Here is a 56,953-nt window from a genome sequence, read left to right as displayed (position 1 = left end):
GCGATCCGCCGCGCCCTGGCCCGCTCGGGTTCCAAGCTCAAGCACGCCGCCGCCGCGGTGGCCGGGTCGGCGGTGATCACGCGGATCATCCCGATGACCAGCGAGCTATCCGACGATGACCTCGAGGGCCAGATCCAGGTCGAGGCCAATCAGTACATCCCGTATCCGATCGACGAGGTCAGCCTCGATTTCGAGGTGATCGGCCCGGTACGCGACAACCCGGACATGAACAACGTGCTGCTGGCGGCCTCGCGCACCGAGAACGTCGACATGCGCGTGGCGGCGTTGGATCTGGGCGGCCTCACTGCCGGCGTCATCGACGTGGAGGCCTTCGCGATGGAGAACGCCTTCGCGATGGTCGCCGACCAGCTCAACGTCGGCCGCGACGCCCTGGTGGCGGTGGTCGACATCGGCGCGACCATGACCACGCTTTCCGTGCTGCGCAACCAGCGCACCATCTATTCGCGCGAACAGGTGTTCGGCGGCAAGCAGCTCACCGACGAGATCATGCGCCGCTTCGGGCTCTCCTACGAGGAGGCTGGCCGCGCCAAGCGCAAGGGCGGCCTGCCGGAGTCCTACGAGACCGAGGCGCTGGAGCCGTTCAAGGAGTCGCTGATCCAGCAGATCAGCCGCCTGCTGCAGTTCTTCTTCGCCGGCAGCGAATACAGCAAGGTCGACCAGGTGGTGCTGGCCGGCGGCTGCGCCTCGATCGAGGGACTGGGCCCGATGCTGGAAGAGCAGCTCGGCGTGCCTTGCGTGGTCGCCAACCCGCTGGCCCGCATGTCGTTGTCGCCGCGGGTGCAGGCCCAGGCGCTGGCGCAGGATGCCCCGGCCCTGATGATCGCGGTCGGCCTCGCCCTGAGGAGCTTCGACTGATGGCACACGTCAACCTACTTCCGTGGCGCGCGGAGCGGCGCAAGCAGCGCGAACGCGAGTTCTACATGCAGCTGGCCGCCGCTTTCGTGGCCGCCGTGCTGCTGCTGCTGCTGTGGATCTTCTGGATGGACCAGCGCATCGACAACCAGAACGACCGCAACGCCTACCTGCAGACCGAAATCAAGCAGTTGGACGTGCGCATCGCCAAGATCAAGGACCTGGAAAAAGTGCGCGAGCACCTGCTGGCGCGCAAGCAGATCATCGAGCAGTTGCAGGCCGATCGCTCGCAGATGGTGCACCTGTTCGACGAACTGGTGAAAACCATCCCGACCAGTGCGCGGCTGACCGCGCTCAAGCAGAGCGGCCAGTCGATGTCGCTCGACGGCGTGGCGCAGTCCAACGCCAGCGTCGCCGAGTACATGCGCAACATCGAGTCCTCGCCGTGGATGGGCCATGCGGACCTGCGCAAGACCGAAAACACCCATGATGCGACCCGCATGCCCTACCAGTTCGGCCTCAACGTGACGCTGAGCCGGCCCAAGACCGACGAGGTCGACCCGACCAAGGCGCAGGTGGAACCGACTACCTCCACGGCCACGCCGGCCGTACCTGCAGCGCTCAACGCGCCGCCGGCCAGCGCGACCTCCGCCACGGCCAGGTCAACGCCGGAAGTCACGCCCACCCCTGCCGCCGCTGCCAAGGGAGGTGCCGGATCATGAGTTTCTTCAGCGATCTGCAAAACCTCGACAAGAACAACGTCGGCGGCTGGCCGCAGTCGGTCAAGATCTTCTTCACCGTGCTGGTCCTCGCGGTGGTGCTGCTGGTGGGCTGGTACTTCATCGTCAGCGACCAGCAGGACAGTCTCGATACGCTGGCCACCAAGGAGAACAGCCTCAAGCAGGAGTTCTCCACCAAGCAGGCCAAGTCGGTCAATCTCGAGGCGCTGGAGCAGCAGCTCAACGAGATGCAGGACATGCTGCGCCAGTTGCTGCGCCAGCTGCCCAGCAAGACCGAGATGCCCGAGTTGCTGATCGACATCTCGCAGACCGCGCAGGCCGCGGGGCTGGAGAGTGACCTGTTCGTGCCTGGCGCGGAAACGCCCAAGGACTTCTACGCGGAGAGACCGATCGCCTTGAAGTTCACCGGCACCTACCATCAGTTCGGCACCTTCATCAGCGGCGTGGCTTCGCTGCCGCGAGTGGTCATCCTCACCATGCACGACGTCTCGCTGACGCCGAAGGCGCCGACCAAGGCGGGCACGGTTGGCACCGGACAACTGGTGCTGGAGGGCACGGTCAAGACCTACCGTTATCTCGATGACGACGAAAGCGCTGCCGCGGCAACCAAGGCGGGGGCGAAGAAATGATGAACAAGTCGATTGCCCGCAAGTCCGCCGGCGTGACGCGGCTGCTGCTGATCCTGCTGGCTGTGCTGGTTCTGGCCGGTTGCACCCGCGGCATGTCCGACCTGCGCACCTGGGTCGCGCAGGAGAAGGCCAAGAAGGGTGCGCCGATTCCGCCGCTGCCCGTGATCAAGACCTTCGAGACGTTCAAGTACGAAGACCAGGACAAGCGTGATCCGTTCAGCCCCAGCACGGCCGAACTGCAGAACGACAACGCGACCAGCGGACCGCGGCCGGACGCCAACCGGGCCAAGGAGCCGCTGGAGATGTTCGCCCTCGACAGCCTCAAGATGGTCGGTACGGTCGGTGTCGGTCCGAAGATGGAGGTCCTGATCAAGGACCCGGGTGGTGTCATCCATCGCGTCCATGTGGGGGAATACATGGGACAGAACTACGGACACATCACCGCCATCAGCGAAGACCATGTCGATCTGGTCGAGTTGGTATCCAACGGCAATGGTGGCTGGATGGAACGTCCCGCCAGCGTCGCACTCGGCGAGCAATAGGTACACAGGGGCAGATGCAATGACCAACCAATTCCAATCCGTGCGGGGCCGAGTCATGCGCCATGCGAGCCGTTACTTCCTGATGGGCCTGCTGATCGTCGGTGCCACCTGGGCCAGTGCCGCCATCGCGGCCACCACCACGCTGAAGAACATCAGCTACGACGCCTTGCCAGGCGGCAGCGTCCAGCTGCACCTGAACTTCGGCGACGGCCCGGTGCCGGAGCCGAAGATCTTCACCACGGACAATCCGCCGCGCATCGCGGTCGACCTGCCCGATACGACCAATGCCGCCGGGCGGCACATGGACATCGGCAAGGGTTCGACCTCCGGCGTCTCGGCAGTGTCTGCCGGTGGGCGCACCCGCGTGGTGGTCGAGCTGATGCGCGCGTCGAGCTACCGCGCCAGCGTCGATGGCAACAGCCTGGTGCTGACGATCAACAACGGCACCGCCGACCAGGCGGTCACCACCGCCTCCACGATCGACCCGACCAAGCGGCTGCCGTCGTCCTCCGATGGCCCGGCGATCTCCAACATCGACTTCCGTCGCGGCCCGAACGGCGAGGGCCGCGTGCTGGTCAGCTTCAGCGGCAGCGGCGCGCAGCCGGAAATGACCCGTCAGGGCGACAAGGTGGTGGTCACCATCGATCACGCCAACCTGCCGGCCAACCTCGCGCAGCGCCTGGATACGCTGGACTTCGCCACCCCGGTGCAGTCGATCACCAGCCGCGTCGGCAACGGCGGCGGCGCGCGCATCGAGATCGACACCAAGGGGACGGTCGAGACCTCGGCCTACCAGACCCCCGACCAGTACGTGGTCGAGGTGGCACCGAAGAAGGCCGCCGCCAAGGATGAGCGCCTGGCCAAGCTGGACGCGCAGCCCAATTACAACGGCAAGCGCGTCACCTTCAACTTCCAGGACATCCCGGTGCGCTCGGCGTTGCAGCTGATCGCCGATATCTCCGGGCTCAACCTGGTCGCCTCCGACAGCGTCGGCGGCAGCGTCACCCTGCGCCTGGTCAACGTGCCGTGGGATCAGGCGCTGGACGTGATCCTGCGCGCCAAGAGCCTGGACAAGCGCCGCAACGGCAACGTCATCTGGGTCGCGCCGCAGGCTGAGTTGGCCAAGTACGAACAGGATCTGGCCGACGCCAAGCTGAAGGCGCAGGACACCGCCGAGCTGGTCACCGACTACGTGCCGATCAGCTACGGCAAGGCCTCCGACATCGCCAAGCTGCTGACCACCGGCAGCATGCAGGGCGGCGGTGGCGGCGGCTCCAACACCCAGCGCGGGTTCCTCTCGCCGCGCGGCAGCGTCTCGTTCGACCAGCGCACCAACACCCTGCTGCTCAACGACACGCCGGAGAAGATCAAGCAGTTGCGTGAGCTGATCGCCGTGCTGGACAAGCCGGTGCAGCAGGTGCTGATCGAATCGCGCATCGTGGTGGCCACCGACGACTTCACCCGCGAGCTGGGCGTGAAGTGGGGCGTGTCCGGCAACCAGACCAACAACAACAACATCATCACCACCGCACCGACCGGCGATGGCGCGCTGAAGTACGGCACCGGCGTGCACAACAACATCGTCAACTACAACAACGCAGTCACCGACTGGGTGGCCAACGGCAGCCAGGGTGCTCCGCCGCATCCGGGTGCGGTGACCTTGCCCGGCGGCTTCAACGTGAACATGCCGGTGAACGGCGGCAGCACGCTGGGCTTCGCCATCCTCGGCGCCAACTACGCGATCGACCTGGAGCTCTCCGCAGCGCAATCCGAAGGCCGTGGCGAGGTGATCTCCAGCCCGCGCGTGATCACCGCCAACCAGCAGGAGGCCGTGATCCGCCAGGGCCAGGAAGTCGGTTACGTCACCTACCAGAACCAGGGCTCCGGCACCGGTGGCGCACCGACCGCCTCGGTGCAGTTCAAGGACGCCGTGCTGGAGCTGAAGGTGACCCCGACGATCACCGCCGACAACCGAGTTTACCTGGCGATCAACGTGAAGAAGGATGCGCTGGCCGGCTTCCTCAACACGCCGAACGGCCAGGTGCCGCAGATCGACACGCGCGAGGTGAACACCTCGGCGCTGGTCGACAACGGCCAGACCGTGGTGCTCGGCGGCATCTACGAGGTCAACAAGAGCAACACCGTCTCCAAGGTGCCCGGGCTGGGCGACATCCCCGGTCTCGGCGCGCTGTTCCGCAACACCAAGCGCAGCACCACCAAGGCGGAGTTGCTGATCTTCGTGACGCCGCGCATCCTCAGCGACACCTTGCAGTAAGCCGCCACGCAGCGGCGAAGAAAAGGGGCGGCTTCGGCCGCCCCTTTTTCGTGCGCGCCGGCCGCCGGCGCACGTCACATTAAACTTCCCGTGCCGATGATGGTCTGAAGCACGCCGACGCGTCCGCTCTCCAAGGATGCCGCAGGCCTTGCCCCGTAACTGGAACTGCCCATGGACATGCCCGAAAACCCGCCTCTCGGCGCGCTGCAGCAATCGTTCGCCCGCCTGCGCGAGGAGCTGGTGGATTGCATCATCGGCCAGCCGAAGCTCATCGATTGCCTGCTGGTGGCGCTGCTGGCCGACGGCCACCTGCTGGTCGAAGGCGCGCCCGGCCTGGCCAAAACCACCGCGGTGAAGGCGCTGGCGGCGCGGATCGAGGCGGATTTCCACCGCGTGCAATTCACCCCCGACCTGCTGCCGGCCGACCTCACCGGCACCGACGTGTTCCGGCCGCAGTCGGGCAGTTTCGAGTTCGAGCGCGGGCCGCTGTTCCACAACATCATCCTGGCCGACGAGATCAACCGCGCGCCGGCCAAGGTGCAGTCGGCCCTGCTCGAGGCGATGGCCGAGCAGCAGATCACCGTGGGCCGCAGCACCTGGAAACTGCCCGAGCTGTTCATGGTGATGGCCACGCAGAACCCCATCGAGCAGGAGGGCACCTTCAGTCTGCCGGAGGCCCAGCTCGACCGGTTCCTGATGCACGTGACGATCGGCTATCCCGATGCCGCGGCGGAGCTGGCGATCCTCAAGCTGGCGCGCGAGCAGGCCAGCCGGCGCGCCCACCCGGCCGCGCCCCCACGCGCGCTGCTCAGCCAGCACGAGGTGTTTGCCGCGCGCGATGCGGCGATGGCCGTGCACATGGCGCCGGCGCTGGAGGAGTACCTCGCGCAGCTGGTGCTGGCGACGCGCGACGCCGGCCGTTATGGCGCGGAATTGAAGCGCTGGATCGCCTGGGGCGGGAGCCCGCGCGCCACCATCGCGCTGGATCGCTGTTCGCGGGCGCAGGCCTGGCTGGCCGGCCGCGCCTACGTGTTGCCCGAGGACGTGCATGCAATCGTCCATGAGGTGCTGCGCCATCGGGTGCTGCTCAGCTACGAAGCGCAGGCCGAAGGCGTCACCCCCGACCAGGTGGTGGCGCGCCTGCTGGATCTCGTGCCGCTGCCGTGAGTGTCCTGGCGTCACAAGTCGCGGATGGCAATGGCGCAAGCGAGGTGTCGCTGGCCGAGCTGATCGCGTTGCGTGCGCGCGTCGGCTCTGTGCGCATGGCGCCGCTGAGCACGCGCGCCGCCCGCCACGGCCAGCAGTCCAGCCGTCTGTACGGCCGCGGCATGGATTACGCCGAGTCGCGCGTCTACCAGGCCGGCGACGATGTGCGCCGACTCGACTGGCGACTCACCGCACGCAGCGGCAAGCTGCACACGAAGCTGTTCCAGGAGGATCGAGAAGGCTGTCTGCTGATCCTGCTCGATACCCATGCCAGCATGCATTTCGGCACGCGGGTGCGTTTCAAGTCGGTGCAGGCGGCCCGCGCGGCGGCACTGGCCGCGTGGTTTGCCACCCGTGCCGGCGAGCGCGTGGCGATGCTGGGCTTCGGCGGCGTCGACCAGTGGTTGGCGCCGCAAGCCGGCGCGCATGGTGCACTCGCCGTATGCGGTGCGCTGGCGCGATGGCACGCGGCGGATCGCGCCGACCAACAACAGCCGCTCTCCGATGCGCTGACACGCGCGGCACACGTGGCGCGGAGTGCGAGCCGCGTCCTGCTGCTCAGCGACGGCTTCAGTTGCGACGCCGCCGCGCGCCAGCGACTGATTGAACTGACCCGGCACGCGGGCGTGGCCGTACTGGTCACGGCGGATGCGCTGGAGCTGGAGCTCGCGCCGCCGGGGCGCTATCCGCTGGAGCATGCAGGCGAGCGTCGCGAGGTGCGGCTGCAGTCGGCGCATCAGCGTGCAGATTTTCGCCAGGCATTGGGTGCAGGCGCCCGACGGCTGAGTGAGTTGGCCGGCTCGCTGGGTCTGCGCCACGCCACCATCGATACCGCGGCCGATCCGCTCGATGCCGTGGCGGGCCTGATCGGTCGCAAGAGGTCGCCGCGATGATCGCGGCGGCGACGCCGCCGACGGCCGCTGCGCCGGGGCCGGTACTGCGCGACATCCACCTGCCGGCCGAACCCTCGTGGTGGCCGCCCGCACCCGGCTGGTGGCTGCTTGCCGTGCTCGCGCTGCTGGTGTTTGCGGGCCTCGCGTGGGTTTGGCAACGCCGCTGCCGCGTGCGGCAACGGCAGCGGCGCATTCTTGGCGAGCTGGATAACCTTGTCCGGCGGCACCGCGAGGACGGCGATCGCGCGGCCCTGCTCGGCGGCCTGCATCAACTCTTGCGGCGCGTCGCCCGCGAACAGGACGCCGCCGCGGTGCATCTGCGTGGCGATGCCTGGCGGCACGTCCTGGCGCGGGTGCCGGTGGACGCGGCCACGCAGGACAGCCTGCATCGGCTGGAGCAGCTCATCTACCAGCCACCCCGCAGCGGCGACGAAAACGATCTCGTCGAGGCCGCACGGCGGTGGCTGCGTTTGGCCGTAAAGCCGTCCACATGGAAGCGGAAGAAGCCCTCCTCGGAGCCAGCCGATGCCTGAATTCGCCTGGCCCTGGGTCGTACTGCTGTTGCCGTTGCCGTGGTTGCTGCGCTGGTGGTGGCGTGCGGCCGCCCCGGGCGTCGCGCTGCATCTGCCACAGCCGGGCGTGAAGCTGGATTCGGTGGCTGACCGGCGCAACCACGGTGCCGCGCCGTGGCTGCTCGGGCTGGCCTGGTTGTGCCTGCTCGCCGCCGCGGCGCGGCCGCAGTGGCTGGGTCCGCCGCAGGCGCAGCAGCGCAGCGGGCGGGCGATGATGATGGCGGTGGATCTCTCCGGCAGCATGCGCACGCCGGACATGCAGCTGGCCGGCCAACCGGTCAGCCGCTTCGGCGCGGTGGAGGCGATCGCCAGCGACTTCATCAGCCGGCGCCGCGGCGACGAAATGGGCCTGATCCTGTTCGGCAGCCAGGCCTATCTGGTCACGCCGCTGACCTACGACCTCTCGGCCGTGCGCGCGCAGCTGCAGACCGCAGCGGTGGGCCTGGCGGGCGACCAGACTGCGATCGGCGACGCCATCGCCGTGGCGGTGAAGCGATTGGCGGGCCTGCCGGAGGCAGCGCGCGTCCTGGTGTTGCTCACCGACGGCGTCAACAACGCCGGCGGCATCGCTCCGCGCGAGGCGGCGCGTGCCGCCAAGGCCGCGGGCGTGCGGATCTACGCCATCGGCATCGGCGCCACCGCGATGCAGGTGCCGGGATTCTTCGGCCTGCAGATGGTCAACCCCTCGGCCGACCTCGACGCCGACATGCTCAAGGCGATCACCGCCGAAACCGGCGGGCGCTTCTTCCGTGCCACCGACAGCAGCGAGCTGGCCGACGCCTACCGCACCATCAACGCGCTGGAGCCGATGCCGCGGCAGGGGCCGGCGTTGCGGCCGCGCCACGAACTGTTCCGCTGGCCGCTGCTGGCTGCGCTGGTGTTGCTGCTGCTGGCGATCGTGCCCACCCGGCTGCGTGTGCGGGAGCAGGCGGCATGAGCGAGTTGCTGCAACAGTTCCATTTCCTGCACCCCTGGTGGTTGCTGGCACTCCTCGGCCTGCCGCTGCTGGCGCTTCCGTGCTGGCGGCGCGACAGCGGCCAGCTGATCCTGTCGCGACTGGTCGACCCGGCTTTGCTGCCACGGCTGCTGCGCGGACAGCCGCGCCGGCGCCAGTTGCCGCTGTGGCTGTTCGCGCTGGCCTGGCTGCTGGCCACGCTGGCGCTGGCCGGGCCGACCTGGAACCGCGTCGAGCAGGCGCTGTACGCCAACCGTCCGGCGCAGGTGCTGGCGATCTCGCTGTCGCGGCACATGCTGGCGCGCGACGTGGCGCCGAGCCGGCTCGATCGCGCACGGCTTAAGGCGCACGAGCTGCTGGCGGCCAACCGTGCCGGCCTGAACGCGCTGATCGGCTACGCTGGCGAGGCCTTCGTCGTCGCGCCGCTGACCTCCGATGCCCACAGCCTCGACGATCTGCTCGACGCGATGGCGCCCGACACCATGCCGGTGGACGGCAACGACGCGGCCGCGGCGATCGACCGCGGCGTGCGTCTGGTCCAGCAGGCGAATGCCGACGGCGGCACGCTGGTGCTGATCACCGACCAGGCGGATACCGCCGCCGACGCGGCCGCGCGCAAGGCGCTCGCCGCCGGCGTGCGCGTCTCGGTGCTCGGCGTGGGCAGCGTCCACGGCGGCCCGGTCCCGCTGCCCGAGGGCGGCTTCCTGCACGACGCGCAGGACCGCATGGTGCTGGCCGCACGCGACGACGCCGCGCTTGACGCGCTGGCGCGCGCAGGCGGCGGCGTCTACGTGGCGATGAGCGCCGACCACGGCGACATCGACGCCCTGCACGCACAACTGCGCAGCAGCGGCGCAGCCCAGGCCAGCGGCCAGCACGGTGCGCAGTGGCAGGATCGCGGGCCGTGGCTGTTGCTGCCGCTGCTGCTGGTGGCCGCCACGGCGTTTCGCCGCGGCTGGATCATGCTCGTGCTGCTGGTCAGCCTGCCGCTGCTGCCGCGCACGGCGCAGGCCGGCACCTGGCAGGACCTGTGGCAACGCCCCGACCAGCAGGCCGTGCAGGCGCTGCGCGACGGCCATGCCGTGCAGGCGCAGCAACTCGCCCGCGATCCCGCTTGGCGCGGCGTGGCGGCTTACCGCGCCGGCGACTATGCCGCGGCGGCGGACGCGCTGCAGCACGCCCCCGGCAGCGATGCCGCCTACAACCGCGGCAATGCGCTGGCGAAAGCGCAGCAGTATCGACAGGCGATCGAGGCCTACGACCAGGCGCTGCAACTCGATCCGGCCAATGCCGACGCCAAGGCCAACCGCCAAGCCGTGGAAGAGTGGCTGAAACGGCAGTCGAAGCAGCAAAAATCCTCGCCGGACAGCGCGGACCACAACAAGTCCGAGCAGGACAAGTCGGGTGACGACAAGTCGGGCCAGGGGAAATCAGGCCAGGAAAAATCGGGTGGGAACAAATCGGAGCAGGACAAGTCGGGGCAGGGCAAATCCGACAAGAGCCAGTCGCCTTCCGGTGCGGGCGAACAGGACAAGCCGTCGAACGGTTCGCAGCAACCCGGCGACGCCGGCACGCACGATCAGCCCGCGCCACGCAGTGCGCGGGAGCGCGCCGAGCAGAAGGCGCAGGCCGAGCAGGCGCAGCGCGCCTTGAAGCAGCAGATGGACCAGGCGCTGGCCGCCGGCCAGCCCGCGGACGCGAAGTCGCCGGCCACGCACCAGCTCGGCACGCTGGACCGGGATGATCCGCAGTCGAAGCTGCCGGCCGACCTGCGCCACGCGCTGCAGCGCGTGCAGGACGACCCCGGCGGCCTGCTGCGGCGCAAGTTCGAACTGGAATATCGCGAGCGCCACGGTGGCGGCGCGCAGGAGGACGACCAGCCATGAGTCACGCACGCATCATCGTCTTGTGCCTGTTCGCGCTGATGCTGGTGCCGGTCGCGCACGCGGCGCAGGTGAGCGCGACGCTGGATCGCGATCACGTGCAACTGGGCGACACGGTCACGCTCAATATCCGCGTCGAGGGCGCCACCGCGTCCGCCGCGATGCCCGACCTGCAGGCGCTGCAACAGGATTTCAGCATCCTCGGCACCTCGCAGAACAGCAGCCTGTCGGTCGAGAACGGCAAGGCGACGTCCAGCCTCACCTTCGGCATCGCGCTGCGGCCTCTTCGCGCCGGCAGCTTGCAGATCCCGTCGCTGCAGGTCGCCGGCGAACGCACGGCGCCGCTGTCGCTGCAGGTCGACGCGCAGGGGCCCGTGGCGGGTGCCGCGCCGAATCGCGACGTGTTCATGGAGGCGACGGTGGAGCCACAGCGCGGCTATGTCGGCGAGCAGTTCAGCTATGTGGTGAAGCTGTTCTACGCGGGCAACCTCAGCGGCGGCTCGATCGACATGCCCGATGTCCATGGGGCGACGCTGCAGCCGCTGGGCAAGGACATCGGCTACGACACGCAACGCGGCGGCCGCAGCTACCACGTGCTGGAACGGCGCTATGCGCTGATCCCGCAGCAGGCCGGCCGGCTGGAAATCCCTGCAGCGAGTTTCCAGGGCAGTGCGGTTGACCCGTACGACCCGGGCAGCTTCTTCGGCGCCACCAACAACGTCTCGGCCAGCGCCGCGCCGGTGGCGATCGATGTGCAGGCGGCGCCTGCGGATTGGGGCAACAAGGCGTGGTTGCCGGCGCGGGCGTTGAGCCTGACGATCGACGGCTGGCCGGACGCGCAGCAGCCGGTGCGCGTGGGGCAGCCGCTCAACCTCACCATGACGTTGCGCGCCACCGGCTTGTCCGACGACGCGCTGCCGAGCCTGAGCCTGCCGCCGCTGGACGGCGCCACGGTCTATCCGGACAAGCCGGTCAGCCGCAACCACGTCGCCGGGCAGTGGACCGTGGGCGAGCGCGAGCAGGCGTTCGCCATCGTGCCCGAGCGCCCCGGCCCGCTGACGATCCCGGCGACCACGGTGACCTGGTGGAACGTGCTCACCGACCGGCTGGAGGTGGCACAGATCCCCGCGCGCAGCATCGAGGTGCTGCCGGCGATCGGCGGCAGCACGGCATCACCTGCAGGCGCGGTCCCGGCGGCGACGACTGCGCCCGCCACGACCGCACCCGTGCCCATGCTCGCGCCCGCCGGTGCCATGCCATGGCGCTGGATCGCGCTGGCCAGTCTCGCGCTGTGGTTGCTCAGCGTGCTGGCCTGGTGGTGGCAGCGTCGGCGGCGCGCCATGCCCAAAGCTTCCCCGGCGCCCGCGGTTGTGCCGGACAGCGCGCGCCGGGCGCGACAGGAGTTCATCAGCGCCGCGCGCGGCACCGACGCCGCACGACAACTGCACTGCCTGATGGCCTGGGCGCGCGCCGAGCGACCGCACGTCCAGCATCCGGGCGAGTTGTCCGCTGCCCTGGACGATGCGGCACAGCGCGCGGTGATCGACGACTTGCAGCGTCGTCGCTACGCCGCCGGTACGGCGGCGGGCGACGTCGGCGGCACGGCACCGGCGGAGGCGTTCAAGCGGGGTTTCGCCTGGCGCCAGACTGGCACGGGCGATCACTCGGACGACGCGTTGCCGCCGCTGTATCCGTTCAAGCTGCGTTGAAGGGTGTGCCGTCGTCCGGCGTGGCGTCGCGCACACGCCGGAAGATGTCGGCCACGCTGTTGCTGAAGCAGCATACGGTGATGCTGACGCGATCGTCGCGGGCGAGTTCGTCGCGCAGGCTGGCCAGCGCCACCGCGGCCGCCTGCGCCACCGGATAGCCGTACACGCCACAGCTGATTGCCGGGAACGCGATCGTGCGCAAACCGTGCTCGCGCAGCAGCCGCATCGCGTTGGCGTGGCAACTTGCCAGCAGTCGCGCCTCACCCTGCGTGCCGCCCTGCCACACCGGGCCGACGGTGTGGATCACGTGTGCCGCCGGCAACGCGAAGCCCGGCGTGATGCGCGCCTCGCCAGTCGGACAGCGCGCGCCCGGACGCACCGACGGAAGCTGCCGGCAGGCCTGCAGCAGCGCGGGACCGGCGGCGCGGTGGATCGCGCCGTCGACGCCACCGCCGCCGAGCAGGCTGGCATTGGCGGCGTTGACGATGGCATCCACGTGCAGCGTGGTGATGTCGGCAATGACGATGTCCAGGGGCATGGCTTTGCAGGAGGCGGGCGGCTTATGCTGGCCTCAGGTTTCGGGCGGCCGGGGGCAGCGCATCATGGCGAAAACGGAAGACCTATCCTTCGGGTATCTGCTCAACGACGTGACCTTGCTGTTTCGCAAGCATTTCGATCGGCGCGCGGTGAGATTCGGGCTGACCCGCGTGCAGTGGCGCGCCACCAAGATGTTGTACCACCGCGAGGGCCTGCGCCAGACCGAACTGGCCGAATCGCTGGAGATGGAGCCGATCGCGGTGGGCCGGGTGATCGACCGGCTGCAGGCCGCGGGCTTCGTCGAGCGCCGCGCCGATCCGCGCGACCGCCGCGCCTGGCGACTCTACGTCACCGACCGCGCACGCGTCGTCATCGGCGACATGGAGCTGATCGCGCGCGACCTGCGCAAGGATGCCACCGCGGGCATCGAGTACGCCGAACTCGAACACGCGCTGGGCGTGCTCAACCGGATCAAGGAAAACCTGCAGGCGCTGGATGCGGGCGAGAACCCGGGCGCCTCCGACTGATCCGCGCGATGTCATGTGCCATCGGTCCTGCACGGGTTGCCGGCGCGCGGGCGCAGAATGGAGCGTCGCCGGTACCGGGTGGGCCCCTGGCCCCCACGGCCGGGCAAAAGCATTGAATGTCGTGGTCAAGCCGCGTGTCGCCCACGCGCCGGTTGACCCGGCGTGGCCGGAGCGAGCATGCCGCAGAACAAATCCGGGAAACTGCTGTTGACGGCAGCTGCGCTGCTGCTCGCCGGTTTCGGGGCGCAGCAGTTCTGGCGCGGGCGTGATGGCGCGGCGAGCGCGCAGGCAACCCCACCCGCCCAGGCCGTGCCGGTCAGGGTCGCCACGGCGCAGCGCGGCGACATCGATCTCTCGTTGAAGGTGATCGGCAGCGCGCAGGCGTGGTCCACGGTGACCGTGCAGTCGCGCGTCAGCGGCCAGTTGCAGGCGCTGTCGTTCAAGCCCGGCGGCCATGTCGCCAGGGGCGACACCATCATCCGCCTCGACCCCAGCCTGCTGCAGTCGCAGCTGGACGAGGCGAAGGGCAACCTGGCCCGCGACCAGGCGCAGTACGCCAACGCACAGGCCCTGCTGAAACGCTACGGTCCGCTGCTCAAGGACGGCTATGTGGCCAAATCGGCCTACGACGAGGCCAAGGCCAACGCCGGCCTGTATGCCGCCGCGATGAAGGCCGACCAGGCGGCGGTGGAACTGGCGCGCACGCAACTGGGCTATGCCACGATCCGCGCGCCGTTCGACGGCATCGCCGGTGCGCCGCTGGTGTATCCCGGCGCGCAGGTCAGCGCCAACAGCACCGATCTGGTGGTGCTCAACCAGGTGCAGCCGATCCACATCCGTTTCGCCGTGCCCGAAGCCGAACTGGCCGGGCTCAAGGCCGCGCATGCCCGTGGTGCGGTGCCGGTGATCGTGCGCTTGCCGGGCAAGGCCGCGTCGATGCAGGCCACGCTGGACTTCATCGACAACGCGGTGGACGCCAGCACCGGCACGATCCAGCTCAAGGCCCGCTATGCGAATGAGGACGATGAGCTCACGCCCGGCCAGTTCGTCGAGATCACCCTGCCCACCACGCGGCTGACCCACGTGGTGACGGTACCCGCGGTGGCGCTGCAGAACTCGCCGCGCGGCAGCTTCGTGTTCGTGGTTGATGCGGGCGGCGTGGTGCACCAGCGGATGGTCACGATCGGCAGTGGCGCGGCCGACCGCGTGGTGGTCAGCAAGGGTCTGGACGGCGGCGAGCGGGTGGTCACCGATGGCCAGTTGCTGCTGGTCGACGGCGCGCGCGTGCGCGTGCTGAGCGGCGGTTGAGCGGGCCATGAACCTGCCTGCGCTGTGCATCCGCCGGCCGGTGATGACCGTGCTGCTGATGGTTGCCCTGGTGGTGTTCGGCGTGGTGGCTTATCCGAAGCTGCCGGTGAACGAGTTGCCGAACGTGGATTTCCCCACCATCTCGGTCAGCGCCAAGCTGCCCGGCGCCTCGCCGGAGACGATGGCCACCGCGGTGGCCACTCCGCTGGAGAACGAGTTCTCCACCATCGCCGGCATCTCCACGATGACGTCGACCAGCGCCTTGGGCTCGACCTCGATCACTCTGACCTTCGGCCTGGACCGCAACATCGACGCCGCCGCGCAGGACGTGCAGGCGGCGATCTCGGCCGCGCAGCGGCAACTGCCCACGACCATGCCGACCCCGCCCACGTTCCGCAAGGTCAACCCGGCGGACAAGGCGATCCTGTATCTCACCCTGAGCTCGGACACCTTGCCGCTGTCGACGGTGAACGAGTACGGCGAGACCCAGCTGGCGCAGCGGCTGTCGATGGTCGACGGCGTGGCCCAGGTGAACGTGTTCGGCTCGCAGAAGTACGCGGTGCGCATCAGCGTGGACCCGAACAAGCTGGCCGCCAACGGCATCGGCATCGACACGCTGCAGCAGGCCATCGCCGACGCCAACGTCAACCTCGCCACCGGCTCGCTCAACGGCAGCCGGCAGTTGCTGCAGGTCAGTTCGGACGGCCAGCTGCAGCGCGCCGCGCCGTACAACGACATCGTGGTGGCCTATCGCAACGGCGCGCCGATCCGGTTGTCCGCGCTGGGCCACGCCAGCGACGGCGTGCAGAACGACCAGGTCGCCAGCTGGTTCGACGGCAAGCGCGCGATCGTGCTGGCGATCGACCGCCAGCCCGGCTCCAACACGGTGGCCACCGTGGACCGCATCCGCGAGGTGCTGCCGCAGTTCCAGGCCAGCCTGCCGCCGTCGGTCAAGCTCGGCGTGCTGTACGACCGCTCGGAATCGATCCGCCATTCGGTCGACGACGTGCAGTACACCCTGCTGCTGGCCGGCGTGCTGGTGATCCTGGTGATCTACCTGTTCCTCGGCAACGCCTCGGCCACGCTGATCCCGGCGCTGGCGCTGCCGGTCTCGGTGATCGGCACCTTCGGCGTGATGTATGCGCTGGGCTACAGCCTGGACAACCTCTCGCTGCTGGCGCTGACCCTGGTGGTCGGCTTCGTGGTGGACGACGCGATCGTGATGCTGGAGAACATCGTGCGCCACGTCGAGCAGGGCATGGAGCCGTACGAGGCGTCGCTGAAAGGTGCCGCGGAGATCGGCTTCACGATCTTCTCGATGACGATCTCGCTGGTGGCGGTGTTCCTGCCGGTGATGTTCATGGGCGGCATCGTGGGCCGGCTGTTCCACGAGTTCGCGGTGACCATCAGCACCGCGATCCTGATCTCCGGTTTCGTCTCGATCACCTTGACGCCGATGCTGTGCAGCCGCTTCATCAAGCATGGCGGGCACGCGGAGAAATCACGCGTGGTGCGCTGGTTCGACCAGGGCTTCAACCGCGTGCGCGACGGCTACAACCGCTCGCTGGCGTGGTCGGTGCAGCGCCCGCGCGTGGTGCTGGGGGTGTTCTTCGCCAGCCTGCTGGCCACCGCGGCGCTGTTCGTGCTGGTCGACAAGGATTTCATCCCGGCCGGCGACACCGGCCAGCTGATCGTCAACGTCGAAGGGCCCGACGACATCTCGATCACCGCGATGAAGGCGCGCCAGCAGGAACTGGCTGCGATCGTGGCGCAGGACCCGAACATCGACAGCTTCATGTCATCGGTGGGCAGCGGCGGCTCGCGCGCGACCACCAACAACGGCACCATGTTCCTGCGCCTGAAACCCGCCTCCGAGCGTGCGCTCGATCCGGCGCAGATCATCCAGGAGCTGCGGCAGAAGTTCGCCCGCATCCCCGGCATCCGCGCCTACATCCAGAACCCGCCGGCAATCCAGGTCGGCGGCCGGCAGTCCAAGGCGCAATACCAGTACACCTTGCAGTCGGTCGACCTGGATGCGCTGTACGCGGCGTCCGGCAAGGTGGAGCGCGCATTCGGCGCCTTGCCCGGTTTCCAGGACGTCACCAGCGACCTGGACCTCAACGGCCCGGCGATCGCGGTGCAGGTCGATCGCGCCCGGCTGGCGCCGCTGGGCCTCACCATGCGCCAGGTGCAGAAGGCGCTGGGCGCGGCGTTCGGCGCCAACCAGGTCTCCACCATCTACGGCTCGGCCACGCAGTACTGGGTGATCCTGCAGGTCGCCTACGCGCTGCAGGATGATCCGGCGGTGTTGTCGCAGCTGTACGTCACCTCCGGCAGCGGCGCGCTGGTGCCGCTCAGTTCGGTGGCCAGCTTCCAGCGCACGGCGCGCCCGCTCACGGTCAACCACCAGGGCCAGCTGCCCGCGGTGACGATCTCCTTCAACCTGGCGCCCGGGGTCAGCCTGAGCCAGGCGGTGAGCCGCATCGACGGCGCGATGGCGCAGCTGCACCTGCCGGCGACGATCACCGGCAGCGTGCAGGGCACGGCGCAGGCGTTCCAGGATTCGATGCAGGGCATGGGCCTGCTGCTGGTGCTGGCGGTGTTCGTGATCTACCTGGTGCTGGGCATTTTGTACGAGAGCTTCATCCACCCGCTGACGATCCTCTCCGGCCTGCCGGCCGCCGGCGTCGGCGCGCTGCTGACGCTGATGCTCTTCCGCGCGCCGCTGGACCTGTTCTCCTTCGTCGGCATCGTGATGCTGATCGGCATCGTCAAGAAGAACGCGATCATGCTGATCGACTTCGCGCTGGAACGGCAGCGCGTGGAAGGCATGGCGCCGATGCAGGCGATCGTCGAGGCCTGCCACGTGCGTTTCCGGCCGATCATGATGACCACCATGGCCGCGTTCGCCGGCACCTTGCCGATCGCGCTGGGCATCGGCGCCGGCGCCTCGGCGCGGCGGCCGCTGGGCCTGGCCGTGGTCGGCGGCCTGCTGGTGTCGCAGGTGCTCACGCTGTACCTGACGCCGGTGATCTACCTGTACATGGACCGCCTGCAGCAGCGCTTCGGGCGCAAGCACAAGGCGCCGCAGCTGGCGGCCGACTGAGGAGCCGTTCCCCCGCCGTTGCGGCGGGGGAGCGGGGCATCATTCGCCGGTGCCGTCCCCGGCGAACGCGCCGGGCGCCGAACCGAAATCGCCGTCGGCCTGGGCGGCCATGTAGACCCATGCCGCGTAGACCGCCACGTTCTGCGCCAGGTCGGCCGGGTCGATCTTGTCCAGCGTGTCGTTGGCGGTGTGGTGCCAGTCGAAGTAGTGCGTGCCGTCCTGGGTCAGGGACAGCGCGGCCATGCCGCGCGCGTGCATCTGCGACAGGTCCGAGCCGCCGCCGCCGGGGCGCGTGGCGTCATAGGCCACGCCCAGCGGCGCCAGCACGCCGGCGATCTGTCCGATCGCGCCGCGCGCCTCGGGCTTCACGCTGGCGCTCATGCGCCAGATGCGGCCGGCGCCGAAATCCGAATCGGTGCCGAGCTGGAACTTCGCCACCTCGTTCGCGTGCTTCTGCGCGTAGGCGCGCGAGCCCCACAGGCCCATCTCCTCGTTGGCGAAGGCGATCACGCGGATGGTGCGGTCCGGGCGCTGCGGCAGGTCGCGGATCAGCTTGGCCGCGGCCATGGTGATGGCGATGCCGGCGCCGTCGTCGATCGCGCCGGTGCCCGGATCCCACGAATCGAGGTGGCCGCCGATGGCCACCACCTGGTCCGGATGCTTGCGGCCGGTGATCTCGCCGATCACGTTGGCGCCGGTGTACTCGCCGACGATGCCGCAGTCGAGATCCATCCGCACCGTCACCGGCTTGCCGTAGGCGAGCACGCGGTCGAGCTGGTCGGCGTCCGGGTTGGACAGCGCGGCGGCGGGAATCGTGCGGGCTTTCGGATCGCGGAAGCCGGTGACGCCGGTGTGCGCGATGCGCTGGTGCGCATCCGTGCCCGCCGAGCGCAGCAGGTAGCCGGCGGCGCCCTTGGCCGCGGCGATCACCGCGCCGGCGGTGCGCACGGCCGAGCCCATGCCGTAGTCGTGGCCATCCTTCTGGCGATGCATGCGGTAGTCGACGTAGACGATGCGGTCCTTCACGCTGGCCGGGTCGGCGGCCTTGAGCGCATCGAGGCTGGTGAACTTCACCACCTGCGCGGTGAGTCCGCCCGCGGGCGTGGCCGGCGAGTAGCCCAGCGCGGTGAGCACCAGCGGCTGCGGGAACGGTGCCACGATGGCGCCGCTCTCGCTGCGCCGCTGCCACAGCGGGAACGTGACCGGCTCGCTGTAGACCTTGTCGAAACCCAGCTCGCGGAACTTCGCCAGCGCCCATTCGCGCGCACGCAGGTCGGCTCCGCTGCCGGCCAGGCGCGGCCCCACCTCGGTGGTGAGCGAGGTCACCACGGCCATGGCGGTGCCGTCGTGCAGCGCCTGGTCGCGCAACTGTTCGGCCGTCTTTACGGCCGTGGCGGGAATCGTGGTGGCGGCGCTGGCGATGCCGCCGGCCAGCAGCAGGCCGGCAGCGAGCAAAGTGAGGGGGAGACGGCGCATCGGGGCACTCCGCGGAGGAAACCCCGATTATGGCGTGGCGGCCGGGTCGTGCTTAGGCCAGAAGTCATGGGCGGCGGCAGCGACCAGGGCCGCTACCGCCGGCGGGTCACGGCTGTCTGTTCTTCAGCAGGTCGCGAATCTCGGTGAGCAGGGCGACGTCGGCCGGCGGCGCGGCGGGCGCCTCCTCCTGCTTCCTCTGCATGCGGTTCATCGCCTTGATCACCATGAAGATCGCGAACGCGATGATGATGAAGGTGATGATGGTGTTGATGAAGCTGCCGTAGCTGATCGCCACCTCGGCAATCTTGTGTGCCGGATCGCTGTCGTCGGCCGGCTTGATCACCCACTTCAGTTTGGAGAAGTCGATGCCGCCGGTGATCCAGCCGATCGGCGGCATGATCACGTCGCTGACCAGCGAGCTGACGATCTTGCCGAACGCACCGCCGATGACGATACCGACGGCCATGTCCATCACGTTGCCGCGCATCGCGAACGCCTTGAATTCCTGCAGCATGCTCATGCGTTTCTCCCCGGGTTTTGCCAGATGGCAGGGGGGACTTTAGCGCAGCGTGAGGGCGCAGGACAGGCAGCGAAACGCGGTTTCAGACGATCTGTCCGGCCAGTTCGGCCACGCCGACCAGCTCGGCGTGAAAGCGGTCGCCGCGCTGGAGCGCCGCCACCCCGGCGGGCGTGCCGGTGAATACCAGGTCGCCGGGTTTCAGTTCGAACAACCGCGACAGCGCGGCGAGGATGTGCGGCACGTCGTGGATCATCTCGCCCAGGCGCGCCTGCTGGCGCAGCGCGTCGTTGACGTGCAGGCGCAGCACGGTGTCCGCGTCCACGTACGCCCGCGCCGCCGGGCACAGCGCGGAGACCGGCGCGGAATGGTCGAAGCCCTTGGCCACGTCCCACGGATGGCCCTTCGCCTTGGCCTGCGCCTGCAGGTCGCGGCGGGTCAGGTCCAGGCCCACGCCGTAGCCCCACACCAGCGCGGCCGCGGCCGCCGGTTCAAGCCCGCGCCCGCCTGCGCCCAGCGCCACCACCATCTCCACCTCGTGGTGCAGGTCGGCGGTCATGGTGGGGTAGGGTACGTCGCCGCCATCGGCCACCACCGCGTCGGCCGGCTTGCAGAAAAACATCGGCGCGGCCTTGTCCACCGTGGCGCCCATCTCGCGCGCATGCTCGGCGTAATTGCGGCCGATGCAGAACACCCGGCGGATGGGAAAACGCTGCGCGCTGCCGAGGATCGGCAGGCTGGGCGGGGAAGGCGGGGCGATGACGTAATCCATGGGAAATCCCGAAGCGGCCGCAAGCGTGGCGGCGCCGATGATCGCACGGGCGGCACCGGCCGGCGACGGCTCGCCGCTGGTATACGATCCTTCTCAGCTGTCGCGGCCGTGGCTGCCTCGCGGGGCCGGATGACAGCTGTCATGGGCGCCAGTTGATGGTTTGATCTGTTTCGCGGGCCCGCCGGCCCGGATCATCGAATGCATCTGAGCGGGGACGACGAGTGGACAACGCCGAACTGTTGAAGGAACTGCGCATCGCGCGGCACCAGCGCGACGACCACGCCGGCGCCGGCGCGCGCTGGCCGTGGATCATCGTGGCGCTGGTCGTCGCGCTGCTCCTGGTCGGCACTGCCGGCTGGTTCTGGCTTGGCCATCGCGCGCTGCCGGTGCAGGTGGCGCAGGCGGTGCCGGTCAGCGCGGACAGCGAGGCAGGCGCGGTGCTGCAGGCCACCGGCTATGTCACCGCGCGGCGCCAGGCCACCGTCTCCGCGCAGATCACCGGCACGCTGACCGCGGTGCTGATCGAGGAGGGCGACCACGTCGCCAAGGGCCAGGTGCTGGCGCGACTGGACGACAGCGCGTGGAAGGCGGCGCTGCAGGCGGCGCATGCGCAGGCCGCGGCCGCCCACGCGCTGGTGGCGCAGTACAAGGTGCAGCTGGCGCAGAACGAGCGCGACGCCGGACGCGAGCAGAGCCTGGCGGCGCAAGGGCTGGTGCCGAAGCAGGTGGCCGAGAAAGCGCGCACCCAGGTCGACACCACGCGCGCCGAGCTCGCCGCGCAGCAGAAGCAGGCCGCGGCGGCCGATGCGCAGGCAGCGCAGGCGCAGGTCAATTTCGACTATACCGTGGTGCGCGCGCCGTTCGGCGGCGTGGTCACCACCAAGGATGCGCAGGTCGGCGAGATCATCTCCCCGTTGTCCGCCGGCGGCGGCTTCACCCGCACCGGCGTGGGCACGATCGTGGACATGGATTCGCTGGAAGTGGACGTCGACGTCAACGAGGCGTACATCGGCCGCGTGAAGCCTGGCATGCCCGCCGAGGCGGTGCTCGATGCCTATCCCGACTGGAAGATCCCCGCCCATGTCGTCGCCATCGTGCCCACCGCCGATCGCGGCAAGGCCACCATCAAGGTGCGCGTGGCGCTGGAGCAGAAGGACGCGCGGATCGTGCCGGACATGGGCGTGCGGGTGTCGTTCCTGGAACAGAAGCCGGCGACCGCGAGCAAGGCGCCGCAAGGCGTGCTGGTGCCGGCCACCGCGATCGTGCAGCGCGACGGCCACCGCGTGGTATTCGTGCTCGACGGCGAGCGCGTGCGCCAGCGCAAGGTAGCGCCCGCCGCGCAGACCTACGGCGACCTGCGCCTGCTGCCCGCCGCGGTGAGCGCGGGCGAAAGCGTGGTGGTGTCGCCGCCGCCGGCATTGAAGGATGGTTCGGACGTCCAAACGCAGAAGAGCCCGTAGGAGCGCACCCTGTGCGCGATGCTTCTGCGGGAATCGGGAATTGGGAATCGCACGAGCAGGAGCATCGCGCACAGGCTGCGCTCCTGCACCTATTCGACATCGACTGGAGAACGCCATGGGCACGCTGATCGAGATCCGGGACCTCGCCAAGACCTACGAGCGCGGCAAGCAGAAAGTCGAAGTGCTGCACCACGTCAACCTGGACATTGCCGAAGGCGATTTCCTGGCGCTGATGGGGCCGTCCGGTTCTGGCAAGACCACCTTGCTCAACCTGATCGGCGGGCTCGACGCGCCGAGCGCCGGCAGCATCAGCGTGGGCGGACAGCGCATCGATCAGCTTGGCGCCGGTGCGCTGGCCAGGTGGCGCGCCTCCAACGTCGGCTTTATTTTCCAGTTCTACAACCTGATGCCGATGCTGTCGGCGCAGCGCAACGTGGAGCTGCCGCTGCTGCTGACCAAGTTGTCCGCGGCGCAGCGCAGGAAGAACGCCTCCATCGCGCTGCAGCTGGTGGGCCTGGCCGAGCGCGCCAGCCACAAGCCCGGCGAACTCTCCGGCGGCCAGCAGCAACGCGTGGCGATCGCCCGCGCGATCGTCTCCGACCCGACCCTGTTGGTGTGCGACGAACCGACCGGCGACCTGGACCGCCAGTCCGCCGAGGACGTGCTGGGCCTGCTGCAGCAGCTCAACCGCGACCACGGCAAGACCATCGTGATGGTCACCCACGATCCGAAGGCGGCCGAGTACGCCACGCACACGATGCACCTGGACAAGGGCACCCTGGTCGAGCAGGCGACGGCTTGAACCACCTCCAGGTCAAACCGGCCCCTTCGCGGGCCCGAACCCCTCATCCGTCCCTTCGGGCCACCTTCTCCCCGGCGGGGAGAAGAGGTTTTGCAGAGGAGCGCTTCTCATGAAATACCTCCACCTGATCTGGGCCGCGCTGTTCCGGCGCAAGACCCGCACCCTGCTTACCCTGGTCTCGATCATTGCCGCCTTCCTGCTGTTCGGCCTGCTCAATTCGGTGCGCCAGGCGTTCTCCGCCGGCGACAGCGTGGACGGCGCCGGGCGGCTGATCGTCAACTCGCGCATGTCGATGCAGCAGGCATTGCCCGAAAGCCTGGGCGCGCGCATCGCCACCGTGCCCGGAGTGAGCGCGGTGGCCTCGGCGAACTGGTTCGGCGGCGTCTACCAGGACCCGCGCAACCAGGTCATCAGCTTCGCGGTGAGCCCGAACTACGTCGACCTGTACCCCGAAATCGTGCTGCCGGCGGACCAGCGTGCCGCGTGGGATCGTACCCGCACCGGGGCCATCGTCGGCGCCGCGCTGGCCAAGAAGTACGGCTGGAAGATCGGCGACAAGATTCCGCTGCAATCGACGATCTTTCCGTCGAAGGCTTCCGGCAACAACACCTGGACGTTCGACGTCACCGGCATCTTCCACGCCAAGAGCGAGCAGGATGCGGGCCGCGAACAGCTCTTGCTGTTCCACTGGAAGTACTTCGACGAGAACAATGCCTTCGGTGCCGGCACCGTGCATTGGTACGTGGTCAAGGTGGCCGACCCGGCGCACGCGGATGCGGTGGCCACCACGATCGACGCGATCTCGGCCAACTCCGATCACGAAACCAAGGCGCAGACCGAGCAGGCGTTCCAGGCCTCGTTCATCAAGCAGCTGGTGAATATCGGGCTGATCGTGGTGTCGATCATGGGCGCGGTGTTCTTCACCCTGCTGCTGCTGACCGGCAACACCATGATGCAGGCGGTGCGCGAGCGCACCTCGGAGCTGGCGGTGCTGAAGACGATCGGCTTCTCCAGCCGCAGCGTGCAGGCGATGGTGCTGGCCGAGAGCGTGCTGTTGCTGTTGCTGGGCGGGCTGATCGGGCTGGCCGTGGTGTCGCTGATCGTGCCGGGCATCGGCGCGGCCAGTGGCGGCATGATCCCGGTGCATGGCGTCAGCGCGTCGACCTGGGTGATCGGCATCGCGCTGATGCTGGCGATCGGTGTGATCGTCGGCTGGATCCCCGCCTGGCGTGCGATGCGCCTCAACATCGTCGACGCGCTCAGCGGGCGCTGACAGGAGTTTTGCCATGAAGAAATTTCTGTTCAATCTGGTTCTGGTGCTGCTGGTGATCGTCGCGGTGCTGGCGTGGATCCGCCTGCCGTGGATCGGGGTCGCCGCGCTCGCGCTGCTGTTCGCGCTGTGGCTGGCGCTGTCGCGCAGCGGACGGCAGGCCGCGTCGGTGACCGCGGTGGGCGTCAGCACGATCCGCCAGCGGGCGGGTTCCTCCTCGGTGATCGTGATCGGCATCGCCGGCGTGGTGGCGGTGCTGGTGGCCCTGCTGGCGATGGGCGAGGGATTGACCGCCACGCTGGCCAGCGGCGGGCGCAGCGATACCGCCATCGTGTTGCGCGGCGGCGCCGCGGCAGAATCAGCCTCGGTGCTGCTGCGTGACGACGTGCTGGCGGTCGAGCAGGCGCCCGGCGTCGCCCGCGATGCTGCCGGCAAGCCGGTGCTGTCGGCCGAGCTGGTGGTCGCCGCCAGCCTCAAGCAGAAGGGCTCGAACGAGGATGCCAACGCGCAACTGCGCGGCGTCGACGCGGAAGCCTGGGCACTGCGCCCCGACCTGAAGATCGTGCAGGGGCGCAAGTTCAAGCCCGGCCTGCGCGAGCTGGTCGTCGGCCAGGGCGCGGCGCGGCAGTTTGCCGGCGTGGCGTTGGGCGACGAGGTAAAGCTGGGTACCGAGTCGTGGAAGGTGGTCGGCGTATTTGCCTCCGGCGACGCCTACGACTCGGAATTGTGGGCCGACCGCCAGAGCGTGGCTTCGGCCTACCGCCGCGGCAATAGTGCCGAATCGGTGCTGGTCAAGCTCACCAGCGCGGCCGCGTTCGACGGCTTCAAGGCCGCGCTGATGTCCGATCCCAAGTTGAAGGTCGAGACGAGTACCACGGCCGACTATTTCGCGCGGCAGTCCGCCGGCCTGGCCAAGACCATCCGCGTCGTCGGCCTGACCGTGGGGGTGATCATGGCGATCGGCGCGATCTTCGGCGCGCTCAACTGCATGTTCGCCGCCGTCGCCGCGCGCGCCCGCGAGATCGCCACCCTGCGCGCAATCGGTTTCCGCGGCGTGCCGGTGGTGGTGTCGGTGATGCTGGAAACGATGCTGATGGCGCTCGCCGGCGGCGTGCTCGGCGCATTGATCGTGTGGCTGGTGTTCAACGGCTACACCACCTCCACCCTCAACGGCCTCACCCAGGTGGTGTTCGACTTCAAGGTCTCGCCGGCGCTGATGTGGAGCGGGCTGAAATGGGCGCTGGCGATCGGCTTCATCGGCGGCCTGTTCCCCGCCGTGCGCGCCGCGCGATTGCCGGTGACCACGGCGTTGCGCGAACTTTAGGAGCCAGAAGTGAGTGGAGAGGAGTGAGGAGTGAGAAGTGAGAGAGAGCATGAGCGCGCACGATCGGCCCGGTGCGCTTTCTCTCACTTCTCACTCCTCTTCCCTCACTCCTCGCTCTACGGCATGACCGGCGGCACGTAGTCCAGCGTCATCCCGAGCAGCCACAGCATGCCCAGCACCAGCGGCACGTGCACCACCAGTTGCACGAAGGTGTAGCCGACCACGTCGCGCGCTTTCAGCCCCAGCACGCCGAGCAGCGGCAGCATCCAGAACGGGTTGATCAGGTTGGGCAGCGCCTCGGCCGCGTTGTATACCTGCACCGCCCAGCCCAGGTGCACGTGCAGGTCGTTCGCCGCCTGCATCACGTACGGCGCCTCGACCAGCCACTTGCCGCCACCGGAGGGCACGAAGAAGCCGAGGATCGCCGAGTACGCGCCCATCACCGCGGGGAAGCTTTCCTGCCCGGCAATGTGCACGAACAGGTTCGACAACCGGTGCGCCAGGGTGGAGCCGTCGGCGCCGGGCACGTGGGTGAGCAGGGCGGCGATGCCGCCGTACAGCGGAAACTGGATCAGCACGCCGGCGGTGCTCGGCACGGCGCGATGCACCGCGTCGAGGAAGCTGCGCGGGCGCCAGTGCAGCAGGAGCCCTGCGGTCAGGAACAGGAAGTTGTAGGTATTGAGGTTGGCGATCGCGGTCACCGCCGGCTTGGTCGCGAACTCGTGGCCCAGCCAGCCCAACCCCAGCAGGCCGATCGCCAGCGCCAGCAGCGGGCTGTATTCCAGCCACTCGCCCGGGCGCGTGCGTGGCGGCAACGCGGGCGTGGAGCTTTCGCCGGTGTCGAAATCCTTCGAGGTACGGGCGTTCGCATCCGATGGCGCGGTGAACCAGCACACCAGCAGCGACACCACGATCAGCACCGCGGTCAGCACGATCGACTGCCACAGGAAGATGGTCTGGCTGAAGGGCAGCACGCCGGTGATCGCCAGCAGGCCCGGCGGCATGCTGGCCGGGTTCGCCTGCAACTGCGCCGCCGACGAGGACAACCCCATCGCCCAGATCGCGCCCAGGCCGAGATACGCCGCCGCACCCGCCGCGCGGTAATCCATGTGCAGCTCGTCGCGCCGAGCCAGCGCGCGCACCAGCAGCCCGCCGAACACCAGCGAGAAACCCCAGGAAAGCAGCGACGCGAGCATGCTCACAAACGCGACGTACACGATCGCGCCGCGTCCGGTGCGCGGCGCGCGCGCCAGCACGTCGATGAAGCGCGCCACCACCGGCGCAGTGGCCAGCACGTAGCCGCCGATCACCACGAAGGCCATCTGCATGGTGAACGGGATCAGGCTCCAGAAGCCGTCGCCGAAGGCGTTGACCGTGGCCAGGGGCGTGGCGCCGAATGCGAACGCGGCCAGCGCCACCAGCACCACGCCCAGCGCCGCGAACACCCAGGCATCGGGGAACCAGCGCTCCGCCCACGCCGCGCTGCGCAGGGCAGCGCGCGCCATCCAGCCGTCTTGCGATGCGTTCATGCCGTTCTCCGCCGTGGTCGCGTCATCGTCGCGCCGCGGCAGCCGTGCCGGCAAGCCGACCATGGTCGAGCGCACCATCAGGGGTAGGAGCCCGCTCGCGGGCGATGCTCTTGGGGCAGGGATTCGGGATTCGCCAGAGCAGGAGCATCGCCCGCGAGCGGGCTCCTTATGTGTCGATTCTCCTCGGAGGTTGGGGGAGAATCGCCGACTGATCATCGGTGGGAACGGGGAGACGCCGTCGGGCTCCTCTGGCTTCGCGCCTGCGCCGTAGATTCGCGCCCCCGTTCCGTTTTATCTGCCGCAAGCTGCAACGGTATCTTAGGCCCGCCCCTGGCGTGAGCCTGCACGTGTAAGGATCGGCTTGGCGGATCTTCGATGGTCGGACACCTGAACCGAACGAGGATTGGCTGATGACAGAATCCATGGTTGGCATCGACGTGGCCAAGGCAACCTTTGACGTGGCCGCGCCGCTGGAACCGAAGGGCAAGTACCGCACCAAAGCGAAGTTGCCGAACACGCCCGCCGGCTTCACCTTGCTGAGCGACTGGCTGGATCGCCACGTGCCGGGAGCGGCGGTGTGCATGGAAGCGACGGGCGTGTATCACGAAGCATTGGCCACTTTCCTGGTCGAGCGCGGCGTGACCGTTTACGTGGCCAACCCGGCCCAGGTCGCCGCCTATGCCAAGAGCGAGTTGTCGAGGACCAAGACCGATCATGCCGATGCCAAGCTGATCGCCCGCTTTGCGATGGCGCAGTTGCAGGTGGGCACCACCTTGCGGCCGTGGGTGCCGCCCACGCCCGCCCAGCGCAAACTGCGCGCCCTGATCCACCGGCTGAACGATCTGGAGGGCATGCGCCAGATGGAACGCAACCGACTGGACGTCAGCGATCAGGCGGTGCGCGGCTCCATCGCCGACGTGATGGAGACATTGGACGCCCAGATCGCAGAGCTGAAGAAGGAAATCGACAACCACATCGACTCGGATCCGGACTTACGCCGCGATGCCGGCCTGCTGACCTCCATTCCGGGGATTGGCGAGCTGACGGCGGCCTTCATGTTGGGCTGTGCGGGCGACCTGCGCCGGTTCGACGACCCGCGCAAGCTCGATGCCTTCGCCGGCATGAATCCCGCCATCCGCGAGTCGGGCAAGTGGATCGGTCAAAGCCGCCTGTCCAAGCTCGGTCACGCCTTGTTGCGCGCCAAGCTCTACATGCCGGCGATGACGGCGATCCGCCACAACGTCGCCGTGCGCGCCTTGTTCGATCGACTGGTCGCTCGCGGCAAGCCACGCAAACTGGCGCTGGGTGCCGCCATGCGCAAGCTGCTCCACCTCGCTTGGGGGGTTATCCGCTCAGGTAAGAATTTCGACCCCAGCATCGCGCTTGCCTGACGGACGGCAAGACGGTATCTACGGTTTCGCCACGCGCCGTGTCCTGGCGAGCGTGATCACCGCCACGCCGGCCAGGATGATCGCCATGCCGGCCAGGTCGAACGGCCCCACGTGTTCGCCGGCCAGCAGCACGCCGAACAGCACGGCCACCGGCGGGTTGACGTAGGCGTAGCTGGTGGCCAGCGCCGGGCGTGCGTGCTTGAGCACGTACAGGTAGGCGCTGAACGCGATGATCGAACCGAACACCGCCAGGTAGACCAGTGCCAGCGTGGCGCGGGTGCTCGGGTGTGCGGGCAGGTGCTCGCCACTGGCGAAGCCCACGACGAGCAGGGCGAGGCTAGCGCACAGCATCTGCGCGGCGGTGTTCATCGGGCCGGGCGGCATCGTCTGGCGTCGGCTCCATACCGAGCCGAACGCCCATGCCGCCGCGGCCAGCAGCAGGGCGGCCGCGCCCAGCGACGAGCCGGCCAGGCTGCTGCCCAGGTTGAGCACGATCACGCCGGCGAAGCCGATCGCCAGGCCGATCGACTCGCGCCGGTGCGGCCACTCGCCGTACATGCCGGAAAACAGCGCCGCGAACAGCGGCATGCTGGCCACCGCCACCGCGGCGATGCCCGAGCTCACCCGTTCTTCGGCGAAGCACACCAGTCCGTTGCCCATGCCGAGCAGCAGCAGGCCGGTGATTGCCGCGTTGCGCCACTGCAGCGGTGTCGGCGGCGCCATCCCGCGCCAGCGCAGGAAGCCGTACAGCGCGATGCCGGCGCCGAGAAAGCGCACGCCGGCGAGCAGGAACGGCGGGTAGCTTTCCAGCGCGAAACGGATGCCCAGATAGGTCGAACCCCAGATCACGTACAGCGCGAACAACCCCAGCGGGATCAGGACGCGGGGATCGGTCAGGCGGCGCGGCGCGTCGGCCGCGAGGGAGGCGGGGATCTCGGACATGGGGAAGGATCGGGTGGGGGAGCCGCATTATCCCCGTGCCGCGGGTAAGCGCGCACGTGCGCCTCAATGCGTGACGGGACGCCCCTGGCGGATCACCCGGAACTCGCCTTCCAGCACCGCCGGCTGGGGTTTCGCCGGGCCCTGGGTCGGCACGCCGGCGGGTGCCTGCGCCTGCTTCCACTGGCGAATCGCCAGCACGATCACGCCGCCGATCAGCAGCACGCCGGCCACCACCAGGCCGAACACCAGCAGCACGCCGATCACGGCCAGACCCAGCAGCAGCGACAGGAAGCGCGCCAGCGGATGGCGTGGGCGACGCATGGAATGCAGGTAGAGGCGCATGTGTTAAAAACTCGTGTGGTAAAATCAACGACTTACGCTACCACGATGGGGCCTCGCGAACCGCGAGGCAAGTGCCGATGGATACAGTGAACGAGACCGGATCGTCGCAGGCGCATGCCGTATGCGCACTGGAGCAGGTACCCGATGGCGGCGCCACCGCGGTGGACGCGATGCTGGCCGATGGCGAGGAGAGCCTGATCCTGCTGCGCCGGGGCGAGCAGGTCAACGGCTATCTCAACATCTGCCCGCATGCCGGCAACCGGCTCGACTACGCGCCGGGCAAGTTCCTGCTGAAGAACGCCAGCCTGATCTGCGCGGTGCACGGCGCCGTCTTCAACCAGGCCGACGGCCTGTGCACCGGCGGTCCCTGCCGCGGCCAGTCACTGCGCGCCGTGCCGCTGCGGGTGGTCGACGGCTTCATCTGCCTCGATCCCGCCGCGCTGCCCTGAAGTTCGCCGACTCCCGAATCCCGGCTGCTCAGCGGAACATCAGGTTCACCATCAGCAGCGTCGCCACCAGCATCAGAACCGTCAGCGGCGCGCCGACGCGCAGGAAATCCTTGCCCTTGTAGCCACCGGGGCCGGTGACCATCATCAGCGCGGGGTGGCCGGCGCTGATCAGGAAGGTGTTGGAGGAGGACACCGCCACGATCAGCGCATAGGCCGCCGGATTGGCGCCGGTGGCCACCGCCACGCTGATCGCCACCGGCACCATCATCACGGTGGCGCCCACGTTGGACATCACCTGGGCAAAGAGCAGGGTGAGCAACGCCACGCACAGTTGCAGCACCCACGGCGCGACGCCGCCAAGATGCGTCAACACCAGCTGCGCAAGCCAGGCGGCGGTGCCGGTGGCGTCCATCGACCAGCCCAGCGGGATCAGGCAGGCGACCACGAAGATCGTCTTCCAGTTGATCGCCTTGTACGCCTCGTCCATGTTCAGCACGCCGGTCAGCAGCATCGCGATCGCACCGGCCATCATCGACAGCGACAGGTCGAGCGGAGTGAACAGCGCCAACCCCTGCGCCATCAGGAAGAAACCCACCGCCTGCCAGATCTTGCCGGGGCGCTGCTCCTCCTTGGGGATGTCGGTGACCACGACCAGGTCCTTGTCCTCGGCGGCCAGCGCCAGGTCGCGCCAGTTGCTGTGCAGCACCACCGTGTCGCCGGCGCGCAGGCTGACCCCGCGCACGTCGTCGCGGAACACCTGGTCGCCGCGGGTAATCGCCAGCACCGAGATGCCGAAGCGCTTGCGCAGGCGCAGGTCGGCCACGGTCTGCTTGATGAAGCGCGACACCGGCGGAATCACCACTTCGGAAATGCCCGCGCGGGTGGGGTTGAACAATTCGCCCAACTGACGCATGCGGGTGGACAGCCGGCACAGCTGGTTGTTGGCGAACCGGTTCAACTGCTCGCGCGGGCCGAGCACACCGAGTACCGAGCCGACCCAGATCACGTGATCGGCCGGCGGCGCCATGCGTGACTCGTTGCCGCTCTTGATCGCCAGGATCAATGGCGCCTGGTGCAGCGCTTCGGCCTCGCCGATGCTCATGCCCACCAGCGGGCTTTCCGCGGTGACGGTGAGCTCGGCGGTCTCGCCGCCGATGCCGTAGGTCTCGGCGAAGTAGCTTTCGGTGCGCCCGGGGGTCACCTTCAGGCGTTCGTCCTCGTGCCCGGGCAACAGCTTGTGTCCGAAGAAATAGAAATAGGCCACGCCCACCGCGGCCAGCACCACGCCTATCGGCGTGACACTGAACAGGCCGAACTTGGGGATCGTGTGCGCGCCCGGCGGCAGGTTGAGGTTGGCGCTGGCGATCAGGTCGTTGAGGATGATCAGCGGCGAGTTCGCGATCAGCGTGGTGTTGGTGGCGGTGAAGATGCAGAACGCCATCGGCAGCAGCAGCCGCGAGATGGGTACGCCGGTGCGCGCGGCGAGTCGGCTGCTGATCGGGATCATCAGGGCCGCCAGCGCCTGGCTGGGGATCACCGCGCTGAACAGGCTGGCCACCACGTTGATGACCAGGCTCAGGCGCGATTCCACGCCGTTGGCCATGCGCATCATGACGCGCGCGGTATAGGTGAGCACGCCGGCGCGATCCAGGCCTTCGCCCATGATCATGATGGCGATGATCGAGATCACCGCGTTGCCGGCGAAGCCGTCGAACACCTTGTCCGCGGGAATCAGCCCGATCAGGCCGATGGCCACCACCACCAGCAGCGCCACCATGTCGGCGCGGATCCAGTCCAGCACCAGCATCAGCATGGTGAAGCCCGCCAGGCCCAGCACCAGGATCATTTCCGGGGTGAGCGACAGCCCCATCAGCGCAGGTCTCGCGGGGGCGACGCGCGCAAGTGGTCAGGCGATGGCAGTGGAAGCTTCACGCTGCGACGATTCGTCCCTGGATGGATCGCTTGAGTATAAGCGGGCCCGCGCGCGAGCTGGTGAATCGGAGGGCAAGAGCGGCACAGGGAAGATGCGGCGCGGCGGCATGGACGTACCGATTCTGGCTCCTCCCCCTGCTGGCAGAGGGAGGCTGGGAGTACCGACGCCGGGTGCCGCCTTGGGTACTTCCTGCGCCGCCGCCACTTGGCCGGCCACGAGTTCCGCTGACAATAAATATCCGCTGGCCGGCCACAGCGCGGATCTCGTCTGCATCCCGGCGCGCCTGTTGCACTTCCTCCCTCGCGAAGCAGGGGAGGGTTGGGGTGGGGTCAAGCCTTTTGGTACAGCAGATCCCGCACCCCGTGCCCCAGCTTCAAGCCACGCCGTTCGAAGTGTGTCTCGATGCGCCACTCGGGTTTGTCGGCGTATGCGCCGGGGGCGATGGCGTTGCGCCAGCCGGGCGCGGCTTCCATCACCTCCAGCATGTGCTCGGCATAGGGCTGCCAGTCGGTGGCCAGGTGCAGCAGGCCATCGGAGGCCATGCGCGAGGCGAGCAGGGCGACGAATCCGGGTTGGATCAGGCGGCGCTTGTGATGGCGCTTCTTGTGCCAGGGGTCGGGAAACCAGATGCGCGCCTCGGCCAGCGTCGCGGGGGCGATTTCGTGCTCCAGCACCTCGACCGCGTCGTGCCTGTAGATGCGCACGTTGTCGGCGTCGCGCGCGGCCAGTGCGTTCATCAGGCGGCCGACGCCGGGCCCGTGCACTTCCACGCCGAGATAGTCGCGCGCCGGGTCGTGCTCGCTGGCCCAGGCCAGCGCCTCGCCGTTGCCGAAGCCGATTTCCAGCACGCGTGGCGCATGGCGGCCGAAGCTGGCGTCCAGGTCCCGCGGGGTGCCGGCGTAGTCCAGGCCATAGCGCGACCACAAGGTGTCGAAGGCGCGCTGCTGCGCCGGGGTCATGCGCCCCTCGCGCAGCACGAAGCTGCGGATGCGGCGCAGGTGCGCCGGCAGGTTGTCGGTGTCGCCAGCGGTCATGCGAGGGTCCAGGGGCCAGCAGGTGGCCGGCGCCACGAGGTCGCCGGCAGGAGCGGGCGAAGGCGCGCGCCCGCCGCGGGCGGCAGACTTTAGCAGGTCGGCGCGGGCGGGCTTTCCATCGCCCGTCGTGGCCGTCATCGGGTCAGCTCAGCGCTGGTGATCCTTGCGGGGGTCGGCTTGCCGCAAGCGTTGCGCGTCGGCGCGCGCCGGCGGCGGCGCCTCGCGCCGCGGCGGCGGCGTGTAGCGCGGTGTCGGCGCGGGCGGCGGCGCCTGTCGCTGCATCGGCTGCGGCCGTGGTTGCTCGCGCGTGAACGTGGGGCGGGCGATCTCGCGCGGTTGCTCGCGATTGAAGGTCGGGCGGGCGATCTCGCGCGGTTGTTCGCGATTGAAGGTCGGGCGGGCGACTTCGCGCGGTTGCTCGCGCTCGAAGTTGGGGCGGCTCATCTGCGCACGCTCGATGCGCGACTCGGGACGCGCGCGCGGCGGGTTGTCCACCGACTCCGGCATGCGGGCGCGGCGTTCCGGCATGGCCTGCCCGTCGGCATCGGCGCGGCGGATCGGCGCCACCCGCGGCAGCGAGGGTTCGCTGCGCGCGGCCGGGCTGATGTAGCTGACCCCGGGTCGCGGCATCGCCGCCGATTCATCGCGCCGACGCTCCTGCGGGTGGGCGTAGCGTGCCGAGCGCAGTTCCTCGCGCGGCATCGGCGTGGCGCGGTTCACGCGCTCGGGTACCGGCAGCGTGGCGGCGTCGTCAGCGCGGCGCGCCGGCAGCCGGGGCCGATCGGCGACCGCCGTCGCGGACATCTCGGCGCGGCGGGGATTCAGCACGCGCACATTCGATACCGGTCGCGGCTGCACTCGCCCGTCGCCTGGCCGGTGGGCGAGCTCGGCGGCCACCATGGGCGGCGCGCGGCGGGCGACCACCTCGCGCTGGAAGCCGCCGGTGGGCAGCTGGCGCACGTGCCCGCTGCGCTGGTCGATCGCGTTGCGCGGCAGCGGACGGATCATGTCGACGCCACGCGGTGCCACCCGGGTCGACGCCAGCCGGGCCGGATCGAGCTTGACCTGGTGGCGCTGCACGCCGGCACCGGCGGCAAACTCGCGTGCCGACATCGCGGTAATGCCTCGCGGCGCGTAGCGGTTGGCGTAGTGCTCGTCGAATGGCCGGTTGTTGCGGTAGCGGTCGTAATGGCTGGCGACGCGATCGTCGACGATCACGCGGGTGATGTGCCGGGTCACGCGGATGTTGTTGACGTTGACCCGGCGGTAGTAGTCGCGATCGCAGCGGTACCACGGGTTGTAGACCTCGCCCGGACCGAGCGGGAACCAGCCGACCGGACCACTGCCGATGCCCACCGAGAAACCGCCGCCGCCGATGAAGGCGACCAGTGCCGGTGCGTAGATCGGCCGCGCGTAACGCGGCCCGGGGATCCAGCCCCAGCCGCGATGGGTGTGCGCCCAGCGGCCGTAGTGGTACGGCGCGTAGCCCCAGGGCATGGCGTCGATCCAGGTCCAGCCCCACGGCGCGATGTAGGCCCAGTGGCCGTCACGGTAAGGCGCCCAGCCCACGGCGACGTTGCTCGGATACCACACGGCGCCGTAGTCGCTGTCGTCCTGCCATTCGCCGTACTGGTCCAGGTCCTGGTAGCCGACCACCTCGGGCGAGACGTACTGGCCGCTGCGCGACTGCGCATAGCGCTGGTCGCGCTGGTCCACCCAGGCGTCGAAATCGTCGCCGCCGTCGATGTCGCTGATCGCGATGGCGGCCAGGTCGGAGTCGACGAAGCGGTAGCTGCGCCCGGCGAACACGTCGCGCTGCGTGTTGTTCTCGCCGTACACGGTGGCCTTGCCGTCGAACACGGTGACGCGGGTGGCGCCGCGGTCGATATCCACGCGTACGCGGCCGGGCTGGTCGATCACCAGCGCCACCGTCGGCGTGTCGATCTCGTAGCTCTGGCCCTGCTCGAGCTGGCGCACACTGAGGCTCAGCGTGCCTTGGGTCAGTTCGATCTGCGCCAGTTGCTCGTCCAGGTCGAGCAGGCCCATGTCGGTGCGCTGGTCGAGCCGCAGCGTGGCGCCGCCCAGTTCCAGCTCGGCGCGCGCGTCGTCGCCGCTGGAGAGCTTGTCGCCGGTGGTCAGCGGGCGGTTGACGCTGGCGTCGCTCCAGTCGCGGGCACCGGCCGGCAGCAGGCCGAGGTCGCCGCTGGACCATGACAGCCGCGCCACCCGGCTCGGCGGCGCGTAGCCGTCGTCGCCAGCGGCTGTCTGCGCATGGGCGGTGCCGATGCCGGCGAGCAGCAGGCCGAGCGCGAGCAACACGGCATGTCGCGAAGGTGAAGCGAACAGTCTGGCCAAGATCCGCATGACGGTCTCCCCTGTGAACGGTGGGCGCCGGTGCCCGATGCGGGGGCGCATCGGCGGTCGCGTGTGGATTATGTGCATGGACAACGTTAGGCCAACCTTAGGCGCAGACGCGGCGACCGCCGCCGGTTCAGCCGCCGGCCATTCGCGGTTAAGCCGCCATTGGGCCGCGCCGGCAGTTCCAAAGCACGCGGCGCACGGGTTACCATGCGCCGACCCACCGGCGGGTGTAGCTCAATGGTAGAGCTGTAGCTTCCCAAGCTACTGACGAGGGTTCGATTCCCTTCACCCGCTCCACTCGACTAAAAGTTCGTGCGTAAGCGCATGATAAATAAAGTATTTTAGTCAAGTAGCGGAAAGCCTCAAGCGACCCTTCAAGGTATCGTTTGAGGTATCACGCCATGCCGTCCCCGTTGTTTCTCGCACGGCCTTCCGGTCTCTATGTGCGCTTCTTTGTGCCTGCCGACCTGCGCCCCGTCGTCGGCTCTCGCTTCCTTGTTCGTCCGCTTCATGCGCCTGCCGGTGATGCTGCGCGGCTGGTCGCCGCGTCGATGGCCGTGGCACTATCAGGCGCATTCAAAGCACTGCGCCAGGGGATGGTTGTGGACCTAAAGAAAGCATTGGAAGCAGCGGCGGCAGCAGGCCGCCGCGACCTCACGCTAGAGCGCGAACGCCTGCCAGATGGCACGGTGCGAGAGAGTTGGAAAATGGACACGGCCGATGATGTCCGGCTTTATCGGCAAGCGCGCGCCGATGATTTGGAGTCCATCGGAAAAATCGACATTCCAACCTTATCCGCCGCGCCGGCTCCATCGACGCCCGTGCGTGAAGTGCCTTGGTTGTCGCTGGCTATAGACGCGCACACCTCCGACCTGGCCCAAGCCGGGCGGAACTCAAAAACAGTGATGGAGAGCCGGCACACCCTGAAAATATTTCTGGGGGTGGTCGGTGATTTTCCGGTGAGCGACTTGACGGAAAAACATATCCGCGCCTTCAATGAAGCTATTCGGGTTTGGCCGAGCAACGCGACCAAGCGCGACCCTTACCGGGGGAAATCCGTTAGCCAAGTGCTTGCTTTGGCGAAGGCGAACCGCGAGCCGGTGCCGGCCGCCGCCACACTCAACAAGCACCGGCAACGCCTGGCCGTTTTCCTCAACAGCCTTGAGCGTGCGAAACATATCGGGGTGAGCCCCTTGCGCGGGTTGCCTCGCCCGGCGGGCGCTGGCGGCCCTCTTGAAACCGGCCGCCCGTTCACGCCGGAAGAGTTGCGGGCCACCTTTGACCCGTCCAGTTTCGACCCGTGGGCGGCGAAGTATCCCCATCGCTTTTGGGGGCCGTTGCTTGGCCTCTACTCCGGCGCACGCGTGAACGAAATCGCGCAGTTGTATACCGGCGACATCACGGAAGAAGAAGGCGTCTGGGGTCTCCACATCGCCGCCCGTTTTCCAAACCAGAAACTGAAGAATCCGGCGTCGCTTCGGTTCGTGCCACTCGCCCAGCCCATTCTGGACGCCGGGTTTCTGGTGTTCGTCGAAGAAGTGAAAACCGCCGGCCATCCGCGCCTGTTTCCAGACCTGCCCGCCACCGGAGACCTGGGCTATGGGCGGCAGTTGTCGAAGCAGTTCCGGGCGTATCTGCTGGCCCTCGGGATTGATGAGGCGGGCATGGGGTTCCACGCGTTCCGCCATACCTTCATCAACACCCTGACCAGAGCGGGACTTTCAGAACTTGAGATTTCGCGACTGACGGGGCACACGGTCAACGGGTCGGTGATGGCAAAACACTACATCGACCCGCCGACCCTGCCCGAGCGCGTGGCCGCCCTCGCCAAGTTCGCGCCGCCGGTGATGTTGCCGACTTACATGCCGGGCCAGTTTGCGCGAGCGTTGAAAGCGGTGCGGAAAGAGGCGTCGCCGCTGCGCAAGCGCACAAAAAAATAGAGCCCTGACGGGCTCTATTGGTGAGAGAGGACAATGACGGGCATTTCTAATTTCTAAGCCACCCATAGGGCGGTGAACATCGTCGAGCGGCCTCCACGCCCAGACATTAACGCGCCTGTTCGGCTTGTCAACCCTCCGGGGTGCGCTTGTTTTTTCGCGCTCGTTTGGCGGCGCCTTGACGGGCTCCGCGCGTGCGTTTTCTCGCGTCGTTGAGAAGTTTGTTAGCCGCTTGGGTAGCGGCGCGTTGCTGTCGTTTGTCCATCCCCAGTTTCTACAACACCGGCGCGAAAGCGCAAGACCCTGCCGTTTACCCCCGGAGGGACCGCCGGGCGCAGCCCGGCAGCAGGCGGACGGCGAAGCCGGACGCGCTCTTGCTGTTGGTGTCCAGCGGAAACCGTCAAGCGCTTTTCCCGGACGCGGACACACGGGAATCAATGGCCCGGTTTCCTCCGGGCGCAGCTCTCCCAGTCGTTAAGCCTGCGACTCGTTTTTCTCGACCCAGACGCCTCGTTTTGCGTAGCCGATGGCCGCCGGCGTTTTCCGCTCATGCGCGCCGCGTTTTGCGTTGTCGCTGGCGCTTGGGGCCGGAAAGCCTTGTCGCGGCCCTCGCACCCTATGGGGGCGCACCGGCGCGCCCCCATGCCCCCGCCGCCGGTGGTCGTCTCCTCCGCCTTCGGCGTCCTCGTCGCCACCGGCCTAGGCTTCCCTTATCGGCCTCCTTCTCTGAAAAACCGTTGACGCTTTCCTTTTTGGGAAACCGTCGCCGCTTTTCGTGCGCGGAAACCGTCAAGCGCTTTTCCCGGACGCGGGCACACGGGCCCCGCCCGGCTGGGTGGTGGTTGCTTGAGATTGGCGGCCTTCGTCTGTAGTGCCTTGCGGCTGAAGGTGTGCCCGAAGCAATGCGACGCCTCGGGTCTAGCGTGGTTCACAGCGTCGCCGCTGCTGCCCCTGGTCCACGCACCCGACAGGTTCATTTGTCGGGGTCTCTATCAGGCTGCGGCTGTAGCCAGCATTCGCCGGCGACTTCTCGCCAGCCTAGGTTGCGCGGGTGCTCTACACCATTCCCGCAGTCCCCAGTTGCCGCGCGCTTGCCCGTGAGGGCTGACCGTGAGAATCGTTTGTCGGGGTTGAATCCGAACCCGCCTAGCACTGTCGCGCAGGCCCATCGAGAAAGACAACGGGAGAGCGGGCTTAGAGGGTTGCGCTTCTGCTTCGGCTTGTTAATCTGGCCTCATGGGGCCAGCGCCTGGGCGTGTAGTCGATTCCTACTTTGCTCGCCCTCGCGTCTAGTCAACGCGGGGGCCTTCCAAAGACATTAGACGCGCGGGCTTGGAAGTCAATACCGCCCCGCTTCTTTGAGTCGTTGCGTGCTTCGCGGTTGCGCTCGATAGGGGTTTCAGGGGACGATGGCAGATCTTTTTCTGCCGCCCTGATGAAATCCCCTACTGTGTCTAAAGATCTTGCCGAACAGGCCGCGAAAGAACTGAAGAAACTGGCTCACGCCAAGCCGTTTAAGACGGTCCTCGCGGATCCGCCTTGGCGATTTCAGAACCGCACGGGCAAGATGGCGCCCGAGCACAAGCGCCTGAGCCGCTACGGCACCATGAGCCTGGACGAAATCAAGGCGTTGCCGGTGGCTGACATCGTCGCCGACACCGCGCACCTGTATCTGTGGGTGCCTAACGCGCTGTTGCCTGAAGGGTTGGAGGTGCTGAAGGCGTGGGGCTTCTCCTATAAGTCCAACATCGTCTGGCACAAGATCCGCAAGGACGGCGGCCCCGATGGGCGCGGGGTAGGATTCTACTTCCGCAACGTTTCGGAGCTGCTGCTGTTCGGGGTGCGGGGCAAGAACGCGCGCACGCTCGACCCCGGCCGCACACAGGTCAATTTCCTGGCGACGCAAAAGCGCGAGCACTCGCGCAAGCCTGACGAACAATATCCGCTGATTGAATCGTGTAGTCCTGGCCCGTTCTTGGAGATGTTCGCGCGCGGTCCCCGTAAGGGCTGGAGCGTATGGGGCAACCAGTCGGATGACTACGCGCCCACTTGGAACACCTACTCCAACCACTCTCAAGCGGAGCGATTGGAAGCGGAAAAGCCGGTCAGTCCTGGACGTAAAGCCGGTCGCTAATCCCGAACACCAAGATAGGACAGCCACCACCACCGCCGCCCTCAATGCGCGGCAAGAGTTTCGCCATGTGGGTGGTGCTTTGGCCGTAGGAACTGCCTTTCCCCAAGTCGTTGAAAATGGCTTGTAGGCCGCTGCTTCGGGTGATGATGACGCCGACGCTAATCGCCCGCAGGTCAAACAACAGGCGGAAGTTGTTTAGGTCCCGGTCGTAGAACGGGTCTTTGTTGTTCCATTCGATTTCAACAGCGACCCGGTTTTTGAAGCAATCCACTTTGTGCGTGGGGCTGTCCATCGTGTGCTCGTCCACGCGGATCTGCGTCTCAAACTTCTTTTCGACCCAGCCGCGCCGGGTGAACTCGCTATCAATCCAGCCCGCGATATCCGACTTCCGCCCGCCGGGGGCTAACACCTGGCTCCGGTAGAGGCGGAAACCGTTCAACACGCGTTGAATGTCGGCGAACTCGGCGGGGAAATCAGCTGCCAGGATGGCGGTGGCGTGCCTCCATTCGTGGACTTCGTAATGCGTGTGGATGAACGGGGAAAGGTTGTCTAAAGGCATGGCGTCAATCCGTTGAGGTGCCTGGATCCTAGTCAGCATTGACCTATTTGCATAGCCGCGCGTCCGCCGCCCAGAGCAACGGCAACAACAAGAGCGCTGATGGGGATAAATCCCCGGAAAGAGCGGCTAACGCCCCATGCCAAACCCACGCGGCCGCCTGGGTGCCTGGAATGGGGTTTGTTGTTGCTGGTGTGCCTGCCGCTGGCCCTGCGGTTGCCGTTGCTCCGGCCCCAGCGCGTGGCTCGTTGGCGGCGACCAGGACGCGCACGCCTTTTCCAGCACTGCGTCCAGTTCGGCCGCCCGCTTCACTGCCTGCTGTTCGGGCGTGAGGTTTTCCCAAGCGTGGCCCTCCGTCATCCGCCGCGTATCGGCTCGTGCGCCTTTCAATGCTTCGTCAGCGGCCGCGATGGCGGCCACGGCTTTCGCCATCGTCTTTTTCATATTGGGGAGGGCGGCTAAAATTTTTGCCTCTCGCATGGCGGCCGCGTCCAGTTCGGCCTGTGCCTCGGGTGCCGATACGGCGGCCCGTGCCGCCGCCGCTTTGGCCTTCTGCTCCTTCTTGCTCATCATTCCTAAAGTGGATTTGAACGGGTGGCGTTCCTGGAAGTCGGCCCAGTCTTTTATGCGGGTTTTTCGACGAACCAGCGCCGCCGCTGCCTCCGTTATCTCCTCGCGGACATGCTTCAGTTCGGCCGCCTGCGCCTTGATGTTCTCGGACAGGTCGGCTGCGTCTTTCCTCGCCGTTGCTAGTGCTTTCTTTGCGGCCTCCACTGCCACCGTTGCGGCTTCCCGTTCCTGGGCTTGCCGTGCTTCTCTCTCTTGCTGTGCCGTGTCCAGGACGACAACGGGCGACGGCTGGCCCGCCGCTTGTTGTTGTCCCGCCCGCTCGCGGGCAAGCGTTTGAGCCCGCCGCCGTGCCAGCAAGTCAACGACGACACCGCCCAGCGCGGCCGCCTGCTCTTTGCTTATGTTTTGGGCTTCCTCGATGGCGGGAACAGGGGCAAGCATTTCGGCCGCGTTCTGCTTGAGCTGCCAACCGTCCAGCGCTGTCTCCAATCTTTCCAGCCCGTTCGCCGTGCTGAAGGCGTGGAGCTGTTTCTTGGTTCGTGTGAACGCGACCAACGCTAAATGGCGGTCGGCGTTGCCGCCTTCGGCGTGCCAGTAAACGCTCTCTTTGCCTTGGCCCTGCGCCTTGTGGACGGTGCCGGCGTAGCCGTGGTCCAGCGCCTTATATTTGGTCGTGTCCACCACCACCCGCCGGCCATCCCTGCCGGGAATATCGCTCTCCAAGCGGACGGTTAAGCGGTGGCCTTTCTTGTGGGCTTGGATTTGCTCGACTACGCCCACGCTGCCATTGCTGACGCCTAGCCGCTTGTCGCGCAGGCCAAAGCGCAGACGGTCGCCGGTGGCTACGTCCAGCGCGCGGGTTTCGTCTTTCAGTGTGCCGGCGACTTCCACCGGCTGCGCGTCTTGAAGTTCGCCGCGCGCTTTCAAGCCGCCTCGGATTGCGCTGGTCAGGGCGCGGGCCGCCGCGTTCGTCGGGGCAATAACCAACTTCTCACGGGTCGGCGTGGGGTCGGCCAGGTAGGCGCTGACCAGCGCCGCCCGCGCTTCTTGGGTGGTGGCCAGCTCGCGCAGTTGGCCGCGCTCCACCATCTGCCCGACGATTTCCGCCCCGGTGGCCTTGCCGTAAAAAGCGGCGGCTAGTTCACGGTCGGGGCCTTCTTGCTGCCGGCGAATCTCGGTTAGTTTTGCGTCGCCTATGGCTTCCTGTGCCAGTCGAAAAGGTGCGCCAGCTTCGACGGGTTGGAGCTGTAAGGCGTCGCCGACCAGCACCAGTTTGGCCCCGGCCGCGTCAATGTAGTTCTGAAGTTTGGCGATGGTTTTCGCGCCGACCATGCCGGCCTCATCAACTAGGACCACATCGCGCGCTGTGAGTGTGGTTTTCTTCGCGCCCAGCGCCCACAAGAGCGCCGCCGTTGAGTGCGTTTCTAGACCGGTTTCGGCGGCCAGTTTGTCCGCAGCGTCCCACGCGGCGCACGCCCCGATAACCCGCTGGCCGTTGGCTTGAAAGGCCTTGATGTAAGCGCCGGCGGTGGCGGTCTTGCCGGTGCCGGCGCGGCCCGTGAGGCAGGCCACGCCGCCCGTTTCCTGGGCGACCCATCGAACGGCCCGGCGCTGCTCGTCGTTGAGGCTAAAACCTTTGTCGGCTTCGTGGGCGGCTATGGCGGCGTCTACCTTGCTGCCATCGACCCGCACGGCCAAATCATCAGCGCGGGCGACGGCTCGGGCCGTAATGCCTTGCTCCAGGTCGTGCTGTGCCTGCGACGCCCAGCGCGGCCGCCCTTGGCGGTCGGCGGTGAGTTCCAGTAGGTCATTGCGGGCTAGGAAGGTGTCGGCCTCGGCCAGAACGCCAGCGGCTCCCAGTTCGACGCCGCGTTCTTTCGCCAGGGCGTCAATCAGTGCCGCCTTGCTCCAGCCGCTTTCATGCGCGTGAAGGTGCTCCAAAATCTGCGCGTCGCTGCGGGCTTCCAGCCGCTGGCCGGGGGCCTGGCGCAAATCGGCCGCCGATTGCCACGCCACCACGCCGCGCGCTCGCAGGTCGTCCAGTTCGTGGGCGGTCTGCTCCATGATTCGGGCGGCGTCGGGTTCGCCGCCTTCCTTGCCTTGGCGGGTTCGTAAACAAGCCTCCTGCGCGCTGGCCCCGTGCTCGTCCATGTAGTCCTCAATCTGTCGGCGGCGGGTAGAAAAGTGCTTTAGGGCGTCCTGACCAATACCGGCCACCCGGTGCCAGGTCTGCCCGGTTTCTCGGCCGTCCCGGTCCAGCTCGCGCTGGCTGTCGATGTGGTAGCCCATATCCAGCAGGCCCCGCGCCATCTCGGCGCGGTAGAGCGCGCCAGCGGCGTGCTTGTGGCTCTCGAACGCTTCGGCGTCGAAAGTGGACCACTTGCCATCTGACCCAAGGGCCAAGTTCGCCAAGCAAAAATGGCTGTGGAGTTGGGCCTGAAGCTCACGGCTGGAAAAATGGTCAACGCGGGCCATGACCAGCCCAGCAACGCCGACGCTCCGTTCTCCGGCGTGCCCGCGCCGGGCTTTGAGTTCGCCTTGGAGAAAACTAACAGCGGCCTCGCTGGCGCGGTGGTGGATGTCCAGCAACTGCTCCCGCTCCGCCGGGCTGACCTCGGCGAACAGAAGGGAAATGGATTTATCGGCGGAGAAGGTCAAGTCATGGCCTAACCGTCGGTTGTCGCGCCCGGCGTTCTGGGTCAGTTTCGTTTCACCGTCCGGGGCGTAGCCCTCAAGCAGTCGGCTCAAGGTTTGAACATCGGCCAGGCCGCCGACTTCAAGGCCCAGCGCCTCGGCCCCTTGCCCTAGCCATTGAACGCGGCTCTGCTGTTCGCCTTCGCGGCCGATGTAATATTCACTGGCAAAGAGGTAGCGCGCCGCTTGCGTCGCGCCACCGCCTTTCCTCGTCAGCTCGATGTGCGAAAGCACGGGTTAGGCTTCCGGCCCCAGCGCGCGGCCCAGCGTGTCAATCAGGCCCTGAACGGCGGCGGCTTGCTTCGCTGCTATCGCCTCGCTGCGCTCCACACCGGCGCGCACTTCGGCGCGGATGCCTGCACGGCCTTCCTCGTCGTCTGCGGCGCGTTCAAGCGCCCGGCGGCAATAACGCCCCAGCGTCAAGCCTTGCGCTTTGGCGCGCTTTTTTAGCGTGCTGTGGTCGCCATCGGCGACACGAATAGAAACGACCTTTGACATGGCTCCCCCGTGATTATTTATCTCCCTATCAGTCAAACAGAAATGGGAGAGTTGGCAAGGGGGTATCTGTAAACACCTCTAAAGCCTTATGGAGTTTGGCTTTTCAGCATTTTCCACAAGAAAATGTATACACCTTGAAAGCGCCGCCAAAGCCTTGCCACGCAATGGTTTCAAGGCTTTCCGGCCATACACCAGCCGAAACCGTAGGTGAGGCTGGTGTATGGGTTCCTTGCTCTTTTCTTATGGGCGACATTTCCAGCGGCTTTTCATTGGAAGTTTCGCGCGACACTTGTCTAATAAACTGCGCTCTATGTTTTTCGCGCTGACTTAATCCATTGCGGACCCCTTGCGCCATCTCCTTTTTTTGTTTCAATCAGGACAGGCTAACGAATAAAGGAGCGCACGAAATGACAACCACTACCGCCACCGAAACCAAAAAACAGAAACTCGACGCCCGCGCCGCCACCCTCAAAAAGGCCCGCGCTCGCCTTCGTCAAACCCAGCGCCAAGAACAAGCCGCGCGCCTCCGAAAGCTTGGGGAAGTGTTGGAAGCGGCGGCCGGTCAGAAACTGGCGGCGGCGGATGTGGAGGGGCTGGGCCGTGTGATGGCTTTGGCGGCTTCGGCTTCGCTCACCCCTGCGGAAGTCCTGGGCGTGCTGGTCATCATCCGGGACAAGTTGGCGGGCGCGGATAGCGAGCGAACACGCCAACAAATCGCCGCCGCTGCTGCCGCCCACCTAACAGCACCATAACCGCCGTTCCGTCAAGAATGGCGGCCTAATATTGCCTCGTGGTATCTTCTAAAGGTATCGCCTGAGGTATCGTTTTCTCGGCTCCAAAACTTGGCTAAACCCTTGTGTGTCAAGGCCTCGGCGGGTTCTGGGATGTTGTGAATTCGATTCCCTTCACCCGCTCCACTCCCCGATCCCGCGATTTGCGAACTGTCTCGAACCATGGCGGATCCGATCGCTGCACGGCTGGTGATCCTGGGTTGGCGCGAGCGACTCGCCCTGCCGGCGTTGGGTATCGCGCGGCTCAAGGCCAAGCTCGATACCGGGGCGCGCAGCAGCTCGTTGCATGTCGACACGCTGGAACCGTTCCGGCGCGACGGCGAGGTGTGGCTGCGCTTCTCGCTGCATCCCGGACGACGCACACCGGTGGTGCACGCCGAGGCCCGCGCCGTGGACCGGCGCATGGTCACCGACACCGGCGGGCGCCGCTCCGAGCGCTGGTTCATCCGCAGTGAGGTGGAGCTGGCGGGGACGCGCTTCAGCGTTGACATCAACCTCACCGATCGCCGCCATATGCTGTTTCCGCTGCTGCTCGGGCGCACCGCGCTGGCCGGGCGTTTCGTCGTCGACCCCTCGCTTTCCTATACCCAACCCTCGCCGTGGCCGACACCCGCCACGGACGTCGCGAGCCCCGCATGAAGATCGCCATCCTGTCGCGCAACACCCGGCTGTATTCGACCAAGCGCCTGGTCGAGGCGGCCCGCGAGCGCGGCCACGTGGTGCGCGTGCTCGATCCGCTGCGCTGCTACGTGCGCATCGCGCCCGGCGCGGTGGCGATCCGCTACAACGGCAAGCCGCTGCGCGACATTGACGCGGTGATTCCGCGCATCGGCACCTCCACCACGTTCTACGGCACCGCGGTGCTGCGCCAGCTGGAGATGATGGGCGTGTACACGCCCAACCCGTCCGATGCGGTGCTGCGCGCGCGCGACAAGCTGCGCTGCCTGCAGATCCTCGCCGCGCAGGGTATCGACATGCCGGTCACCGTGTTCGGCGACAACCCGGACGACACCGCCGACGTGCTGGCCCTGCTCGGCGAGCCGCCGCACGTGATCAAGCTCAACGAAGGCAGCCAGGGCACCGGCGTGGTGCTGGCGGAGAAGCGCAGCGGCTCGCAGAGCGTGATCGAGGCGTTCCGTGGCCTGTACGCGAATTTCCTGGTGCAGGAGTTCATCGCCGAGGCGAACGGGAGCGACATCCGCTGCTTCGTGGTCGGCAGGAAAGTGGTTGCAGCGATGCAGCGCGAGGCCAGCCCGGGCGATTTCCGCGCCAACCTGCACCGCGGCGGCAGCGCCGTGGCGGCGAACCTGAGCGCGGAGGAGAAGCGCCTCGCGGTCAAGGCCGCCGCCGCGCTGGGCCTGGGCATCGCCGGCGTCGACCTGCTGCGCTCCCGGCGCGGCCCGCTGCTGCTGGAGGTCAACGCCTCGCCCGGACTCGAAGGCATCGAGGCTGCCTCCGGTGTCGACGTGGCCGGTGCGATCGTGGGTCATCTCGAACGGCACGTGGCCCGGCGCGGGAGTTAACCGGCATCTAACCTGTATCTCGCTATAAGTTCCGCGTTGTCTGTCGGCGGGTGAGCCCGTGATGGATGGCAGGTGATGGTAGCGGGGCAGTTGTTTGGGTCCAGGTGGGCGACGGCGAGTCGTGCATCTGGGCCTTTTTCTTGGAGAATCCGGGAATCAGGCGCCGGTGTGCCGGATCCGCGTCCGGCCATCGGATCACTGCTCCGGCGTTGCCTCAACTCGGGCATCGGGCAATTGCTCCATGCATTGCCTCAACTCGGGCATCCATGCCCCCGCCATGCCCTCGCCATGCTCTGGCCGTGTCCTCGCCATGGCCGGGAGATTGAAAGTCGCCATCTTTCAGCGCCGCGTTCACGCAAGCTTGTTAAGCTGGCAATCCCACCGGCCCGGCGCCGGTTGTGCAGGAGTGGCACATGCGCGTATTGGTGATAGAAGACAACAGCGACATCGCCACCAACATCGGCGATTACCTGGAGGACCGCGGCAACGTGGTCGATTTCGCCGGCGACGGCGTGACCGGACTGCACCTGGCGGTGGTGCACGATTTCGACGTGATCGTGCTGGATCTGACCCTGCCCGGCATGGATGGCCTGGAGGTGGCGCGCAAGCTGCGCCACGAGGCGCACAAGCAGACCCCGATCCTGATGCTAACCGCGCGCGATGCGCTGGAACAGAAGCTCACCGGCTTCGAGTCCGGCGCCGACGATTACATGACCAAGCCGTTCGCGCTGCAGGAGCTGGCTGCGCGGCTGGAGGTGCTGGCGCGCCGCGGCAAGGGCCCGCAGAGCCGCGTGCTGAAGGTGGCCGACCTTACCTTCAACCTCGACACGCTCACCGTGAATCGCGAGGGCAAGTCGATCCAGTTGAACCCGATCGGCCTGAAGCTGTTGCAGGCGCTGATGGAAGCGAGCCCGTCGGTGGTCACCCGGCAGGACCTGGAGCAGCGCGTGTGGGGCGAGGAGTTGCCCGATTCCGACTCCCTGCGCGTGCACATCCACGGCCTGCGCGCGGCGATCGACAAGCCGTTCGGCAAGCCGCTTATCCACACGCGGCACGGCATTGGCTACCGCATGGTCGAGCCGGATGCAGTCCAGGCGTAAGCTTCGTTACCGCTTGATCGTCTCCTTCGCGCTGTTCGGCTTCGGCCTCAGCGCGTTGTTTGCCGTGGCCTCGCTGTACGTGCGCGCCAAGGTGGAGGATCAACTGGTGGTGTCGGCGCTGCAGCACGACGTGGACCAGGCGGTCGACAAGGTGATCGCGCACCCCGACCAGCAGGCCAGCTCCGAACTGATCGACGCCTGGTTGTGGAGTGACCGCACCATCTACAAGGCACCGCTGGATTGGCAGGGGCTTTCCACCGGTGTCTACGACATGAACGACGTGGACGAACAGGGTCGCCCCCGGCACTACAAGCTGGCGGTGCGGCGCAAGGACGGCATCATAGGTTTCGTGCGCTACGACGTGAGTCGCGAGGAACTGGGCAAGCGTCAACTCATCACCGCGCTGGTGCTCGTGGTGTTCCTGTTCAGCGTGCTCTCGCTGGCGATCGGCGTGTGGCTGTCGCGCAAGGTGCTCAAGCCGGTCAGCGAACTGGCCAACCGCCTGCGCGATTTCCGCAGGGCCGGCAAGGCCGAGCCGCTGGCGCCGCATTTCGCCGACGACGAGGTGGGCGAGCTGGCGCATGCGCTGGACGAGTATTCGGCGCGGCTCACCGCGATGGTCGAGCGCGACCGCGAGTTCAACTCCGACGTCAGCCATGAACTGCGCACGCCACTGGCGGTGATCGCCAGCACCACCGAGCTGCTGCAGGGTTCGCCCGACCTCACGCCCAAGCTGGCCGAACGGCTCAAGCGGATCGAGCGCGCCTCGCGCCAGGCCACCGAGCTGATCGAGGCGCTGCTGCTGCTGTCGCGCGCCGAACGGCGCGGCCCCACCCGCGGCGAGACCACCGACGTCGGCAAGGTCGCCGCCGACGTGATCGAGAGCCAGCGCCCGCAGATGCGCGGCAAGCCGCTGACGATCGAGCTGGACGTGCGCGGCGCGGTCAGCGTCAACGCGCCGGCCTCGGTGCTGGCGGTGGCGCTGACCAACCTGATCGGCAACGCGATCAAGTACACGCTGGAGGGCAGCGTGCAGGTGGTGGTCGGCGATGGCGGCGTCGAGGTGATCGACACCGGCCCGGGGATCAAGCCGGAGGAAGCCGAGCGCTTGTTCCAGCGCGGCGTGCGCGGGGAGGGCGCCGGCGGCAGCGGCGCCGGCCTGGGCCTGGCGATCGTGCGCCGCCTGTGCGAACTGTATGGCTGGGATGTCGCGATGCGCCCGCGCACCGACGCCAACGGCGCGATCGCCAGCATCGCGTTCTCCTAGGCGCAACCCCCGCGATCCCGTTAACCGCTCCCGCGTGCGGGTCAGGACGTGGCGGTGTCGAACAGGTCCGTCTGTGCCTGGTAGCTGTCGCGGTCGACGAAACCGGCGAGCCCCACGCCGACCAGCCGATAGCGCGTGGTCGTCGGGCGTTCCACGCGCTCGCGCAACGTGCAGGCGATCTCGCCCAGCTCGCGTGCCGAACGTGGCCGCTGCGGCGGTGTGAGGCTGCGGGTCAGGGTGTGGAAGTCGGCCGTTTTCAGTTTCAGCACGACGGTGCGGGCGACCCGTTCGCGTTCGCGCTGATAGCCGCTCCACGCCTTGTCGGCCAGGCGGCGAATGTGCGGCTCCAGCTCGTCCAGCGGCAAGTCGTGCTCGAAGGTGTCCTCGGCGGAGATCTGCAGCGTGGGTCGCTCCGGCTGCACGGGATGCTCGTCGATGCCGTGGGCCAACTCGTGCAGGCGCCGGCCCCAACGCCCGAAACGCAACTCGAGCGTGGCGACGGCGAGCGCGCGCAACTCCCCCACGGTGGCGATGCCCAGCGCGGCGAGCTTGCCCTCCATCACCTTGCCCACGCCGGGCAGGCGACCCACCGGCAGCGGCGTGAGGAAGTCCAGCACCTGGCGCGGGCGGATCACGCACAGGCCGTCGGGCTTGTTCCAGTCCGAGGCGATCTTGGCCAGGAACTTGTTCGGCGCCACGCCGGCGGAGGCGGTCAGTGCGGTCTCTGCGCGGATCGCCGTGCGGATCGCCTCGGCGGTGGCGGTGGCCGAGGGCAGCGCGGTTTTCGTGGTGGTGACGTCGAGGTAGGCCTCGTCCAGCGACAGCGGCTCGATCAGGTCGGTGTGGCGGGCGAAGATCTCGCGGATCTGTCGCGACACCGCCTTGTAGCGCACGAAGTCCGGCGGCACGAACACCAGCTGCGGACACAGGCGTTCGGCGCTGATCGCCGGCATCGCCGAGCGCACACCGAACACGCGCGCCTCGTAGCTGGCCGCGCACACCACCGAGCGCGCGCCGCGCCAGGCCACCGCCACCGGCTTGCCGCGCAACGCGGGATCATCGCGCTGCTCCACCGAGGCGTAGAACGCATCCATGTCGATGTGCAGGATTTTCCGCGGGGCGGACATCTGGGGAGCGCGGCCTGGCGTGCTGGGGGCCTTGGCATTGTACGCAGCCTCGCCCGGGCGTTCAGCGCCAGAACGGGATCACGTACTCGTCGATCGGGTCGCGTTCCGGCTTGCGGCCGGGCGCGGGTGGCGCGTTGGCCACCCGCAGTTCGTGGCGGCCGGGCGCGAGCGGGCGCACGTCGATCATCGCCACCAGCGCCGGCCGTCGTGCCCGCGCGTCGCTGCCGGTTTCGTAGCGCAGGCCGGCCACGGGCTTGCCGTCCAGGGTCACCGCGTGCAGCTTGCCCAGGCAGTCGAGCGTGTGTTCGGCGCGGGCTTGCGCTTCTGTCATGTCGAGCCCCGCCGCGCACTGCCGCCGCAGGGCCGCAGCGTCGCGGCCGGGCTGGTAGGGCACGACCAGCCGGAGATACGGCGAGTCGATGACGGCGCTCTGGATGTAGGGCACGGCAGGGTCGCGGATCAGGTCGCGCTGGTCGTCGTAGTAGGCGGCATTGATCGCATGGCTGCCGTTGGCAAGGTACGGGAAGGCCGCGTACTCGCCCAATCGGTAGGGAGAGCCCGAAGGCAGCAGGGTCAGCGCCCCGAAGATCGCCGTGGGCGCGACGATCAGCCAGACGAGCAGCACGAAGCGGACTTCGCCGATGCGGCTGGAGACCAGCAACCAGACGTACTGGGTGCGGCCGACGCCGATTCGCGCGTAGAACCGCAAGGTCGCCCCCAGAACGCGCCGCAGCCAGCCTGTCGGCGCCAGCCGGCTGCCGAACCGGCGATCGATCAGGTGCGCCACCAGGAACGGAAGCATCACCGCGGCAAAGACGGGGAGCACGAAGTCGAACAGGTCGACGCGGAGGTCGAACGCCCGCTGCAGCGTTCCGGTGACGCCGAACACGACGCTGGCGACGAGACAGATCACCAGCAGCAGGATGCCAAGCATCACGCCCAGCGCGAATACCACCGTGGCGCGATTGTCCGCGCGCTCGATGCCGATGCCGGCCGGCGCCAGGCGCTGCTGTTCCAGGGCGCGTCGCACCGGGCCCATGCGCAGGCGTTCCCAATGCACGCCTTCGGGGAACACCGAGTGCAGGCCGACCAGGGCGATCCACTGCGCGCGCAGGATCAGGTGCAGGGTGAAGGTGATCGCCAGGATCAGCGCCGCCGATTTCAGGTAGACGAACACGGTGATGAGCGCCGCCACCGTGGCCTCGTTGAAGCGCGGAATCAGCGCATACATGCGATCGTCCAGCCAGCCCGGCAGCTGCAGCATGGCGAATACCGCCACGCCGGAGATCAGCAGTTCGACCTCCCAGGTCGGCGTGGTGTGGCGAGGCAGCGCATCGGCTTCCTGCACGGACTCGGTGGACGGATCGTTGACGGTCATGCAGCAAGGTTTCCGGTGGTTGGCTTCAATGGCTGGGCGAAGATAGCGCGGCACGCCGAAGCGCAGGATGGTTGGCCAGCAGGTGCGCGAAGCGCTCGGCCGCCTGCGGTTGCCCGGCGAGGAACAGCGACGGTTCGATCAGCTCCAGTTCCATCAGCACGAAACGCCCGCCGCTGACCACGCCATCCACCCGCGCATACGCCGGCATGTCGTGGCCTGCCACGGCGAGCGTAGCCAGGGCGCGTCCGGCAGCGGCGCGCGCGGCGGCATCGGGCACTGCCGGTTCGCTGCGACCGCCGTGCTCTTCCTGCACGCGGTAGTCGCCGGCGGCGGGGTACTTGATGACCGCATGGCTGTACTCACCGCCGAAATACAGCAGCGACCACTCGCCGGCGCCGGCGATTTCGGAAAGGTACGGCTGCACCAGGTAATCCAGCGCCGTCGGCAACTGCGCCACGGACGCGGCGAACGCATCGTCGCCGACCTCGCCACGCAGGGTCTGCCACGCGCCGCCGCTGATCGTCGGCTTGACCACCACCGACGCGCCGGGCATCGACGCCAGCACGCGCGCCAGTTCGCTGCCGTGCGCCAGCCGGGTCGGGATGGTCGCCACGCCCAGGCGCGCGAGTTCGAACAGGTAGCGCTTGTCGCTGTTCCAGCGCAGCAGGCGGCTGTCGTTCAACATGGCGACGCCGAGCCGGTCGAGGCGATCCAGCCATTGCCCGAACGCCGCGGGGTGCTTGTGGTAGTCCCAGATCGTGCGGATCAGCACGAGGTCGAATGCCGACCAGTCGACCTGCGCGTCGTTCCACACGCACACCGTCGGCGGTACGCCGAGTTGCGCCAGCGTGGCGGCGAGGTGCGCGTCGTCCGGGTCGATCCAGGGGCGCGCGGTACAGGTGGCGAGGGCGAGTCGGGCGGGGTGATCGGGCAACGGCATCGGCGCAATCTAGCAGCGCTGGCCGGCGTTGCGCGCGGTCCCGTGCCAGACGGGACTGGTGAAAGCGTCCCCGACAATGGCAAGGTAGCCGGCGTGCTGACCGAACCCGCCAATGCCTACGCCCGCCGCCTGAACACCTGGGACGCCGCGATGATCGTCATCGGCGGCGTCATCGGTGCGGGCATTTTCCTCACCCCGTCGACGGTGGCGCGGCATACGTCATCGGGCGTCGAACTGCTGATCCTGTGGGCGATCGGCGGCGGACTGACCCTGGCCGGCGTGCTGTGCTACGCCGAACTGGGTGCGCGGCGGCCGCAGGCGGGCGGCATCTACGTCTACCTGCGCGAGGCGTTCGGCCTGATGCCGGCGTTCCTGTTCGGCTGGACGATGGCGCTGATCAACTATCCCGGCAGCGTGGCGGCAGTGGCGACGATGTTCGCCGAATACCTGTGCAGCGCGCTGGGGCTTGGCGGGCAGGGTTACGTGAAGCCGGTGGCGGTGGGCGCGATCGTGTTCATCGTGGGCATCAACCTGTTCGGCATTCGCGCCGGCGCCTGGCTGCAGAACGTGTTCACCGTGCTCAAGCTGCTGGCGATCGCGCTGCTGGTGATCACCGGCCTGGTGCTGGCGCACGAACACCTGGGCGTGGCGCTGATCGGCCAGCCGGCCACGCCAGCCTCGCCGTGGGCGTTCGCCGGTGCGCTGCTGCCGGTGCTGTTTTCCTATGGCGGATTCCACTACCTCAACGACCTGGCCGGGGAGGTGCGCAATCCGCAGCGCACCCTGCCGCGCGCGTTGGGCATGGGCATGACCGGCGTGGTGATCTGCTACCTGCTGGCCAACTGCGCCTATCTCTCCGGCCTGGGGCATGCCGGCCTCGCCGCCAGCGACGCGCCGGCGGCGGACCTGCTGCGCCGCCTGTTCGGCGAGCGCGGCGCCACCGTGATCGCGGTCGGCATCGCCTGCTCCACCTTCGGTTATTGCGCGATCGCGGTTGCCGGTGGTGCGCGCGTGCTGCAGACGATGGGTGCCGACGGGGTGTTCTTCCGCGCCGCGGGGCGGGTCGACCCGCGCACCCGTGCACCGCAGGTGGCGCTGGCCGTGCTCGGGGCGTGGGCGGTGGTGCTGGCGCTGTCCGGCACCTTCGGCCAGCTGCTCAACTACACCACGGTCGGCGAGTGGCTGGGCCACGTGTTCGGCATCGGCACGCTGTTCTGGTACCGCAAGCATTTCATCGACGAGCCGGCGCCGTACCGGGTGCCGTTCTACCCGTTGCTGCCGCTGATCTTCGTCGTCACCGTGTTCGGCGTGATCGTCGCCAGCGCGATCCACGCGCCGCGCGATGCCGGCATGAGCCTGGTCATCATCGCGCTGGGCGTGCCGGTGTACTACGGCTGGCAGCGCTGGGTGCGCCGGCATCCGCTGGCGTAGGCTGGCGGCGGGTTGCTGCCGGCGGGGACGCCGATGAACGTGCGTGTGTGGATGGCTTGCTTCGGCCTGGCCCTGCTGGGCGCCGGCCATGCCGCGGGCATGGATGCGGCGCGCCGCGAGGTCGTCGGCACCCTCCAGCTGGAGCAGGTGCGACGGGTAGGCGGTGTCGAGCATGCCGCCGACGGCGTGGCCCAGCGCCGCTACACCTTCGCATCGGCGGCGCAGCCGTCGATCGTGCTCGTGCCGCGCAGCGGGACGTGGGACTGGTCGGACCAGGGCGAGCTGCACCTGCGCGTGCAGAACGCGATGCCGTGGGCGGTCACGCTCGATGTGGAGATCGACAGCGCCGGCCGGCGCCTGCAGGCGCGCGTGGGCTTGCCGCCGGGACCGGCGCAGACGCTGGTGGTGCCGCTGCGCGCCAGCTCGCCGCGCGCGCAGGGCATGCAGGTCGGCCCGCCGATGCCGTTCGATGATGGTGGTCACAAGGTGTTGCTGGCGACCACCGTGCGTGGCGCGCTGGACCGGCGCCGCGTGCAAGCCATCCGCCTCGGCATCCCCTCGCCGCAAGCGGAACAGACACTGCTGCTCGGCGGCATCAGCACGCGGCCGGGTGAGCCGACCGTGCACGCGGCCTACGCCGGCATCGTCGATCGTTACGGGCAATCCACCCGCGCGCAGTGGCCGGAGAAGATCGGCTCCGATGCCGCGTTGCGCGCGGCGGTGCACGCGGATGCGGGCAGCGCAACCCCGGCCGCCGATGCCTACGGTGGACAGCCAGGCCAGACGCTGGATCGCACGGGCTGGTTCCACGTGCAAAAGCGGGGCGGTCGCTGGTGGCTGGTGACGCCCGACGGCCACGCGTTCTTCTCGCTGGGCGTCAATGCGGTCAACGCCGGCGGCGGGCGCAGCTACGTGGAGAGTCGCGAGTTCATGTTCGACGACCTGCCGCCCGATCGCGGCGAATGGGCGGCCTTTTACGGACGCGGCGACAGCCGGCGCCCGGGCGAGGGCGCCAGCCAGGGCATCGCGTACAACCACGGCCGCTGGTTCGATTTCTACGCAGCCAATCTCCACCGGATCGACGGCAGCGACTGGCTGGCCGCCTGGCGCAAGCGCACGCTGGATCGGTTGCAGGCCTGGGGCTTCAACACCCTCGGCAACTGGAGCGATGCCGCGCTGGGTGCCGCGCATCGCCTGCCGTATACGCGTTCGATCAACATCGCCGGCGACTATGCCGACGTCGCCAGCGGCTACGACTACTGGGGCCGCATGCCCGATCCGTTCGACCCGCGCTTTGCCGCCGCCACCGAGGCGGCGGTAGCGAAGGCCAGCGCGGGTGTGACCGACGATCCGTGGCTGCTCGGCTACTTCGCCGACAACGAGCTGGCGTGGGCCGGCGAAGGGCCGCAAGGGCGTTGGGGATTGGCGCGGGGCACGCTCGCCGGCGACGCGCGAAGCCCGGCCAAGCAGGCTTTCGTCGCGATGCTGCGCCAGCAGTACGCCACGCCGCAGGCGCTGGGTGAAGCCTGGGGCATCGAGCTGCGTTCATGGGATGCGCTGCAGGCCACCGGCTATGCGGCGCCGGCGCCGAACGAGGCGTATCCGGCACTCGCCCGCGACTACGGCCACTGGCTGCGCCGCTACGCCGACGCCTATTTCCGCATCGTGGCCACGGCGCTCCGCCGCCACGATCCGCATCACCTGTTTCTGGGCGGACGCTTCGCGGTGTACACGCCCGAGGCCGTCGCCGCCTGCGCGCGGTATTGCGACGTGGTCAGCTTCAACGCCTATGCCGACCTGCCGCAGCATCACGTCGACATGGCGTTGATGCGGACGCTGGATCGGCCGGTGCTGCTCGGCGAATTCCATTTCGGATCGAACGACCGCGGCCCGTTCGGTGCGGGCGTGGTGCCGGTGGCCGACGAGGCCGCACGCGGCGCGGCCTACGCGCGCTATCTCGCCGCCGCCACGACGAACCCGCTGGTGGTCGGCGCGCACTGGTTCGAGTACGCCGATCAGCCGCTCGCCGGTCGTCTGCTCGACGGCGAGAACAGCCACATCGGCCTGGTCGGCATCACCGACATTCCGTTCGACGGCTTCGTGCGGGCGGTGCGTGCAGCCAACCGGAGCGTGGCGGCGCCGCCGCGGGGCGCCCCGAACGGGCGCTGAATCGCGACGCGCGCGCGATCGGCTATGCTGGGGAACCACGCAGCCGGCATGTGGTCGGCTGAACTCGTGACCTCAATTCATCCGGAACCGCCACCATGAACCTGCCTCGTCTCACGCTCGCTGCCGCGCTCGCCCTCGCCACCGGTTTGTCCGTCGTTCCCGTCCAGGGGGCGCACGCCCAGAGCGCGCAAGCCGCCGACGAGCTCGGCGGCAACGCGGTGGCCGGCGTGTGCATGCTCTCGCGCGAGGCCGTGTTCGCGCAGTCCAAGGTCGGCAAGGCCGCCAGCGAGCGGCTGGGCCAGTTGGCCGAGCAGGCGAACAGCCAGTTGTCGAACCAGCGCAAGCCGCTGGATGCGGACATCCAGGCCTTCCAGCAAAAGGCCGCCTCGCTCACCGAGGACCAGCGCAAGCAGCAGGGCGCGGCGCTGCAGCAGCGCATGCAGACCTTCCAGTCGCAGGCCGGCGAGCAGAACGAGCGCATCCAGCTCACCCGCGCCAAGGTGATGCAGCGGATCGGCCAGGAAGCGCAGCCGGTGGTTGCCGCCAGCTACAAGAAGCACCAGTGCGGCCTGTTGCTCAACCGCGACGCGGTGCTCGGCGGCAACACCAGCAACGACCTGACCAGCGACGTCGTGCAGGGTCTGGACGCCAAGCTCACCACGATCAGCTTCAACCTCGAACCGCTGCCGGCCAAGGGTGCCGCGAACGGCGGCGCGAAGTAAGCGTCCCCAGGTCATCGGGACCGGCGGCGCGGCCGCCGGCTTCCCGTCGTCCACGCACGGAACCACGATGAACCAGTCCAGCTTCTATCCCGTAGGCACGGCGCTCCAGCCCTGGGGCGAGGCCGAACGCGAGACATGGCGCTCGCGCCAGCGCGTGCAGCGCAGCTACGCGGATGACGTGTTGCGCCGGATCGACGCGCTGCGCGCGCACTGGGCGGTGGCACCGTACGGTGAGCTGGCCTATCCCGACGCACGCCATCCGCTGTACGCCCTGCGCAGTGCATTCTGGCGCGACGAGCTGCCGGTGATGCTGGTCACCGGCGGCGTCCACGGCTACGAAACCAGTGGCGTGCACGGTGCGCTGCAATTCGCCGAGCAGCATGCGGCAGACCTCGCCGGCCGGGCCAACCTGCTGGTGGTGCCGTGCGTGAGCCCGTGGGGCTACGAACGCATCCAGCGCTGGAATGCTGCTGCGCTCGATCCCAACCGCTCGTTCCATGCGCACAGCCCGGCACAGGAATCGGCCGCGCTGATGGCGCTGGTGGCGCCGCTGCGCGAGCGCGTGCTGATGCACATCGATCTGCACGAAACTACCGACAGCGACGAGGCCGAGTTCCGCCCGGCCTTGGCGGCCCGCGACGGCAAGCCGTTCGAACCCGGCACGATTCCCGATGGCTTCTACCTGTGCGCCGACAGCGCGCAGCCGCAGCCCGCGTTCCAGCAGGCGATCATTGCCGCGGTGGCCAAGGTCACCCATAT

At 68.1% G+C, this 56,953-nt stretch carries 48 protein-coding genes and 1 tRNA gene (2 of these 49 only partly in view); 32 read left to right on the top strand and 17 right to left on the bottom strand.

The genetic code is table 11. From position 1 onward, the window contains the following. The 11 genes from ACVCL3_RS09170 to ACVCL3_RS09120 form a co-directional block, all read left to right on the top strand. Positions 1-876: the 3' portion of a pilus assembly protein PilM gene (locus ACVCL3_RS09170; RefSeq protein WP_395121191.1), read on the top strand. It extends 183 nt beyond the left edge of the window; 876 of the gene's 1,059 nt are visible here — the last part of the coding sequence; the start codon falls outside the window, past its left edge; the stop codon is at positions 874-876. Beyond that, positions 876-1,595, top strand: coding sequence for a PilN domain-containing protein (locus ACVCL3_RS09165; protein WP_395121193.1), 720 nt, complete (start codon positions 876-878; stop codon positions 1,593-1,595). Before ACVCL3_RS09170 ends, ACVCL3_RS09165 begins: the two co-directional genes overlap by 1 nt. After that, the gene (locus tag ACVCL3_RS09160; protein WP_447101068.1) at positions 1,592-2,242 is read left to right on the top strand and encodes a type 4a pilus biogenesis protein PilO; all 651 of its coding nucleotides are present in this window, start codon (positions 1,592-1,594) and stop codon (positions 2,240-2,242) included. Before ACVCL3_RS09165 ends, ACVCL3_RS09160 begins: the two co-directional genes overlap by 4 nt. Continuing rightward, the gene (locus ACVCL3_RS09155; RefSeq protein WP_395121197.1) at positions 2,242-2,784 is read left to right on the top strand and encodes a pilus assembly protein PilP; all 543 of its coding nucleotides are present in this window, start codon (positions 2,242-2,244) and stop codon (positions 2,782-2,784) included. Before ACVCL3_RS09160 ends, ACVCL3_RS09155 begins: the two co-directional genes overlap by 1 nt. A gap of 55 nt (positions 2,785-2,839) precedes the next feature. Next, positions 2,840-5,059: a type IV pilus secretin PilQ gene (gene pilQ, locus ACVCL3_RS09150; RefSeq protein ID WP_447097417.1), complete on the top strand. Its 2,220-nt coding sequence runs from the start codon at positions 2,840-2,842 to the stop codon at positions 5,057-5,059. A gap of 171 nt (positions 5,060-5,230) precedes the next feature. Then, entirely contained in the window at positions 5,231-6,226 is a 996-nt protein-coding gene (locus ACVCL3_RS09145; protein ID WP_447101067.1) for an AAA family ATPase, read from the top strand. After that, on the top strand, positions 6,223-7,158 hold the full coding sequence (locus ACVCL3_RS09140; protein ID WP_447097415.1) for a DUF58 domain-containing protein: 936 nt from the start codon (positions 6,223-6,225) through the stop codon (positions 7,156-7,158). Before ACVCL3_RS09145 ends, ACVCL3_RS09140 begins: the two co-directional genes overlap by 4 nt. Beyond that, on the top strand, positions 7,155-7,691 hold the full coding sequence (locus ACVCL3_RS09135; RefSeq protein ID WP_447101066.1) for a DUF4381 domain-containing protein: 537 nt from the start codon (positions 7,155-7,157) through the stop codon (positions 7,689-7,691). Before ACVCL3_RS09140 ends, ACVCL3_RS09135 begins: the two co-directional genes overlap by 4 nt. Continuing rightward, positions 7,684-8,667 (top strand): VWA domain-containing protein, encoded by a 984-nt coding sequence (locus ACVCL3_RS09130; protein ID WP_395121207.1) that lies wholly within the window; start codon positions 7,684-7,686, stop codon positions 8,665-8,667. The genes ACVCL3_RS09135 and ACVCL3_RS09130 overlap by 8 nt, the downstream gene beginning before the upstream one ends. Then, positions 8,664-10,571: a tetratricopeptide repeat protein gene (locus tag ACVCL3_RS09125; RefSeq protein ID WP_447101065.1), complete on the top strand. Its 1,908-nt coding sequence runs from the start codon at positions 8,664-8,666 to the stop codon at positions 10,569-10,571. The genes ACVCL3_RS09130 and ACVCL3_RS09125 overlap by 4 nt, the downstream gene beginning before the upstream one ends. Beyond that, entirely contained in the window at positions 10,568-12,277 is a 1,710-nt protein-coding gene (locus ACVCL3_RS09120; protein WP_447101064.1) for a BatD family protein, read from the top strand. The genes ACVCL3_RS09125 and ACVCL3_RS09120 overlap by 4 nt, the downstream gene beginning before the upstream one ends. Here the strand turns inward: ACVCL3_RS09120 and ACVCL3_RS09115 are convergent. Continuing rightward, the gene (locus ACVCL3_RS09115) at positions 12,264-12,815 is read right to left on the bottom strand and encodes an O-acetyl-ADP-ribose deacetylase (RefSeq protein ID WP_447101063.1); all 552 of its coding nucleotides are present in this window, start codon (positions 12,813-12,815) and stop codon (positions 12,264-12,266) included. The genes ACVCL3_RS09120 and ACVCL3_RS09115 overlap by 14 nt on opposite strands. A gap of 64 nt (positions 12,816-12,879) precedes the next feature. On the opposite strand from ACVCL3_RS09115, the gene ACVCL3_RS09110 reads away from it, so the two are divergent. The 3 genes from ACVCL3_RS09110 to ACVCL3_RS09100 all read left to right on the top strand — a co-directional run bounded on the left by ACVCL3_RS09110 (position 12,880) and on the right by ACVCL3_RS09100 (position 17,755). Continuing rightward, positions 12,880-13,341 (top strand): MarR family winged helix-turn-helix transcriptional regulator, encoded by a 462-nt coding sequence (locus tag ACVCL3_RS09110; protein ID WP_395116007.1) that lies wholly within the window; start codon positions 12,880-12,882, stop codon positions 13,339-13,341. 177 nt (positions 13,342-13,518) lie between these two features. Beyond that, complete coding sequence (locus ACVCL3_RS09105) at positions 13,519-14,649, top strand: efflux RND transporter periplasmic adaptor subunit (RefSeq protein ID WP_447101062.1); 1,131 nt, start codon at positions 13,519-13,521, stop codon at positions 14,647-14,649. A gap of 7 nt (positions 14,650-14,656) precedes the next feature. Further along, positions 14,657-17,755 (top strand): efflux RND transporter permease subunit, encoded by a 3,099-nt coding sequence (locus tag ACVCL3_RS09100; RefSeq protein ID WP_447101061.1) that lies wholly within the window; start codon positions 14,657-14,659, stop codon positions 17,753-17,755. A 39-nt stretch (positions 17,756-17,794) separates the two neighbouring features. Here ACVCL3_RS09100 and ACVCL3_RS09095 read toward each other — a convergent pair whose 3' ends face one another. The 3 genes from ACVCL3_RS09095 to ACVCL3_RS09085 form a co-directional block, all read right to left on the bottom strand. Further along, positions 17,795-19,231 carry a M20/M25/M40 family metallo-hydrolase gene (locus tag ACVCL3_RS09095; protein ID WP_447101060.1) on the bottom strand — a complete coding sequence of 479 codons (1,437 nt, stop codon included), beginning with the start codon at positions 19,229-19,231 and terminating at the stop codon, positions 17,795-17,797. A 106-nt stretch (positions 19,232-19,337) separates the two neighbouring features. Then, positions 19,338-19,751: a large-conductance mechanosensitive channel protein MscL gene (gene mscL, locus ACVCL3_RS09090; RefSeq protein ID WP_395116015.1), complete on the bottom strand. Its 414-nt coding sequence runs from the start codon at positions 19,749-19,751 to the stop codon at positions 19,338-19,340. A gap of 82 nt (positions 19,752-19,833) precedes the next feature. Further along, positions 19,834-20,520 (bottom strand): fumarylacetoacetate hydrolase family protein, encoded by a 687-nt coding sequence (locus tag ACVCL3_RS09085; protein ID WP_447101059.1) that lies wholly within the window; start codon positions 20,518-20,520, stop codon positions 19,834-19,836. 221 nt (positions 20,521-20,741) lie between these two features. On the opposite strand from ACVCL3_RS09085, the gene ACVCL3_RS09080 reads away from it, so the two are divergent. The 4 genes from ACVCL3_RS09080 (at position 20,742) to ACVCL3_RS09065 (ending at position 25,376) form a co-directional block, all read left to right on the top strand. Beyond that, positions 20,742-21,980 carry an efflux RND transporter periplasmic adaptor subunit gene (locus ACVCL3_RS09080; protein WP_447101058.1) on the top strand — a complete coding sequence of 413 codons (1,239 nt, stop codon included), beginning with the start codon at positions 20,742-20,744 and terminating at the stop codon, positions 21,978-21,980. 115 nt (positions 21,981-22,095) lie between these two features. Next, complete coding sequence (locus ACVCL3_RS09075; protein WP_447101057.1) at positions 22,096-22,782, top strand: ABC transporter ATP-binding protein; 687 nt, start codon at positions 22,096-22,098, stop codon at positions 22,780-22,782. Between the two features lie 109 nt (positions 22,783-22,891). Continuing rightward, positions 22,892-24,055, top strand: a complete 1,164-nt coding sequence (locus tag ACVCL3_RS09070; RefSeq protein WP_447101056.1) for an ABC transporter permease — start codon at positions 22,892-22,894, stop codon at positions 24,053-24,055. 13 nt (positions 24,056-24,068) lie between these two features. Next, complete coding sequence (locus ACVCL3_RS09065; RefSeq protein WP_447101055.1) at positions 24,069-25,376, top strand: ABC transporter permease; 1,308 nt, start codon at positions 24,069-24,071, stop codon at positions 25,374-25,376. A 116-nt stretch (positions 25,377-25,492) separates the two neighbouring features. Here ACVCL3_RS09065 and ACVCL3_RS09060 read toward each other — a convergent pair whose 3' ends face one another. Continuing rightward, the gene (locus ACVCL3_RS09060) at positions 25,493-26,881 is read right to left on the bottom strand and encodes a short-chain fatty acid transporter (protein WP_447101514.1); all 1,389 of its coding nucleotides are present in this window, start codon (positions 26,879-26,881) and stop codon (positions 25,493-25,495) included. Positions 26,882-27,315: 434 nt separating this feature from the next. On the opposite strand from ACVCL3_RS09060, the gene ACVCL3_RS09055 reads away from it, so the two are divergent. Continuing rightward, positions 27,316-28,296 carry an IS110 family transposase gene (locus ACVCL3_RS09055; RefSeq protein ID WP_447100164.1) on the top strand — a complete coding sequence of 327 codons (981 nt, stop codon included), beginning with the start codon at positions 27,316-27,318 and terminating at the stop codon, positions 28,294-28,296. 18 nt (positions 28,297-28,314) lie between these two features. Here the strand turns inward: ACVCL3_RS09055 and yedA are convergent, their stop codons facing one another. Beyond that, complete coding sequence (yedA, locus tag ACVCL3_RS09050) at positions 28,315-29,238, bottom strand: drug/metabolite exporter YedA (RefSeq protein ID WP_395116027.1); 924 nt, start codon at positions 29,236-29,238, stop codon at positions 28,315-28,317. A gap of 63 nt (positions 29,239-29,301) precedes the next feature. Next, a complete protein-coding gene (locus tag ACVCL3_RS09045) occupies positions 29,302-29,580 on the bottom strand; it encodes a hypothetical protein (RefSeq protein ID WP_447097404.1) in 279 nt (92 codons plus the stop codon). A 77-nt stretch (positions 29,581-29,657) separates the two neighbouring features. Between ACVCL3_RS09045 and ACVCL3_RS09040 the strand changes: the two genes are divergently transcribed. After that, entirely contained in the window at positions 29,658-30,029 is a 372-nt protein-coding gene (locus ACVCL3_RS09040) for a Rieske (2Fe-2S) protein (protein ID WP_395116031.1), read from the top strand. 28 nt (positions 30,030-30,057) lie between these two features. On the opposite strand, the gene ACVCL3_RS09035 is transcribed toward ACVCL3_RS09040, so the two are convergent. The 3 genes from ACVCL3_RS09035 to ACVCL3_RS09025 form a co-directional block, all read right to left on the bottom strand. Then, positions 30,058-31,899, bottom strand: coding sequence for an SLC13 family permease (locus ACVCL3_RS09035; protein WP_447101054.1), 1,842 nt, complete (start codon positions 31,897-31,899; stop codon positions 30,058-30,060). A gap of 392 nt (positions 31,900-32,291) precedes the next feature. After that, the gene (gene trmB, locus ACVCL3_RS09030) at positions 32,292-32,996 is read right to left on the bottom strand and encodes a tRNA (guanosine(46)-N7)-methyltransferase TrmB (protein WP_447101053.1); all 705 of its coding nucleotides are present in this window, start codon (positions 32,994-32,996) and stop codon (positions 32,292-32,294) included. 147 nt (positions 32,997-33,143) lie between these two features. Further along, positions 33,144-35,315, bottom strand: a complete 2,172-nt coding sequence (locus tag ACVCL3_RS09025) for a DUF6600 domain-containing protein (RefSeq protein ID WP_447101052.1) — start codon at positions 35,313-35,315, stop codon at positions 33,144-33,146. A 265-nt stretch (positions 35,316-35,580) separates the two neighbouring features. Here ACVCL3_RS09025 and ACVCL3_RS09020 point away from each other — a divergent pair. From ACVCL3_RS09020 to ACVCL3_RS09010, 3 genes are all read left to right on the top strand, one after another. Continuing rightward, positions 35,581-35,654: transfer RNA gene (locus ACVCL3_RS09020), tRNA-Gly, on the top strand. A gap of 104 nt (positions 35,655-35,758) precedes the next feature. Beyond that, positions 35,759-37,297 carry a tyrosine-type recombinase/integrase gene (locus ACVCL3_RS09015; protein WP_447101051.1) on the top strand — a complete coding sequence of 513 codons (1,539 nt, stop codon included), beginning with the start codon at positions 35,759-35,761 and terminating at the stop codon, positions 37,295-37,297. Between the two features lie 1,432 nt (positions 37,298-38,729). After that, on the top strand, positions 38,730-39,428 hold the full coding sequence (locus ACVCL3_RS09010) for an MT-A70 family methyltransferase (RefSeq protein WP_447101050.1): 699 nt from the start codon (positions 38,730-38,732) through the stop codon (positions 39,426-39,428). Here the strand turns inward: ACVCL3_RS09010 and ACVCL3_RS09005 are convergent. From ACVCL3_RS09005 to ACVCL3_RS08990, 4 genes are all read right to left on the bottom strand, one after another. Then, positions 39,400-39,987 carry a BglII/BstYI family type II restriction endonuclease gene (locus tag ACVCL3_RS09005; protein ID WP_447101049.1) on the bottom strand — a complete coding sequence of 196 codons (588 nt, stop codon included), beginning with the start codon at positions 39,985-39,987 and terminating at the stop codon, positions 39,400-39,402. The two genes, ACVCL3_RS09010 and ACVCL3_RS09005, sit on opposite strands and share 29 nt — an antisense overlap. A 126-nt stretch (positions 39,988-40,113) precedes the next feature. Next, on the bottom strand, positions 40,114-43,482 hold the full coding sequence (gene mobF / locus ACVCL3_RS09000) for a MobF family relaxase (protein WP_447101048.1): 3,369 nt from the start codon (positions 43,480-43,482) through the stop codon (positions 40,114-40,116). 3 nt (positions 43,483-43,485) lie between these two features. Next, the gene (locus tag ACVCL3_RS08995; protein WP_447101047.1) at positions 43,486-43,746 is read right to left on the bottom strand and encodes a hypothetical protein; all 261 of its coding nucleotides are present in this window, start codon (positions 43,744-43,746) and stop codon (positions 43,486-43,488) included. Positions 43,747-43,849: 103 nt separating this feature from the next. After that, positions 43,850-44,119, bottom strand: coding sequence for a hypothetical protein (locus ACVCL3_RS08990; RefSeq protein WP_447101046.1), 270 nt, complete (start codon positions 44,117-44,119; stop codon positions 43,850-43,852). A gap of 34 nt (positions 44,120-44,153) precedes the next feature. Between ACVCL3_RS08990 and ACVCL3_RS08985 the strand changes: the two genes are divergently transcribed. The 5 genes from ACVCL3_RS08985 (at position 44,154) to ACVCL3_RS08965 (ending at position 48,427) form a co-directional block, all read left to right on the top strand. After that, positions 44,154-44,498 (top strand): hypothetical protein, encoded by a 345-nt coding sequence (locus tag ACVCL3_RS08985; protein WP_447101045.1) that lies wholly within the window; start codon positions 44,154-44,156, stop codon positions 44,496-44,498. A gap of 201 nt (positions 44,499-44,699) precedes the next feature. Further along, positions 44,700-45,176 (top strand): ATP-dependent zinc protease family protein, encoded by a 477-nt coding sequence (locus tag ACVCL3_RS08980; RefSeq protein ID WP_447101044.1) that lies wholly within the window; start codon positions 44,700-44,702, stop codon positions 45,174-45,176. Continuing rightward, entirely contained in the window at positions 45,173-46,060 is an 888-nt protein-coding gene (rimK, locus tag ACVCL3_RS08975) for a 30S ribosomal protein S6--L-glutamate ligase (RefSeq protein WP_447097401.1), read from the top strand. Before ACVCL3_RS08980 ends, rimK begins: the two co-directional genes overlap by 4 nt. A gap of 413 nt (positions 46,061-46,473) precedes the next feature. After that, positions 46,474-47,160, top strand: coding sequence for a response regulator transcription factor (locus tag ACVCL3_RS08970; protein WP_395116067.1), 687 nt, complete (start codon positions 46,474-46,476; stop codon positions 47,158-47,160). Beyond that, positions 47,144-48,427, top strand: coding sequence for a sensor histidine kinase (locus ACVCL3_RS08965; protein ID WP_395116069.1), 1,284 nt, complete (start codon positions 47,144-47,146; stop codon positions 48,425-48,427). Before ACVCL3_RS08970 ends, ACVCL3_RS08965 begins: the two co-directional genes overlap by 17 nt. Positions 48,428-48,468: 41 nt before the next feature. Here the strand turns inward: ACVCL3_RS08965 and dinB are convergent, their stop codons facing one another. From dinB to ACVCL3_RS08950, 3 genes are all read right to left on the bottom strand, one after another. After that, entirely contained in the window at positions 48,469-49,554 is a 1,086-nt protein-coding gene (gene dinB / locus ACVCL3_RS08960) for a DNA polymerase IV (RefSeq protein ID WP_395116072.1), read from the bottom strand. 61 nt (positions 49,555-49,615) lie between these two features. Continuing rightward, the gene (locus ACVCL3_RS08955) at positions 49,616-50,932 is read right to left on the bottom strand and encodes a hypothetical protein (RefSeq protein ID WP_447101043.1); all 1,317 of its coding nucleotides are present in this window, start codon (positions 50,930-50,932) and stop codon (positions 49,616-49,618) included. A 25-nt stretch (positions 50,933-50,957) separates the two neighbouring features. Next, positions 50,958-51,872, bottom strand: coding sequence for an ATP-grasp domain-containing protein (locus tag ACVCL3_RS08950; protein WP_447101042.1), 915 nt, complete (start codon positions 51,870-51,872; stop codon positions 50,958-50,960). Between the two features lie 93 nt (positions 51,873-51,965). Here ACVCL3_RS08950 and ACVCL3_RS08945 point away from each other — a divergent pair, with 93 nt between their 5' ends. From ACVCL3_RS08945 to ACVCL3_RS08930, 4 genes are all read left to right on the top strand, one after another. Then, positions 51,966-53,303 carry an APC family permease gene (locus ACVCL3_RS08945; RefSeq protein WP_395116078.1) on the top strand — a complete coding sequence of 446 codons (1,338 nt, stop codon included), beginning with the start codon at positions 51,966-51,968 and terminating at the stop codon, positions 53,301-53,303. A 33-nt stretch (positions 53,304-53,336) separates the two neighbouring features. Continuing rightward, positions 53,337-55,472: a beta-agarase gene (locus ACVCL3_RS08940; protein WP_447101041.1), complete on the top strand. Its 2,136-nt coding sequence runs from the start codon at positions 53,337-53,339 to the stop codon at positions 55,470-55,472. Between the two features lie 95 nt (positions 55,473-55,567). Then, positions 55,568-56,194 carry an OmpH family outer membrane protein gene (locus ACVCL3_RS08935; protein ID WP_395116082.1) on the top strand — a complete coding sequence of 209 codons (627 nt, stop codon included), beginning with the start codon at positions 55,568-55,570 and terminating at the stop codon, positions 56,192-56,194. Between the two features lie 67 nt (positions 56,195-56,261). Continuing rightward, positions 56,262-56,953: the 5' portion of a M14 family metallopeptidase gene (locus ACVCL3_RS08930; protein ID WP_447101040.1), read on the top strand. 235 nt of this gene lie beyond the right edge of the window; the window shows 692 of its 927 coding nt (coding positions 1-692); the start codon lies at positions 56,262-56,264; its stop codon lies off the right edge, out of view.

This window comes from Rhodanobacter sp. UC4437_H4, from assembly GCF_052978425.1.
This window is presented reverse-complemented; position numbering and strand designations above follow the sequence as displayed.

Bases quoted from the DNA above. Each gene is read 5' to 3' on its own strand.
- ACVCL3_RS09165 (WP_395121193.1), top strand. From the start codon at position 876: ATGGCACACGTCAACCTACTTCCGTGGCGCGCGGAGCGGCGCAAGCAG.
- ACVCL3_RS09160 (WP_447101068.1), top strand. From the start codon at position 1,592: ATGAGTTTCTTCAGCGATCTGCAAAACCTCGACAAGAACAACGTCGGC.
- ACVCL3_RS09155 (WP_395121197.1), top strand. From the start codon at position 2,242: ATGAACAAGTCGATTGCCCGCAAGTCCGCCGGCGTGACGCGGCTGCTG.
- pilQ (WP_447097417.1), top strand. From the start codon at position 2,840: ATGCGCCATGCGAGCCGTTACTTCCTGATGGGCCTGCTGATCGTCGGT.
- ACVCL3_RS09145 (WP_447101067.1), top strand. From the start codon at position 5,231: ATGGACATGCCCGAAAACCCGCCTCTCGGCGCGCTGCAGCAATCGTTC.
- ACVCL3_RS09135 (WP_447101066.1), top strand. From the start codon at position 7,155: ATGATCGCGGCGGCGACGCCGCCGACGGCCGCTGCGCCGGGGCCGGTA.
- ACVCL3_RS09130 (WP_395121207.1), top strand. From the start codon at position 7,684: ATGCCTGAATTCGCCTGGCCCTGGGTCGTACTGCTGTTGCCGTTGCCG.
- ACVCL3_RS09125 (WP_447101065.1), top strand. From the start codon at position 8,664: ATGAGCGAGTTGCTGCAACAGTTCCATTTCCTGCACCCCTGGTGGTTG.
- ACVCL3_RS09120 (WP_447101064.1), top strand. From the start codon at position 10,568: ATGAGTCACGCACGCATCATCGTCTTGTGCCTGTTCGCGCTGATGCTG.
- ACVCL3_RS09115 (WP_447101063.1), bottom strand. From the start codon at position 12,815: ATGCCCCTGGACATCGTCATTGCCGACATCACCACGCTGCACGTGGAT.
- ACVCL3_RS09110 (WP_395116007.1), top strand. From the start codon at position 12,880: ATGGCGAAAACGGAAGACCTATCCTTCGGGTATCTGCTCAACGACGTG.
- ACVCL3_RS09105 (WP_447101062.1), top strand. From the start codon at position 13,519: ATGCCGCAGAACAAATCCGGGAAACTGCTGTTGACGGCAGCTGCGCTG.
- ACVCL3_RS09100 (WP_447101061.1), top strand. From the start codon at position 14,657: ATGAACCTGCCTGCGCTGTGCATCCGCCGGCCGGTGATGACCGTGCTG.
- ACVCL3_RS09095 (WP_447101060.1), bottom strand. From the start codon at position 19,231: ATGCGCCGTCTCCCCCTCACTTTGCTCGCTGCCGGCCTGCTGCTGGCC.
- mscL (WP_395116015.1), bottom strand. From the start codon at position 19,751: ATGAGCATGCTGCAGGAATTCAAGGCGTTCGCGATGCGCGGCAACGTG.
- ACVCL3_RS09085 (WP_447101059.1), bottom strand. From the start codon at position 20,520: ATGGATTACGTCATCGCCCCGCCTTCCCCGCCCAGCCTGCCGATCCTC.
- ACVCL3_RS09075 (WP_447101057.1), top strand. From the start codon at position 22,096: ATGGGCACGCTGATCGAGATCCGGGACCTCGCCAAGACCTACGAGCGC.
- ACVCL3_RS09070 (WP_447101056.1), top strand. From the start codon at position 22,892: ATGAAATACCTCCACCTGATCTGGGCCGCGCTGTTCCGGCGCAAGACC.
- ACVCL3_RS09065 (WP_447101055.1), top strand. From the start codon at position 24,069: ATGAAGAAATTTCTGTTCAATCTGGTTCTGGTGCTGCTGGTGATCGTC.
- ACVCL3_RS09060 (WP_447101514.1), bottom strand. From the start codon at position 26,881: ATGGCGCGCGCTGCCCTGCGCAGCGCGGCGTGGGCGGAGCGCTGGTTC.
- ACVCL3_RS09055 (WP_447100164.1), top strand. From the start codon at position 27,316: ATGACAGAATCCATGGTTGGCATCGACGTGGCCAAGGCAACCTTTGAC.
- yedA (WP_395116027.1), bottom strand. From the start codon at position 29,238: ATGTCCGAGATCCCCGCCTCCCTCGCGGCCGACGCGCCGCGCCGCCTG.
- ACVCL3_RS09045 (WP_447097404.1), bottom strand. From the start codon at position 29,580: ATGCGCCTCTACCTGCATTCCATGCGTCGCCCACGCCATCCGCTGGCG.
- ACVCL3_RS09040 (WP_395116031.1), top strand. From the start codon at position 29,658: ATGGATACAGTGAACGAGACCGGATCGTCGCAGGCGCATGCCGTATGC.
- ACVCL3_RS09035 (WP_447101054.1), bottom strand. From the start codon at position 31,899: ATGGGGCTGTCGCTCACCCCGGAAATGATCCTGGTGCTGGGCCTGGCG.
- trmB (WP_447101053.1), bottom strand. From the start codon at position 32,996: ATGACCGCTGGCGACACCGACAACCTGCCGGCGCACCTGCGCCGCATC.
- ACVCL3_RS09015 (WP_447101051.1), top strand. From the start codon at position 35,759: ATGCCGTCCCCGTTGTTTCTCGCACGGCCTTCCGGTCTCTATGTGCGC.
- ACVCL3_RS09010 (WP_447101050.1), top strand. From the start codon at position 38,730: ATGAAATCCCCTACTGTGTCTAAAGATCTTGCCGAACAGGCCGCGAAA.
- ACVCL3_RS09005 (WP_447101049.1), bottom strand. From the start codon at position 39,987: ATGCCTTTAGACAACCTTTCCCCGTTCATCCACACGCATTACGAAGTC.
- ACVCL3_RS08995 (WP_447101047.1), bottom strand. From the start codon at position 43,746: ATGTCAAAGGTCGTTTCTATTCGTGTCGCCGATGGCGACCACAGCACG.
- ACVCL3_RS08985 (WP_447101045.1), top strand. From the start codon at position 44,154: ATGACAACCACTACCGCCACCGAAACCAAAAAACAGAAACTCGACGCC.
- ACVCL3_RS08980 (WP_447101044.1), top strand. From the start codon at position 44,700: ATGGCGGATCCGATCGCTGCACGGCTGGTGATCCTGGGTTGGCGCGAG.
- rimK (WP_447097401.1), top strand. From the start codon at position 45,173: ATGAAGATCGCCATCCTGTCGCGCAACACCCGGCTGTATTCGACCAAG.
- ACVCL3_RS08970 (WP_395116067.1), top strand. From the start codon at position 46,474: ATGCGCGTATTGGTGATAGAAGACAACAGCGACATCGCCACCAACATC.
- ACVCL3_RS08965 (WP_395116069.1), top strand. From the start codon at position 47,144: ATGCAGTCCAGGCGTAAGCTTCGTTACCGCTTGATCGTCTCCTTCGCG.
- dinB (WP_395116072.1), bottom strand. From the start codon at position 49,554: ATGTCCGCCCCGCGGAAAATCCTGCACATCGACATGGATGCGTTCTAC.
- ACVCL3_RS08955 (WP_447101043.1), bottom strand. From the start codon at position 50,932: ATGACCGTCAACGATCCGTCCACCGAGTCCGTGCAGGAAGCCGATGCG.
- ACVCL3_RS08950 (WP_447101042.1), bottom strand. From the start codon at position 51,872: ATGCCGTTGCCCGATCACCCCGCCCGACTCGCCCTCGCCACCTGTACC.
- ACVCL3_RS08940 (WP_447101041.1), top strand. From the start codon at position 53,337: ATGAACGTGCGTGTGTGGATGGCTTGCTTCGGCCTGGCCCTGCTGGGC.
- ACVCL3_RS08935 (WP_395116082.1), top strand. From the start codon at position 55,568: ATGAACCTGCCTCGTCTCACGCTCGCTGCCGCGCTCGCCCTCGCCACC.